This is a genomic window from Kribbella sp. CWNU-51 (assembly GCF_054073265.1).
Window position 1 is genome coordinate 1 of sequence record NZ_JBSXMZ010000005.1, and the last position, 40,721, is coordinate 40,721.

Sequence of the window (40,721 nt, forward strand, 5' to 3'; positions counted from 1 at the left end):
ACTGAAGCCGACGTGCGCGGCCCGGGCCTGCATCGCCGGAACGGCTCGGATCTTGCTTGCGCCCAGCGCCGCAAAGGCGACAGCGATGAGCGCGGCCAAGGAAACAAGGAGTGGGGTAGTCATGGCTGGATCTCCGGCTTCCGGGGATTGGTGAATGCGTCGACAACAGCCTTGCCTGCTGCTTGGTCGACCGCGTCCCGGTCCAGATCCGGCTTCTCGAACTCCAGCCAGGCGAGGTCGTGCACCTTGACCGCCGACGGGTCCTGGGCGCCGGCCCGCATCGTGTCGGGCACCGGGTCGGGGGTCTTCAGGTCATTAGTCATTGCAAACTTCCTTTGGGTGATGCCGCCCGGGCAGGTCGTCAACCATTCCTGCCCGGCGCGGCGCGAGGGCTGTAAGGAGGACTGGGGCTTCGTGGCCACCGGTCCGATTGGGGGATTACGAGTTGTCTGCGGCTTTGGCGAGCTTGTCGGCGTAGGCGCGGGCGTGGATGGAATCGAGGATGACCAGCTGCGCGTTGTCGACCGCCCAGTCGGCGAAGTCGAGGGCTTCGGCCGCGTCAGCTTCTGCCCAGTCGGCGTCGTCGGCGGCGACCTTGGCGTCCATGTGGCGGGTCCGCTTGTCCATGTTTGCCTTGACGTCGCTCATCTTGGCCGCGGCGTCGGCCTGTACCTGCGCCCACTTCGCCCGAGCGCTGTCGGCGGCCTGCGAGGTCTCCTGCCGTGCGTTCTGGGCTGACTGGTCCAGGTTGGACTGGGCCTGGTCGATCCGCTCCTTGAGTTGTGCTTCGGACTCGGTCGCGGCCGTCTGCACCGCCGACTTGGCTGTCGCAACCCGCTTCTGCAGATCATCCAGTCGCGTGGAGAAGTTCGTGTGCTGCGTCATGAGCTACCACCTTCGTTAGATTCGGGCCCAATGAGAGCCTCTTGTAATGTTTCTGCAGTCCTGACGATATCGTCAGTAGTGCAATCCGGTCAAGCTGCCATGGCGAAGACATGACGAAATCCTCAGTTAGCTGGTCGTCCGCGATCGGCACTCTGGTCGAGCGGACCATCCGTTCGTGCTGCTGTTGCCTGCTGGCTGCATGGACGGCTACAACCGCGGCGGACCAACCGTCGCCCGTGTCCTCGGTCCCCGAGCCATGGACCGCCGGTGAATTGGTCGTCGCCTCACTCGGGGAGATCGTGCATGCCCGCTCCGGCGACAAGGGCGGCGACGCGAATCTCGGCTTGTGGGTATGCGATTGTGAGGCTCAAGTCGACCCTCACTATCGACGAGCTCCGCCGGGCTTCTCCCGGAAACGCGTGAGTTGGCGATCTCGCGCTACGAACTGCCTAATCTGGGTGCGGTGAACGTCGTCATCCGGGGACTCCTCGGGGCCGGCGCCACCTCGGCTTGCGGATGGACGCGCAGGCAAGGCGCTCGGTGAATGACTGCGCTCACGCAGCACCGAGGTGTCGCGTCCGTTGGTGAAGACGTAGCTCGATGCGCTTACGTCGACGGCCAGGAGGTGTTGCGATCCTGTGTTCGCCGAGCGAACGGACCTCGGGAGAGCGGGCAGCGAGCCTCAGCGGCTCGATGAGACGCCATCGGCTCTCTGGGAGGTAAGGAACTGCGAGACGAGCGGGCCGAGCTCGTCGGCGGCGGTGAGCAGCCCGAGGTGGCCGTCGTCGAAGACGTGCAGCGTGGCGTGGGGTAGCAACGTCCGCATGATCCGCGCGTTCACCAGCGGGATCAACGGGTCGTCGTTCCCGGCGAGGACGAGGGTGGGCTGCCGGATGAGCGGCAGAGCGGGGAGGCTCGACCAGCCGATCCCGGCGAGGAGCTGGAGGGAGTATCCGGTCCTGGACCCGAGGCGCTCCTCCTGATACACCACGTGCCTGACCTCGTCGGGCCGCCGGCGCATCCGGCCGCCGTACAGCACCGGTGCGATGGCCTTGGCGTACGCCGGGTCGCGGTAGCGCCTCGGGGTGAGCATCTTGCTGAGCACGCTGAGGCGGGCCGGGACCATCAGCATGCCGGTCCCGGTGCTGACCAGCACCAGCCGTCGGCAGCGACGCGGGTACTGGAGCGCCAGCTGTTGGGCCAGGCCGCCGCCCCAGGAGATGCCGAGGACGTCGAACCGGTCGTAGCCGAGCCGGTCGACCAGCGTCGCGACGAGCCATGCCAGCATCGCGAAGTTGTACGGCACCTTCGGCATCGGGGAACCACCCACGCCCGGTACGTCGAACCGGACGACCTCGATCCGCGGGTCGACGGCGTCGACGAACGGCTGGAGCAGGTCGAGGCTGGCCCCGATGCCGTTGCAGAGCACCAGCGGCGGCCCGGGCGCCGTGCCCGGCCGGACCGTAACCCGGATGTCGTGGCCGAGGGCACGGACCCGGAGGAACCTGGTCACTTGTCGAAGACGTAGGTGCCGGGCGCCTCCGCGAGCACGCCTAGGCGGTGCGAGCCGAGCGCTTTGGGCGCCGGACGCTGCGCGCCGCAGCGTTCGTCGAGCCACCGACCGAGGTCGGTCCACCAGGTGTCGTGGTGGACGTCGGAGCCCTCGAGCCAGACTTTGGCGTCGGACGTCAGGTCGTCGTTGGTGTGGAAGGACGCCTTGGGGTTGCCCGGCGGATTGACCAGGGCAGCGATGTGACCACTGGTGGACAGCACGAATCGGGTCGTGCCGCCGAAGAGCTGGGCGCTGCGGTAACAGTTCTCCCACGGGGTGATGTGGTCGGCGATGCCGGCCACCACGTAGGTGTCAACCGTGATCGCGCCGAGGTCGATCGGCACGCCGAGGACGGTGAGGGCCCCGGGCCGGGTCAGCGAGTTCTCCATCGCCAGGTCGATGAAGTCGGCGTGCAGTGCGGCGGTCATCCGGGTGGTGTCGGAGTTCCAGAACAGGATGTCGAACGCCGGCGGTCGCTTGCCGAGCAGGTAGTTGTTGACCCAGTAGTTCCACACCAGGTCGCCGGGCCGGAGCCACGCGAACACCTCGGCCAGCGCCCGGCCGTCGAGGTATCCCTTGCGCGCCGACTTCGCCTTTGCCAGACCCCCCAGCCCCTCGTCGACGAGGGCCGACACCGTCCCGGCATCGTGGTTGTCGATGACCGTCACCGCCAGGCAGAGCCCGGCCAGCCGGTCCTGCCGGCCGATACCGGCGAGGTAGGCCGCTGCCATGCTCGCGAGGATGCCGCCGGAGCACACTCCACCGAGCACCGTCTGCGCGCTGCCCGTCAACTCCTCAACGGCGTCGAGGGCGTCCAGGACGGCACGAACATAGGTGTCGAAGTTCCAGGAGGCGTGCCGCGAGTCCGGGTTACGCCAGGAGACGACGAACATCTGCCTGCCCTGCCGGACGCCGAACTCCACGAGGCTGCGCTCCGGGGCGAGGTCGAGCGCGTAGAACTTGTTGATGGTGGGCGGGATCACCAGCGCCGGCACCTCGGAGACCTCGTCGGTCTGCGGCGCGTACTGGATCAGCTCCAGCACCTCGTTGCGAAAGACGACCCCGCCTGGCGTCGCGGCGATGTTGTCGCCCAGGAGGAAGCCGCTGCCGTCGACCATCTCCGGCACGCGGGGGGCCGAGGCCAGGTCGGTCACCAGCTGTTTGCCCCCGCGCACCAGGCTCAGCCCGGCGGTGTCTATGACTGCCTTGGCCGAGGCCGGGTTGACCAGTGGGACGTTGCTGGGAGCGGTCGCCTGGATGACGTTCTCGAGGAAGAACCGCACGCGCCTGCGATCGCGTGGGTCGAGGTCGGCGTCGATGACCAGCTGCTCGACGGTCTGTCCGCCGGCCAGGTAGAGCTGGACCAGCCGCTTCAGCAACGGGTTCTCGGTCCAGGCGACATCGGTGAACCGGCGGTCTCCGCGGTGCGTCGCCAGCGTCGAGGTGCCGGTGAGGATCCGCCCGGCCTCGGCACCCAGCCCGCCCAGCCGCCGCGCGGTGATGGCCGGCTTGCGCGCGAGAGAGACCGCCCACTTCGCCGTCGACATGTCGGGGACGAAGCGGCGCACCGGGCCGAGGGCGGCGTCGACCAAAAGCACGTCGAGGGGAGCAGCGCTCTCGGCGAGCCTGGAGGTGGTGGCGGTGTTCATCGAAGGATCTCCTCGTGGTCACAGGTGGCGACGTTTGCAGGTCGTGGTGCCCGGTTAGGCAGCCAATTGACTGAAGGATACCTCGAAAGTGACGATTTCGTCAGCATGGGGTCGTTCGGCGTAGCGGGAGAGGTGCTGGCGACGTCGCGGGAGACAGGCAGGCACGCGGCCAGGCCGAGGAGGCGCGCAGCAGCCAGGCGCCGCCCGAGCCGACGCCACCGCGGAAGGCCTGGCGCACCGAGGGTCCGGAGGGGACCCGGGCGCGCCGCGGTGGCGGCTGCCCGGCGTGCGCTGGTAGCTGGTCGACCCCGGGCCGCGGGGCGACGCGAAGCGTCAGGCCGCCGAGCCGTCGCCTCGAACGGCGCCGATCTCCGGCAGCGGCAGCGAGCAGATCCGCTGCGCCTGCCGCCGCGGTACGCCGAACATGCGCAGCAGGTCCGCGGTCAACCGGTCGGTGGTCTCCTCGACGTCGCGGTCGGGCTGGTCGTGCAGCAGTTGGCCGAGGGCGATCAGGGCGCCGGCAGCCATCGTGACCGCGACGTCGAGGTCCTCGACGTCGAAGCGGCCGGCTTCCACGGCGGCCGCGATGTCGCGCCGGGCGCGCGGTGCCAGGCCGTTGTCGGCGCTGAGCAGCCGGAGCACGTTGTTGAGGAGGACCCGGCTGAGCTCCGGCTCCCGGCGTTGGAGCCGTCCGGTGAGCCGGAAACTACAGGCGAACACCTCCGCGGGGTCCTCGATGTCGGCGGTCAGGTCGTCGAGTAGCTGACCGTAGCCGTCCATCACCGCCTCGACCGCTGCCTCGAACAGCTGCTCCTTGGTCTCGAAGTGGTTGTAGAAGGAGCCCATCCCGACGTCAGCGGCCTGGGTGATCTCCAGGATCGGCACGTGCGTCCTGCCCTCGGCGATGAGCGTCTGCGCAGCCCGGATCAGAGCCGCTCGGGTCCGGGCCTTGCGACGGTCCAGCCGGTTGGCCTGCTGCGTCGGTGCGTTGCTCATGATCTCCTCGGCGTCTCCATCGGCGGGTGGCGTGCACCCATCCTAGCGTGGTGCTGTCAGAAATGACGATTTCCTCAGATGCTCTTGACTGAACATATGCTCGTGAGTGACGATATCGTCAGTAACTCACCGAGGAGCAGCAGATGACCAGTCACCGCGGGACACACAACGACCTGCACAGCGAGCAGGGCGCGCTACGCGCCGAGCATCCGGGGCGCGCGAGGAACCCCGTCATCAAGGTCCTCGACCTGGCCTGGCTCCAGTTCGTCAAGCCCGACCTGGTCGCCTCGGAGCGCTTCGCGCACGCGTTCGGGTTCACCACGGTGATCCGGACGGCGGACGAGCTGCTGTTGCGCGGGACCGACTCCGGCGATCCGTGTGTGGTCGTCCGGCGCGGACCCTGCTCGAGGTACCTCGGTGCGGCCTTCCGGGCGGCGGACTCCACCGATTTGGTGCGGCTCGCCGACGCCACCGGGACGACGGTCGAGAAGCTGCCGGAGCACCTGGGCGGGTTCACTGTGGACCTGAGCGACCCGAGTGGGGTCATGGTCCGGGTTGTCGCCGGCACCCACGAGCTCGCAACCCTGCCGCCCCAGCCGACGCAGGTGTTCAACTCCGGGCACGATGTGCGGCGCGCCAACGCTACGCAGCGCCCGCCGCGTGAGCCCGCGAAGGTCCAGCGGCTGGGCCACGTCGTGCTGCAGACCACCAAGTACGTCGAGACCCTGAACTGGTATCTGGAGCACCTCGGTCTCATCGTCAGCGACTTCAAGTACTACGAGGGGCAACGCGAACGCGGGCCAACCATGAGCTTCATCCGCTGCGACCGAGGCATGACTCCCACCGACCACCACACCCTGGCGATGATGCTCGGTCCCAGCAACCGGTACGTGCACTCGGCCTACCAGGTCGGAGACCTCGACGCGATGGCCGCCGGCGGAGAGTACCTCCGCGACCTCGGCTTCCACCGCTCCTGGGGGATCGGCAGGCACATCGAGGGTAGCCAGATCTTCGACTACTGGCGCGACCCGGACGGGCTCCTGGTCGAGCACTTCGCGGACGGCGACCTGTTCGACTCCAGCCTGGAGCCCGGCTGGTCACCGATGACGGTGTCCGGGCTGGCCCAGTGGGGACCGCCGGCCACCAAGGACTTCCTGGGTCTCACCCCAGGACGAGACGCGTTGCACGAGCTGGTGTCGATGGCTCGTTCGCTGCGTGACGACAACGAGTTCGACCTGACCCGCCTGCGCGGCCTCCTGAAAGTGACGAGTACATGAGCATCACGATCCTTCGCACGCCCGAAGCCTGGTGGGTGCACACTCCCGGCGGCGCCGCACGCATCGACACCGACGCCACGACCACCGGCGGCCTGCTCGCCGAGCGCGAGCAGATCGAGGCGGCCCGGGGCAGCAGGACAACCGTCGACCCGGCCACCCTCGAGCTGGTGTCCCCGGTGACGGCGCCCTGCCGGGTGGTGGCGCAGATGACGAACTTCGCCAGCCATGTGAAGGATTCAGGGCTCGACCCGGTCACCATCCCGCTGACGTTCTTCCGCAAAACGTCGGGCTCGCTCAGCGGCCCGTTCGACGACATCATCCGCCCCGAGCACGTGCGCTGCCTGGACTACGAGGTCGAGATCGGCCTGGTGATCGGCCGAGAGCTGCCGGTGGGCACGCAGGTCACGGCAGACAACTGGACCTCGTTCGTGGCCGGCCTGGTGGTGACCAACGATGTCTCGGCCCGGGACGTGCAGCTGCCCAAGACCCAATTCTTCGAATCCAAGTCGTACCCAACCTTCACGCCGGTCGGGCCATCGCTGGTCCTGCTCGACGACGACGAGCTCAAGCGGTTCGGCGACCTGCGCCTGCGCCTCTGGGTCAACGGCGAGCTGCGCCAGGACTCGGTCGTCGACGACGACATGGTCTACCCACCTTTCGAGGCCCTGCAGGCGCTGAGCCGGTTCCAGCGGCTGGACGCCGGTGACCTGCTCCTCACCGGAACCCCGAAGGGCACCGCCCTCAGCGCACCGCCGAAGCCGGTCGAGATCATCGCCGCGTTCCTGCCCCCGGCGCTGAAGTGGAAGATCTTCTTCCAGCGGCAGGCCCACAACCCCAAGTACCTCAAGCACGGCGACGTCGTCGAGGTGGCCATCGGCACCGACGACGGTGCGATCGACCTCGGTCGGCAGCGCACCGTCGTGAGGGCCGCCTGATGGGTGAGCTGCGCTGGCCGACGTACGACGGGCCCGGCGACGTCGCTGCGATCGAGGCCGTGCCGCTTGCCGACCGCGGGCTTCCGGGCACGACGTACGAGCTCCTCGTCCGGGCCGCCCGGTTGTGGCCGGATCGCGTCGCCCTGTCCGTGCTCCCGGACGGCGAACGGTGGGACCAGCCGACGGAGCGAACGTACGCCGAGCTGCTGGGCGACGTACATCGCTACGCCAACGTGCTCCACACCCTCGGGGTACGCCGGACCGACGGCGTCGCCCTCTTCGCCCCGAACTGCGACGAGCTCGTCACCGCAATCCTGGCCGCAGAGCTCGCCGGGATCGCGGCGCCGATCAACATCGGACTCTCCGGGGCGCACACCGCCGAACTCCTGCGCAGGTCGGGCGCCCGGATCCTCCTGGCGGCCGGTCCCGAACTCGCGCCCGAGGTGTGGAAGAGTGCCCGGAAGCTCGCCGTACAGGCCGGGCTGGAAGCCCTCCTCGCCCTCGGCCCGACGCGGACCGGCTCGGTCGAGGCGGAGCCGGATCCGCTAGGCGACGTGCGCGTCGGCAACCTGTCCGCCCTCGCGGCGGAGCAGCCACACGATGCCTTCGTGGGTGAGACACCCGCGGCCACCGACATCGCCGCTGTCTTCCACACCGGCGGCACGACCGGCACACCGAAGCTCGCCGCACACACCCACGCCAACGAGGTCAGCGACGCGTGGATGATCGCTGCCAACGGCCTGCTGCACGATGCGGTGGTGTTCGCGGCGCTGCCGCTGTTCCACGTCAACGCACTGCTCGTCACGGTTCTGGCCCCGCTGTTCCGAGGCCTCCAGGTCATCTGGGCCGGCCCCGAGGGCTACCGCGACCAAGCGCTCTACAGGCACTTCTGGAAGCTCGTCGAGCGCTACGGGGTGACGACGATGAGCGCCGTGCCCACCGTGTACTCCGTCCTCGCCGGGCGTCCTGTCGACGCGGATATCAGCAGCCTCCGCTTCGCTGTCGTCGGCGCTTCACCCCTGCCGCCAGCCGTCCGGGACGGCTTTGAGTCAGCAACCGGCATCCGTCTGGTCGAGGGCTACGGCCTCACCGAGGCCACCTGCGTCAGTGCACTGAGCTTTCCCGACCATCCGCGTCCCGGATCCGTCGGCCAGCGCCTGCCCTATCAGCAGGTGAAGGCCGTCCAGGTCACCGCCGACGGCGAGTGGGTCGACCTGCCGGCGGGTCGGGTCGGCGTGCTCGCCATCAGCGGGCCGACCGTTTTCCCCGGTTACGTCAGCGACCGTGGTCCTGACGGGCCTGTCCTGGACGGGCTGGGCAAGCTGCGCGACGGCTGGCTGGACACCGGGGACCTGGCCAGCGTCGACCCGGACGGCTTCATTCACCTCGCGGGCCGAGCCAAGGATCTGATCATCCGGGGCGGTCACAACATCGACCCGGCGGTCATCGAGAACGCGCTGCTGGCACACCCGGCGGTCACGGCCGCGCAGGCGGTGGGGCGTCCGGACGTGCACGCCGGCGAGGTGCCGGTCGCGTTCGTCACACTCGCCCCGGGCGCCGACGCGACCGCAGAGGAGCTGCGTACCTGGGCGTCCGACCACGTGCCCGAGCAGGCGGCGGCACCCAAGGCCGTCACCGTGCTCGACGCACTCCCCGTCACCCTCGTGGGCAAGCCGTTCAAGCCCGCCCTACGCGCCGAGGCCACCCGAGAGGCCATCGCCGACGCACTCCGCGACATGCCCTCGGTCACCGGCGTCCGAGGAGCGGTCGAGGACGGTGCGGTCGTCGCCGTCGTCGGCCTGGCCCCTGGTGCCGACGAGTCCTCGGTCAAGGAAGCACTCGACCGCTTCGCGATCACCTGGAGATTGGAACTGTCATGAACCCAGCATCGATTCTTGCGGGCCTCCTCATCGTGGCCTTCGCGGCCCTCGGGTCGGCCAAGCTCGCCGCCGTACCCGCCATGCGCGCAAAGGCCCAACACGTGGGCCTCAGCGTCTCGGCGTACCGCCGGATCGGCCTTCTCGAGGTCCTCGCCGTCGTCGGCCTGCTCGTCGGCGCGTTCGTGCCGGTGGTCGGTGCCCTGGCCGCCGCGGGACTCCTGATGCTCCTCGGTGGGGCAGTCGTTTCCCATCTGCGCAACGGCGACGGCCTGCGCGAGATCGCCCCGGCCGTCGTCCTCGGCCTGGTGACCTTGACCTTCCTCCTTCTCGTGGTCGGAGACCTCCGATGAACCGTTCCCAGCGGACCAGTGCCGACCCGATTCCTGTCGTCATCGTGGGGGCCGGCCCGGTCGGTGTCACCGCCGCCACCCTTCTCGGGCAGTACGGCGTCGACTGCCTCGTCCTGGACCGCTGGGACGGCGTCTACCCGCAGCCCCGGGCTGTGCACCTCGACGACGAGATCTACCGGGTCCTGGTGCGGCTCGGCGTCGGTGAGCAGTTCGCTGCCGTGTCCCGGCCGACTCGCGGGCTGCAGTTGATCGACCGGAATCACCGGGTGTTCGCGGTGTTCGACCGGGCCGGCGACCACGGCCGGCACGGGCACCCCAGGGCCAACATGTTCGACCAGCCCGAGCTCGAGCACCTGCTGCGCACCAACCTCAAGGACCAGACCACGGTCGGCCTGCGCGGGAACGTCGAGGTCACCGACGTCGCCCAGGACGGCCGGGACCGGGTCCGGGTGGACTTCACCGACGCGCTCACCGGCGAGCACGAGTCCGTTCTGGCAACCTATGTGCTGGGCTGCGACGGGGCCAACAGCGTGGTGCGGACGGCGATCGGCGCGACGATGGAGGACCTCGAGTTCGAGCAGCGCTGGCTCGTGATCGACGTGGCCAGCATGGTCGAGCTCGACCAGTGGGATGGCGTGCACCAGGTCTGCGACAACGAACGCGCGGCGACGTACATGCGCATCGGGGACACCCGCTACCGCTGGGAGTTCCGGCTCCTCGAGGGCGAGACCGCGGCTGACTTCGAGTCCATCGAAGCCCTGCGTCCTCTGATAGGTCCGTGGGTCGAGGGCATCCCGTGCGACCGGCTCGAGCTGGTGCGCGTGGCGGAGTACAACTTCCGGGCGCAGCTGGCCGACCGCTGGCGTGACCGCAACGTGTTCCTCCTCGGCGACGCCGCCCACCTGACGCCGCCGTTCATCGGGCAAGGGCTCTGCGCCGGTGTCCGCGACTCCATGAACCTCAGCTGGAAGATTGCAGGGGTCCTCTCCGGCGACCTGCCCGACTCGGTGCTCGACACCTACGAGACGGAGCGCAAACCGCATGCCCGGGCGCTCATCCAGCTCGCCAAGCTCATTGGTGTCTCCATGACTCAGGGCGGCAGGGCCGGTGACATGCTCCGCAGGGCCATCGCCCCGCGGCTCCACTGGATCCCCGGCCTGCGTGCCCGCCTCCTCGACAGCGAGACGCCGCCGCTACGCCGGTCCGCACTGGTGGAAGGACGCGGACTCCGCAAGTCCCTCAACGGACGGCTGTGCCCGAACGCGCTCCTGGCGGACGACATCCGGTACGACGACGTGACCCGTGCCGGGTTCGTGTGCGTGACCGGCGTACCGCTCTCACGGCAGCAGCGGGCGCTACTAGCCGGCCGCGGGACCGAGGTGCTCGAGGTGCAACCCGACTCGCCCCTGTACAACTGGCTCGCAGACGGCAACGCCGCAGCCGCGCTGGTGCGCCCGGACTTCACGGTACTGCGGGCCGGACGCGACGTCGCAGGGCTCTGCGCCGCAGCACCGAGGTTCCTGGTTACCTGAGGAAGGCGTCCGCCCGCAAGACGACGGCCGCGGTCCGGTCCGTCGTCGGCGGCGCACAACGGGTCAGTTCAGGCCGAGCCAGCCGGCGACGGTGATGACCCAGCACGGCGATGGCCAGGACGGCGACCACACCGACGCAGACGCTGGCGAGAGCCTTCAGGCGGGTCGGTTGGCGGCGACGCCAAGGACGCTGCGCCGGTTGGCCAGGACGAGGATGAACGTTTAGATGATCAGGGTGATTACGCCGTTCAGCAGCTGCATGTTGATCAGCAGTTGGATCAGGTTGCCGGGGCCTTTCGCCGGAGGGGGGCATCCGGCGCCTCGCGAAGCCCTTCAACGGGGTGCGTTCGCGGTCGCCGCGCTCCTTGCAACGTGCGAAGGAGGCCGACGGTGATCGAGTGCCCGTCGATCCGAGCGAGCCGTCGATTTGGTTGCACGTGTGCGCGGAGCAGCGGCCGTTGGTGTGGCGGCACGTCAAGTCGGACGTCTTCCTGCTGGGCGCCGCTTGAGCGGCTGGCCGGCGTCGGCCAGCTACAGCCAGCCGTAGTGCCGGAAGGCGCGGTACAGTCCCAGGCAGACGGCCACCATCACCACCAGCACCAGCGGGTAGCCGAAGCGCCACCCCAGCTCGGGCATGTGCCGGAAGTTCATTCCGTAGATGCCGGCGAGCAGGGTTGGGACGGCCCAGATCGCGGCCCAGGCCGAGATCCGGCGCATATCGGTGTTCTGCCGCACCGACACCTCGGCCAGGTAAGCCTGGAGCGCGTTGGCGAGCAGGTTGCCGAGCGCGTCGGCCCCATCGACCAGGTGCTGCAGGTGGGGGCGCTGCAGGCGGAAGTGCCGCCTGAACCGGTCGCCGGTGGGCGCTGGCAACTCGGTGGCCAGGCGGTCGAGCATCTCGACCAGCGGGGCGGCGGCCCGCCGGAACTCCAGCACCTGCCGGGCGAGGTGGTAGAGGCGCTCGGTCGGCCGGGACCGATCGGCGTTGAAGACGGCCTGCGTGGCCTCGTCGACCGCGTCGTTGAGGGCGCTGAGGACGGGGCCGTAGCGCTCCACGGCATGGTCGAGGACGCAGGTGAGCACCGCCGCCGGGCCGTCGCCGGCCAACTCGGCGTCGGCCCGGAGGTCCTGACTCGCCCGCTCCACGGCAGGCTCGTTGCGGTCGACGCTGACTACGAAGCCGTCGCCAAGCACCAGCTGGACCCTCGCGAGCCGTACGGCTTCCTCGGCGGCCACCCAACTGATCGTGTTGACCTCCGCGAATACCAGCTGGTCGGAAACCTCCAGGGCCGGCCGATTGGCCGACGTGTCCGGGTCGTCGATCAGCGACCCCGGCAGCGCGAACTCGTGCTGGACCGACGCCAACTCCTCCGGGCTGGGGTCGCGCAGGCTGACCCGGACGAACGTGTCGCCGGCCGGCGCGGCACCCTCGGCGCCGCGCCCGTCGTGATACGTGGTTCGCGCGGTGGCCATCACGCTCCCGCCACTCCGTCCAACAGCTGCCTCGCAGCCGTCCGCTTCCGCCGGACGGCGGCCAGCACCGCTCGGTCCCGCTCCGGGCTCGACAAGCATGGCCCAGCATACGGCGCGCCCTCGCGCTCACGCCTCCTCCTTAGTCCTTGACCTACGCACCTTCACTGCCGCCGGCCGTGGCAGGCAAGCTGGCTTCTCGAAGCGGTGGTGATCAGCCGGCCAGCCGCTCGGCCTCCTTGCCGCCTCACGTAAGGCAAAGGCGGCGAAGATTTCGTTCACCCGGTAGAAGACGGCCCACACCCCGACCACGGTGACCAGGGTCAGCAGCGACCGCTCCCAGCAGCGGACCGCCCAGATTCCCAGGACCGCCTCCCGCAATGGGATCCCCGAGGATGTCTCATCGCGTGTCATCACAACCTCCCTTGCCGCCCGCCACCGCCGGGGACCCCGATTCCCATGTCCATCAGCTCGCGGCGGTGCGGCTGCTTCTACCTTTGCGGTCGTGCGTCCTGCCACGCCTGCGGTTCGGGGGGTTGCCTTGCCGGTCTGGAAGCTGGCGCTCAGCTGTCGTTCGGCGCCGCTGGGCCGTCGTTGGCGGGGTCCTCAGGTGGCGGGTCGGATCGGCTGGCCAGGACGACGTCGACAGCGATGACCTTGATGGTGGCGGCGATCGGGAGGGCGAGCAGTGCGCCGGCGAAGCCCGCCAGGATCCCGCCGGCGAGGGTGCTGATGATGACGGCCGCTGGTGAGAGGTCGATGGAGCTCTTGTACACCCGCGGGGCCAGGAGGTAGTTCTCGAACAGCTGGTAGGCGATGAAGAACACGACGGTCGCGACGCCGTAGGCGGGTCCCTCGGTCAGGGCGACCAGTACCGCCGGCACGGCACCGAGGTAGGCGCCGACCTGCGGGATCAAGTCGGCCACGCCGGCCCACAGGCCCAGCGGTACCGCGTAGTCGATGCGCAGGGCGAGCAGCGCGACCACGGTCGCTGCTGCGCACACGGCCGAGGTGATCAGGTTGCCGGAGACGTAGCCGCCGATCTTGTCGAACGACCGTTGGAGCAGCAGGTCGACGTGGGCGCGGCGGTCCCGGCTGACCAGCTTGGCGATGGTCGCGGGCAGGCCCGGCAGCGCGACCATGAAGTAGATGCACAAGATGCCGACGGTGAACACGTCGAAGACGCGGCCGAACGCCGTCCCCGCGGCGCCGACAATCGCGGTGAACGACTCGCCGATCTTGCTCGGAAGGTCGGCGATGAACTGCCTGACTTCGGCCGAGACGCTGGCGTGCCGGAAGGCGTTGCCGAGCCAGTCGTCGCGCCGCTGCAGGTCGGCGAGATACCCCGGCAGCGCCGCGGCGAACTGCGGCACCTCCCGAGCCAGCAGCGGGATCAGCAACGCCACGAACAAGGCCAGGAACACGACCAGCCCGACGAAGATGATGGCCACCGCCCAGCCCCGGCGGATCCGCAGCTTGCCGAGCCACTGGACGGCCGGATCCAGGCCGATGGCCAGCACGAACGCGACCAGCGCGAGGAGCAGCACGTGGGAGATCCGCCGCGCCGCGGCGACCACGAGCAGCGTGGCGACAACGGCCAGCGTGGTCCGCACCCAGTACGTCCACGGCGGCCAGACCCGGGACCACGCCGGCCGAGCCGGCGCCGGCTCAGGTCCCGACCTGCTCGTGGACCCGGTCTGCGCCTCCGCGGCCTCCGCTGGCTCGCTTCGGTCAGGACTGCCGGGCCTGTGGTCGGCGGTGCCGTCTCCGGGCTCGGTGACCATCCGCACCTCCTGGTCCAGGCGTTACCTCCCGGCCGCCGGTCCGCACTCCGGCTCCAGTCCGTTCCGGCCTAACGGTTCGATCTCCCACCGCGCCGGACGTCGAGATCCGGGCTCGTGCGGCGGATGAAGAGCAGGCGGGAGGGACACTCGACCCGACCAAGCGTCCCTTTGAAGGCGTCGCAGGCGTGATTATGGAGCGTTTGCTGCGGCCCTGGCCCGCTCGTCGGCGTATGCCCGCGCGTCCATGGCATCGAGGGCTGCGAGCCGCGCGTTCTCGACCGTCCATGCGGCGTAGTCGATGGCGTCGGCTGCGTCCGCTTCGGCCAAATCCGCGTCGGACGCGGCCAGCTTGGCGTCGCGCTGCTCGTTACGCTTGTCGATCTTCGCCTTCACATCGTCCATCTTGGCCGACGCGTCAGCCTTCATCTGCGCCCACTTACTCTGCGCCTGCGCGGCGGTATCACCCGCCTTCTGTTCGACATCCTTGCCCGCCTGATCGAGGTCGACCTGGGCCTGGTCGATTCGCGAGCGCAGTTTGTCGCGCGACTCGCCGGCCGCGCTCTTCACCGCGGACAGCCCCTCGGCAGTGCGCTTCTCGAGGGCCTCGAACTGCGTGGAGAAATCCATCTCGTTCCCTCCCCTTACTCGACTCCGGAGCCTGCTTCCGACAGATACAGCCAACTCCTGGTGAAGACCCATGACAACCCCGAGCCCGCGATCTTCGAGGTCGACCGGAGTCGACCTTGCGCGGGACGCCAGCGCCGCGAGCCGGTTCCGCATTGCGGAAGTCCGAGAAAATCAATGGCCGCGGGGAGCGCCAGGCAGTTGTTCGCTGGCCGGGTGGCACGTGGCGCGTCGGGGGCACGGCGGGCCCGGGATCGGAAGCCAGGAGGGGAAGACACTCAGCTGGGCTGCGCCGACGAAGTCGGCTCGTCCACGGCCCGCCGGACCGGCTTGCCTGCGAGCACACGGCGTCGGCGGGCAGGACAACGGTGATCGCAGACCAGTCCACGCGACCCCCGGAGGCCTGGCCTGGACCGTGTCGGTCACTCGGGCACGCCGCCAGCTGCTGCCCGTCCGGCTACCCCCAGGGTCTACCGACGGCTGACAGCTTGTCACGGGCTCACCGCCGGGATCAGCTCATTCGGCAGCGGGTACGGGCGGGTATGTCACGCTCAGCAGTCCAGTGTGGGAACAGCGTGGGAACAAAGAGGTGTCGATCCAAAGCAACTGGAGTCACGCTCGGCCGAACTGGTGAGGTTGCGTCTTGAGGCGCGGCGAGCAGATTAGTCCGAGGCCTGCCGATATGCGATCTTATGTCAGGTGCAGCAGCCGCTAACGCTACTTACAACAGCGTGCGTGCATCGATCAGGAAGAACGTCCCGTTCGCGCGGCGACCAAATTCGGCGCCGTCCGAGAGCCCATGGCCCCGCCGGCCTGTACGGATACGAGCTGGGGTAACAAACTCGCCGTAGCGAATCTCCAATAGACCCGGTTTCAATCTCTACCGAATGAAGACGGACCTCCTCGAGTGCTCAGCGCGACGAGTTCAGCGTTGCTCGATCGGCCGGTTCTCGGCCTTCGCCCGGAATCCGCCCGTTCCGGTACGTGATCGCCGGTCCCCGATAGCCTCTAGGCCGTTCGGCCGATGGCCAAGGTTGACTGTGTCCCCGGCGGACGTCGCGTCGGGGACACAGTGGCGGCAACCTGCTGGTCGCGCTGCTGCTCGGAACGTCCCCAGGCTCCCGCGTGCCGCACACACCGAATTGTGCCCCATCCCCAGAGCACTCGGGGTCGACCAGTCCCCCATCGATGCCCTGTGGATCAGGTGCGTTGGACGTAGGGCCCGGCGATGCCACCGGTTGCCGATGACAGCTGTTGCGTGGTTGTCAGGGCCGGTCCAACCCCTGTCGAACTGGCCTACGCGCTCGCACGCCGACGTTCGGGTGACTTACTCGAGGCCCGGGGCAACTTTCCGGCGACCGTCCCGTCGCGATTGCACGGCGCCTGGGGTGCTCGACAATCTGGATCAACTCGGTCCGGCCGGCGAACTGCCGGCCGACGGCCCCCACGCGAGAGCCCTCCGCCTTCGAGACTCGGCAGCCAAACGCATCACCTTTCCACAAGTTTGCGCCGATGGTCGCGTCCGAAGCGGCAGTTCGGACGGAAGACAGGTCAAGAAGGCCCGATCCCCTAGGAGGGTTTCCATGTCTGTCCGTCGAGTCACAGTCCTGGCCGCTGCCGGCCTGTTGGCTGCCGGCCTGCCCGCGGCTGTCGCAGCCTCTGCGCAGGCCAAGCCGACTGCCACTGCGACCGTGTCGGTGTTGCATGCGGTGCCCGGTCCGACCGTCGACGTCTACGCCAATGGCAAGGCGCTGCTGACCAACTTCAAGCCGGGGACGCTCACCGACCCGGTCAAGCTGCCTGAGGGTGTGTACGACCTGAAGGTGACCGCGGCCGGCGCCGGAGCGAACGGCGCTGCGGTCATTCAAGCAAACGACGTCAAGGTCCCGGGTGGCGCCAACATCACGGTCGTCGCGCACCTGAGTGCCGCGGGCAAGCCGGTGCTGACGCCGTATGTCAACGACGTCTCGAAGCTCAGCGCCGGCCAGGCCCGGCTCACGGTTCGGCATGACGCCGCGGCTCCCGCGGTCGACGTCCGCGCCGGCGGCAAGCCCGTCTTCAAGTCCCTGACCAACCCCAACGAGGCGAAGGCCGATCTGCCGGCCGGCACTGTGTCGGCCGACGTTGTCCTCGCAGGAACGTCGACGGTCGCGATCGGCCCGGCGGACGTGAACCTGAAGGAGGGCACGAATACGATCGTGTACGCGTGGGGCAGCGCGTCCGGCAAGACCCTCAAGCTGGCCGTGCAGACGATCTCCGGCCTCCACGGCAACCCGTCCGGCATCCCGGGCGGAACCGGCGGTCAGGCTGCCGAGCAAAGCGGAGCGGACACCCCGCTGTGGCTGATCGGCGTCCTCGGGGTGACGGCGCTCGGCGTGGTGGGCTTCGGAACGGCAGCCGTCCGGAGGCGTGCCCGGTCGTGATCCGGATCCGCGGTGCGGCCATCCCCGTGATGGCCGCACTCACCGTCCAGGTCCTGCTCTACGGCTGCGGGCAGGACACCACCTCAGACGAGCGGACGGAGGCCGCGCGAACGGTCGCGACCCCCACTACGGCCCCGTCCAGCCCTGGGTCCGCTCCCAACACCTCCCAACCCGGCACGGAGATCCACACCCGGGCGGCTGATCTACCCACCGCGACGCACGGTCCACAGCCGAACAGACTGCAGATCGACGCCGCGGACCTCGACATCCCCGTGCTCGCCGTGGGTGTCGCCACCGACGGCCAGATGGCGTTGCCGCCCAACCCGGCAACGATCGGCTGGTACCAGTTCGGGCCCGGTCCCAACGACGACCAGGGCTCCGTCGTACTCGGTGGTCACGTAGACAGCAAGGAGTTCGGCGCCGGGCCGCTGGTGCGGTTGCGAAAAGTGCGTGCCGGCGATCAGGTGACCCTGCGCTCTACCGACGGCTCGGTCGCGAAGTACCGGGTGCGAACAGTCGAAGACATCCCCAAGTCGAGCCTTGTCCTCGGAGAGGTGTTCCACCGCGACGGCGCCCGGCAACTGCGGATCATCACCTGCGGCGGGCCGTACGACCACAACGGCGGCGGCTACCGTGACAACCTCGTCGTCACTGCGCTACCGGCGTGATGACCGGATGGCGCCCGACCGGGGGTGAGTGCAACCACCATGAGACCTCCGACTCTTCGATGGAAGGCGGTGACGAACGGTAGCGCGATGTCGTTGCGCAGAAGGCCTGAGCCTCCACAGCCCGCTCGCACTATGGACGGCCGTGGCGATGAATTCGCTAGAGTGCGGGCCGTGCCCAGTGTCGAGGCCGGCTTACCGTCGCCGGCCGATATCGCGAAAGGCTTCGCGGAAGGCCGCGAGGAGAGCCTCGCGGATGCCTTCCGGCACTGGTCCGGCCTCGTCTTCACCCTCGCCTTGAGGTCGCTGGAAGATCGGGCTGACGCCGAGGACGTGACTCAGCAAGTGTTCGTCTCCGCCTGGCGGGGGCGAGCAACCTTCGACCCCGCCACCGGTGAGCTCGGCGCTTGGCTGACCGGGATCACCCGGCACCGGATCGCCGATCGACTCGCGGCCCGTAGCCGCGATCACCGCAACGCCGAAGCGGCCGCCGGGCTCGCACAGCCCGCACCGGCGCCCGAACAGGTCGACGACGACGTCGTCGACCGGGTCCTGCTCGCTGATGAACTCGCCAAACTCGACGACCCTCGGCGAACCATTCTCCGGCTCGCCTTCTACGAAGACCGGACGTATCCGCAGATCGCGGAACAGCTGACCCTGCCGCTGGGCACGGTGAAGAGCCACGTACGGCGCGGTCTGCTGCAACTGCGGGATCGACTCAGGGAGGTGAACGGTGACGATGCATCTCGATGACGAACTGCTGGCCCAGTGGGCGCTCGACGACGCCGCCCCCGACGCGGCCGCGTCCGATCACCTCCAGCGCTGCCAGCAGTGCCGCGACAGCCTGGCCGAACTGCGGGCGATCGCCGGGGCGAGAGGACAGTTGCCTCGCCTGGAGCTCCCACCACCTGACGTGTGGCAGCGCGTCAGCGACGAGCTCGGTCTCGGAACCCACCAGACGAGCACCGAGCAACCTTCGGCGCCAGCGGACCACGATTCGCGGCCGCCGCGCGAGACCGTCACACCAGTGCAGCCGAAGGGGCGCTTCCCTGGCCTCGCCCTGGCCGCAAGCATCGCGGCAGTCCTCGGCATCGGCGCCGGCGTGATCGGCACCCAGCTGGTCACCTCGAACGACGACACTCCCCCGCCACCGGCCGCGGTCGTCCAGCTCGAGCCGCTCGCCGGCAAGTCCGGCGACGGCACCGCCGACCTGATCCGGGCCGCCGCCGGCAGCCAGCTGAAGGTCACCGCCGACGGCCTGACCGCCAACCAGGGATTCTACGAAGTTTGGCTGATCAACGTGGACGGCAAGCGCATGGTCTCCCTCGGCGTCCTCGACCCGAAGGCAGGCGGAACGTTCCAGATCCCCGCCGATGTCACCGCGCAGGGCTACCGGATCATCGACATCTCCCTCGAACCCGACGACGGCAACCCCGAACACTCCCACGACAGCATCATCCGCGGAAGTCTGCCGAGCTGAGCGTCGGTACCGCGGGTCAGCTGTCCTCCGAGGCCAACTGCTCCCGGTAGGAGCGGAACGATTCGATCGTGGCCGCCAGGTAGCGCTTCACGATTTCGAGTTCCTCCGGCGTGAAGCTCGAGGTGGCCGCGTCGTGGTGCAGACCCAGCGGCCTGAAGAAGCGGCCGGCGAGTTCGAGGCCGGACTGGTCGTAGTGGACGATGACCCGCCGCCGATCCGCGGTGTCTCGCTCCCGGCGCACGTGGCCGTCACGCTCGAGCCTGTCGATCAGGGTGGTCACGGCTCCGGTAGTGAGTCCGAGCTCGGCGGCGAGCCGGCCGGCCGTCATCGGCTGATCGTCACCGGCCACCAGGATTCTGATCAGTGCCTCGACATCGGTGCCGTTCACTCCCTGCCGTTGAGCAAAGACATGCCCGATCCGTTGGCCCTCCGCGACCAGGAGCTGGACCAGACGGACAAGTTCGCCCCGGTCTCGTGCCGGCCGCTCAGGCTTGCGCTCGCTCACTCCACCTCCTAATGTCTTGATTATCAAGATACTTGTTCATCGAAACTTACGACTGCTGCTGAGGAGTCACTGTGCCAGGTTCAGGCTGGTTCCTTCGGACCCGGCTCGTCGCCTTCATCTTCATCCTCATCGGGTTGGCCCTCGCGGCGACCGCACTGCTGGCTCCGGCCGCGAAGCAGGCTGAGCCTCGGTCGTCCACCGGCCTGTCGACGTCCGCGGAGTCGGCGCAGGTCGAAGAGCTCCGCAAGCAGGTCCCCGGCGCGGACCAGCCGTCCGCGCTGATCGTCTTCAGCCGATCCGGCGACACGGCCTTGAGCCCCGCGGATCAAGCCGCCGCCCGGGACGCAGCCGCGGCGGTCGGCGTCAACGCTCCGGTGCAGTTCTCCGAGAACGGCACAGTGGGGCTGGCGATCTTGACACTGCCCGCCGGCGACGATGAACAAACCGCGCGTACGGTTGACAAGCTGCGCGAGGACCTCAAAGACCTACCCGCTGGACTCCAGGCATCCGTGACCGGCCCGGCCGCGTTCACCACCGACCTGACCCGCGTATTCGACGGCGCGGACACCCGGCTCATCCTCGTCACGGCGTGCGTGGTCGCCGTACTGCTGCTGCTCACCTACCGCAGCCCAGGCTTGGTGTTGATCCCGCTGGTCGTTGTGGGACTGACCGAACAGGTCACCACGAGCGTGTCCGAGCAGGTCTTGTCGCGCCTCGGTATCCCGGGAGGCGGCGCCGTGTCGGGCATCGTCAGCGTGCTGGTGTTCGGCGCGGCCACCGACTACGCGCTCCTTCTCATCGCGCGCTATCGCGAGACACTGCGCTCCGAGACCGAGCCCCTGGTGGCCATGCGGATCGCCGTACGACGCGTGGCCGAGCCGATCCTGGCCAGCGGCGGAACAGTCGTCGGCGCGCTGGCCCTCTTGCTGCTGGCCAGCACCGAGACGCTGCGCGGCATCGGCATCGGCTGCATCATCGGGATCATGCTCGCCGTCGTGTCGGGACTCGTCATCCTTCCCGCAGCCGTGGTCCTGTTCGGGCGCCGCATCTTCTGGCCGTTCGTCCCACGAGTAGGCGACGCCCCTACCGAGGGCAAGATCTGGGGCCGCCTCGGCGCCCTGGTCGCTCGACGGCCGGCGATCGTGCTGACGATCGCCACCCTGCTGCTGGCCGGCCTGGCAGTTGGAACCTTCGGAGTCCGAACAGGGCTGGCTCAGAATGAGCAGTTCCGGGTGGAACCCGAAGCCGTCCGCGGCGCGAAGATCCTCGCCGAAGCCTTTCCGGCCGGCGCCACGGAACCCGTGCTAGTGATCGGCCCTGCACAGGACTCGGCCGCGATCGCCAAGATCATCAAGGGCGTCGACGGAGTCGCCGAGGTCAGGCCCGGCCAGGGCGATGGCCAGCTGGCCGAGTACGACGTCATCCTGTCCGCAGAGCCTGGTAGCGAGGCCTCGTTCACCGTTGTCCGGGAGCTGCGGCAGAGCCTCGATCAGGTCGGCGAGCAGGTGCTCGTCGGAGGCGGCCCCGCCGAAAGCCTCGACGCCCAGGAAGCAGACCAGCGTGACCGCCTGCTGATCATGCCGCTCATCCTTCTCCTCGTCGGCGCCGTACTCGTCGCCGTCCTCCGCTCCCTGCTGGCGCCCGCGCTGCTGCTGCTGACCGTGATCGCGTCCTTCTTCGCCAGTTTCGGGGCGAGCTGGCTCGTGTTCGACCACGTGCTCGGATTCCCGGCACTCGACGGCTCGGTGATCCTGCTGGCATTCCTGTTCCTGGTGGCGCTCGGAGTCGACTACAACATCTTCCTCAGCACCCGTGCCCTGGAGGAGGCGCGCACTGCGGGAACAAGGAACGGCATGGCCACGGCCTTGCGGGTCACCGGCGGCGTGATCACCAGCGCCGGCCTGCTCCTCGCGGCTGTCTTCGCGGTCCTCGGTGTGCTTCCGCTGATCACCCTCACCCAGGTCGGGATCATCGTGTGTGTCGGAGTGCTCCTCGACACCTTACTGGTCCGTACCGTCATCGCGCCCGCCCTGGCGTTCCTGCTCGGCGAACGGTTCTGGTGGCCGGCAGCACCTGGACGCAGATCAGCCGAATCCGAGCGCATTGCCGTGCATCCGGTAGCGGCCGCGCACCGGAAGTAGAGAGTGACAGTGGCCGCGAACGGTGCGACCGATCCCCGCTCGAGAGGATGGTTCCGATGCGCACGATCTCAGGACGACTGACCCATCGGCTGACCGCGGCAGCGGTCGCTCTGGGAATGCTGGTCACCAGCGCGGTCGCGACGACGACCCAGGCGAGCGCCCACTCGCACTTGGGAAGCCGCAGCCTGTCCAGCGTCCTCGCCGCCGACGGCGACACATTCGATCGCAACTGGAACGACTACGACGTACTGACGCAGGCCGTGGGAGCGGTTCTCGCGGCCAAACCGAACAGCCCGGTGAAGGTCCTTGCTGACGGCAACGTCCCGTTGACCGCCTTCCTGCCGAGCGACCGGGCCTTCCGCGTGCTGGCCAAGGATCTGACCGGCAAGTGGTACCGCTCGGAGAGCGCGCTGTTCAGCGGCCTCGCCGGTCTCCTCGGCGTGGACACGATCGAGGCAGTCCTGCTGTACCACGTCATCCCGGGCGTCACCCTCGACAGCCGGACCGCACTGAGGTCCGATGGCGCGAAGCTCACCACTGCCCTGCCGGGCGGAACGATCACGGTGGACGTCCTGAGCAAGGGGTGCCGCTTGATCCGCCTGATCGATGCCGACCGCAACGATGCGAACCCTCTGCTCAACCGGCGGGCACTCGACATCAACAAGGGCAACAAGCAGATCGCCCACGGCATCTGGCTCGTTCTGCGGCCGCTGGACATCTGACCCCGCCCCGGCCCGCAAACGGGGACGCAGTTGCCTGGACCGAGTCCCCCTAGTCCGGGCAACTGCGTTGCGGGCACCAATGCCAGCCGCACCGACCATATGTGGCTCGCCGGTGGTGACCTGCCTGCCCGGACTGGTATTGCCGCCTCATCGAGCGGCCTGATCACGTGCGTCGATCACCTTGAGCAGAGAGTTCAGGGACGTGACCGCAACTGCCAGCTAGTTCGGCCGTGCACAATGATGATCGACGCGCCCAGGTTCGACTGCAGCAGCAAGCGTTAGCGTGGGGCGGGAGTTTCCGCACGGCCCGATCTTGCGGACAGCTGACCGGTCGCCCCGCGACCGCGTTTCGGCCGCCCCGCTGGCGCCGTGGCGCAAGTGAGTCTGGCGGCGCGCCAGTGGCCGCGAGCAGATCCTGGAATAGGTGTCGACCTGTTGAGAATCGATCTTTTTTCGAACACCCCACAGGCAACCCTGGCCGGGCTCGACACGTAGTTCCTCGAGTGTCGATCAACATGTCGAGAAGGCAGAGTGTTGAAGAAACTTGGCCTCCCCCTTTCTCGCACAGTCCAGGGGGTGACGGCCGCTCCGCAGCTCGTCGAGCTCGACAGCGAACCGTCGCCCGGGATCAGGAGTGGCTGCGCGCCCTGGTGAGATACGCCTCGCCGCCCGAGAGGCCGGCGGGACCAGATGACCGGCCATATGTGAGCCGCGGATCGGAATCGAACCGACGACCTTCTCATTACGAGGAGACCTACAGTGTCGCATCCGCTCTCTACCAGCGCTTTTAGCAACACGGCCGCCCCCAGCTAGCGCGAGATTCCCCATGCGTATCCGTCATTTCGTGCCACGGGTCATGCCACGGCAGTCGGTGTATGTATGCGGGCCACCCCGCGTGCAGGACTGAAGCAGCGCCGCGCTGATCCGGCGGTGCAACAAGACCTCCGTCCTGGCGCTCACGGCGCGATGTGATGCCGCTGGCGCGCTGGGTGGGAACGCGCACGCGTTCTGCGACGACGACCGCGACTGATCCGGGCCTGCGATCGGGAAGCCCACCTGGCGGTGTGCGTCCATCTCAGCGACGAAGTGTGGAAGATATGGAGCGCCATCGACGACTACGGCGGCACGCGAGCGTCCCGGTCGGTCTCGGATGGTTGTTGGTCGCCCGAGCACCCCTCGCCAGGTGAAGCAGGCGTGGGCTACGGGGCGTTGCCCGCGGCCTGGGCCCGCTCGTCGGCGTATACGCGCGCGTCCAGCGCGTCGAGGGCCACCAGCCGCGCGTTCTCGACCGTCCACTCCGCGTAGTCGATCGCGTCGATCGCATCCGCCTCAGCCCAGTCCGCGTCGCTCGCCGCCATCTTGGCGTCAAGCTGCGCATTGCGCTTGTCGATCTTCGCCCTGACATCGTCCTTTTTGGCCGTCGCGTCAGCCTTCATCTGGGCCCACTTGCTCTGCGCGCGCTCGCCAGCCTCGCCAGCCTTCTGCTCGGCGTCCTTGCCCGCCCGGTCGAGGTCGACCTGGGCTTGGTCGATCCGCTCGCGGAGCTGGTCGCGCGACTCGGTCGCCGCGCCCTTCACCGAGGCCAGCGCTGCGGAGGTGCGCTTCTCAAGGTCTTCAAACCGCGTGGAAAAGTCCATCTCGTCCCTCCCTATCGGGTGCCGGGTGCGGTCCACAACAGATTCAGCCAACGCCTTGGCGACGCACATGGCAACCCCGCGGGCCCCGAGAATCGCTGCGGTCGCCGGCATCGGCTTGGCATCGGCCGCGGTCACGCTGCCGGTCGTCCTCTTCAAGCGACGCAACTGGCTTTGGATGTACTCGGCCAGGACGTTAGGACCTGACTTGGCTCAATTTGGTGTGCAACGTCTCATCAGTTGATGAGCGCGAGAGCGTTGCGTAGCTCGACTGGTAGCGGATCTGCGGCGGTGAGGACTTTCTGGCCGATCCCGCTGCCGTCGGCGAGCTGGCCGATCGTGATCTGCGGACAAACCATGCGCCTGCCCCGCTCCTTCAGGGATGACCTGCGAGACACCAGCTGGAGCAGTCGCGCTGGGATGGATCCGGGAGGCACCAGCGATTCTCGGTGTCCGGAGTCCTCCGCACGACGAGCAGTCGCTGAGGGCCATGCTCAAGGCTCACTGGGCGCCACGAGTGCTGTTGGAGCAACCGTTCACGTCCACGGTCGTGCCGACTCAGCAGTTCAGCGCCTGAACCTGCCCGGCTCCACGTCGCCGCTGTTGCACGAGACGTTGCCGAGCACCTCGCCCTTGGCGTCGAGGAACTTGAAGTGGATGAACGAAGTCGACGTGGTATCGCTGATGTTCTTCACCTGGCCGACGACGGTGCAGGCGTAGCCACTGGGCTGCACCTTCCAACCGGCCTGCGTCTTGTGCTTGCCGATGAAGAACGCCACGCCGGCCGTGATCTCGCGCGGCGCATTCTTCTCCGCGTCGGCGTCGGCCGACTTGCTCCGCTCGTTGCCGACCGCGCCAACGACGGTGACGAAGCCGCCTATCCCGAGGAAGCGAGTATGCCCAGGACAATGAAGACGTTCCGCACGGTGTGCTTCTTCGTCGGCGGCTGCATCGGCGCATGGGCATGCTGCGGCTGAGGGTACTGCTGTGCCATGAATCCCCCTACTAGTGAATGAGCCACTCCTGGCTCAGCGGGAGATCAGGGCCTACGCAGTTACTCTCTGTCCAATCGCTATTCGAGGCGCAGCGCCCGGAAGCTCTCCTCGTCCACGCCGCTCAGCAGCTCGCGGAGGCCCACGTCGAGCGCCTGGCAGAGGGCGATGGCGTCGGCCACGGTGACTCGCCGTGTGCCCGCTTCGAGGGCGCTGACGCTCTGCCTCACCCATCCGAGGTCGATGGCCAGATCCTCTTGGCGTTCCCGTCGCCTGGCCCGGAGGGCGCGCACGTTCGCTGCAATGGCCGCGTCGATCTCCTCTGGTGACACAGCGGCATCCTTCCCGCCATTGCCGCCTTCGGCATTTCGTGATAACTAGCATGCCGCATTGAATTGCTGCGCAGAACATCTTGTAGTTGTGCACGTCATGTCATACGGTCGTCACGCAAGTGAATCCGACGTAGATCCATCTGGGGGCACGCGGTGTCGACCGCACGGCAGTCTGATCGCAACACGAGCGGTTTCTGGAAGGTCCAGCTCTGGCTCGGGGAGCACCTGATCGAGGAGCACGTCGCGCCGCCCGAGCTGGCGCAGGTCTACGCCGATGCCATTCGCCTTCGGATCGCCGGCCTCTCGGATCGCCGACTGAGGTGCGTGCCAGCGAGCATCAACGAGCTGGCCTACCCCGACACCCGACCGTACGACCCGCGCGACTGATGGCCGGCATCGAGCGCGACGCTCGGGTCCGTCATCCGGAGTACGGCGACGGCACGATCGAGGCTGTCGCCGACGACGTGCTCATCTACTGGGATCAGCCGCTCCACGAGTCGGCCGGCCGACACCGGCTCTATCACACCACGGCGTTCGTCGCCGGCCTGGAGATACTGTCCTCGCCCGAGGACTCATAATCGGCGAGGCGCTCCCCTGTTCGTCGCCGCCGCGCGCCCCGCCCCGCCTCGGTTCCCACGCACATGCACGGAGGGGACGAGCCATGTCCACTGTCGGCCGGCGATCATCGCAGCTTCCCCGCCGAGCGCGCCACGCCGGGAGTACTTCCTCGCCGCGGGGTCGGTCCACGTCGGTCTGCAGTCCTTCTACCAAGACAAACTTCATGCAGCCAGCGGGCCAGGCTGAGTTCTATCGAACCGACGACCTTCTCATTACGAGGAAGACCTACACCGTCGCATCCGCTCTCTGCCAGCGCTTCTAGCAACACGGCCGCCCCCAACGAGCGCGAAATTCCCCATACGTATCCGTCACTTGATGCCACGAGTCATGCCATGCATCTTGACCACCACAGGTCTCGGCCCACGCCTGGTCGGCCGACCAGGCGCGTCGGCGGCCGACCTTCTGATCGTAGGAGCCTGCACGTGCTCACGTTTCACGTCGCCGAACCTAGCCGGCCGCCGCGTGCCTGGCTGCTCCGTGCTCGCTGCCCGGGGTCGTTGGGGTCAGATTGGGGTCGGTCAGTACTGCCTTGCAAAGGCCATCGTCCTCATCATGCTTATCTGAACGCGGATCCGCCAAGCTCGGGCCGAGCTAGTGGGTGACCGTGATTCACCGGCTCTGCCCGTTGTTGTGCGTCTGATGTGGCACGTTTGTGGCACGCCACGTGGCTAGTCGTCGTCTTCGAGGTCCTCTTCGGGCAGAGTGGGGCGGTGACCCGTAACCGCCTCGGCCACGTCGAGCCAGCGAGGCTCGCCAAAGCTTGCGGTGTCCTGAAAGACGATGCTCCACGGCTTTGAGCCGTCGCGCAGGCGGAACTGAAGACCAACACCGGTGGGCCGACACTCCACAACGTCGACAGCGTGGAAACGAGAGGTCTTGATGGGATTGCGGACCTCAACCATCCGATTCTCATCGATTTGGACCCGGGGCCTGAACGCGAGCAACCACATGGCGACCGCCAGCGCGCTGATCGCTATTAAGCCGTCGCGCACCTCGTGAGGCTCCATCTGACCGGCCCGCACGTAGTGAATGACAGAAGCCTGCTGAATCCCAAGCGCAACGATGACGAGCACGCCAGCGATGCGTATCCACCCGCGTACCCGCCACGTCCGCGCCGCTCCGTCGTTGGTCACACTGTCGAGCATAGGGAACTACGGCTGGTCATGGACCCACCATTCGTCCCGCCCCTGACGGCTGCCCGAACGAACGTGCGCCCTGGTTCGCAGCACAGGCGTCTGATCCGTAGTCGAGTTCAGACCGTCCAGTTTCGTCCGCCGCTTGCCGAGTCGACCCGTCGATCAGCGTCGATCGTCCAGTGACGTCCGAGCCGATCCAGGTCCGCTGTTAGCAACCTTGTTAGCACTCGACGCGGAAAACCAGGACGTTGGAGCCATCTGCTGCCGCCCACGCCTGAAATCCGCCACCGCAACACCCCTTGAGTGACCCCTAACGACCGACAGTTAGGGCACGCGGAGGGCACACGCTCATTCCGAATCCGACCTGAGCCGCTGCTCCAACTCAAGGACCACTGAACCCAGACGCCACGAATACCTGCTTGCGGCCTGTACACGAAACAACATTGGCCTCGTCGGCGTCCACGAAACCTCCCCCGACCCACACTTCGTCACCCAGCCTCCGGACCGTTTGCCCGGCGGCGTCGATCAGGACGATCTCGCCGTCACGGATTGCGACACTCCAGCCTGGGGGCCAAGCAACGTCGACGTCGACGAGCCTGTCGCCGGCGCCGACTGCAATGCGGACTACCAGGCAGTTTGTCGAAGTGTCGACCTCGAGAGTTCCGATCAATTGAGCCTGCAGCGACTCGAAGGGGCTTCACGCTGAACCGTCAAACCGGGGATCAAAAGGTCATCGTCCCGGTCTGTACCCTCATCCACCGAATCATTTCGAGGACGTCCTGAGCCTTCGACCATCACGACCACCACAAGCCTCGAACACCGGCGAGCAACCGACGTTGGTACCTGACGCCTCTTCGAGCACGCATGACCATAGCCTGACGGTAGCGGAACCGCGCACCCTTCTACCGAAGGATGACGACGATCGGGTCGCCGCGGAACTTCCTGAATTCGGCAGATCCGTGCGTTGGCCGGTGGCCAGGGCCGGCAGGCTTCCACCAGGTCGCGAATCAGTCGGCGGACATGTGTCGCAACTGTTGGCGGATCACACTGTGCTGGGAGGGCTGCCCGGTAAGCCAAGCAATGCGACGGCCGACCTTCTCATTACGAGGCGGAAGGTCACCGTCACATCTGCCGCCTTCAGGCGTGATTCGTTGCAAGGAACCTATCTCCGGTGCCCGAATTTCTCGTCCGTATCGGGCAGTTCGCTCCACGAATGGCTCCACGCCGCCGCTATAACTCCCCGTCCATTGGCCCACTCCGACCCACGATCAGGGGAGGTCAGCGGGGGTGCCGGGTTAGCAGAGCCGTTAGCAAGAACAACCCCGAACACAAAGCCAAACCCCAGGTCATCCACCTTGTGACCTGGGGTTTGGCTTGCGCGCTCGGAGGAATTCGAATCCCCAACCTTCTGATCCGTAGATCCCCGAAGCCGTGTCGGCGGCGTTCGCCGCGGCCCGCCTCGTGCTTGTCCGGGTTGAGAGGCGGTCGACGAAGTTCCACGCCGTCCGGCACGATCCGTCTCCGTGGCTCCCACCCGTGGCTCCCAGACTGTCAGCTGTCCGCATTCCCGAGAATGGGGAAGCAGTCTTGCATCCCCTCGGTCGAGCGGTGGAACGGCTCGGGAAGCCGGTACGGCTCCCCGAGCCCTGATTGGTCTTTCCGGTTATCGTCCAGGTCTATCGGCACGCGAAGCTCGACGCCTCGGTCGTCGGACCTTGCCCGGTATAGGCGGCCACCTTCGGGTACATGCAGATCGGCCGTGTCGCCACGACGGCGCCCGTGCTCGGATCACGAATGACACCATCGAGAGACTTCGGTGCCCTGCCGTTCTCGACCCAATCCACGAGCTTGCTCAGCGCGTTGGCCGGCTGTGCCCCTGGTCCGCCACCGCAGTGGGCCATGCCTGGCGCGAGGAACACTCGCGCGAAGTCGGCCGTAGCCTTCCGGTCGCCAATCAACCGCTGCACGCGCTGGTAGTAATTGACCGTTCCCTCCGTGAAGATCAACTGGTCGGCCAGCCCGTGGTAGACGAGGAGCTTTCCGCCCGCCTTCTTGAGGCCACGAAGATCAGGGTTGTCCGTACCCATCACGTCCCCGAACAGGTCGACCGACTGCCGGAACAACTGGTCGAAGCGGGCGTACGTCGTGGTCGTCCAATCCCAGGTGCCCCGCGGGACGGGCGGATTCTGCTGGACCCATGTCCCGAGATACTCCAGGACGAGCGGGAACGGTGCGCCGACCGTCTGGCCATTCGCGGTGACCGTGTTGCCGATGCCGGCGAAGCTCGCACCGGGTTCGAGCCCGTACCACAGGAATTTCCCGGTGGTGCTCCGCGCTCCTTGCCAGATCTTCGCGACAACCCGCGCATCGGTCGCGGTGATCGTCCCGCAAGGCGTACTCATCCCGATCAGCGATCGAGGGTCGAACCTGCAGGCGGCCGGATCGCCGATCACGCCGTCCACGACCCTGTCCCCAAGCGAGTCACACGCCTGGATAGCCGCGGTCTGGAACGCATCGAACTTGCACTGCGGCAGGAAGTCGCCGGACTGCAGCATGAGCAGCTGCGGCCAGAGCGAGGCCGGGACGTACTTCTGCCAGTTGATCGCCGGCGCGCCAGCAAGGATCCCGTCGAAGTCCGACGGATAGCGCTGCGCCTCCGCGAGGCCCTGGCGGCCGCCCGTGGAGCAACCGTTCCAATAGAAGAACGCCGCCATGGATCCGTAGTAGGCAGCGGTCACCGCCTTGCCCACAACGGCCAGGTCATGGACGCCGCGGTAAGCGAAGTCCTTGATCAGCGTCCAGTTGAGCTGGCGCGTGCTGTCGAGCGCGAACGAACCGTCGAAGGGGTTGCCGGACTTGTTGCCCGCATCGGTGACGGCCGCGGCGTATCCGGCGTCCACGGCACCCGCCATGAAGTAAGGGTGACCGGCGAGGAACGCGCTCCCACCGACGCCCTGGAAGCGGCCATTCCAGCCGCTGATGGGCATCCAGACGTCGACGCCGATCTGATCGTTCGCTCCAGGAGTCGTGACGATGGCATGGACGCGGCACGCCGCGACGATCGGCACCGGGGGAAGGCCCAGGCCCGGAATGGGTGGCTGAAGCGTTTCCGCGGGCGCGTCGGCGGCGCTGGTGATGGTCGTGTTCGGTAGTGACAGCGCGGTCAGGCTGGCGCACGAGCGCGGTGCGGCCGGCGCGCCCGAGGCCGATCGCGAGGCAGCGGCCAATCCGGCCGTTGGCATAGACAGCACGACGGCCAGCGCCGCGGCCACCGGAATCACGGCGACCGCGAAGCGAGGCCGATGGGCAAGCCCAATCAACTTGGGCAGCATAGGAACCTCCCGGGCTCGGTTGTACCCAGAGCGTGATTGCCCTCCTCGGCACATCGCGCCAGGGGGATGCCCTGGTCTGGGATGCCCAGTCACGTGCATCGCCCTGGTCTGGGATGCCCAGTCACGTGCATCGCCCTGGTCTGGGATGCCCAGTCACGTTCACCAGCCGCTACGTCGACGCCGGCGACGTGCGCCTGCACGCGGTTGTCGGAGGCGACGGCCCGCCGCTGTTGCTCGTGCACGGCTGGCCGGAGACGTGGTACGCGTGGCGCCTGCTGATGCCCGCCCTGGCGCGGGACTTCCAGGTGGTGGCGGTCGACCAGCGCGGGATCGGGTTGTCCGACAAGCCCGAGGACGGCTACGACACCGCCACGCTGGCCAACGACATGGTCGCGGCGATGGACGCGCTCGGTCACGAGCGGTTTGCCGTCGTCGGCTGCGACACGGGACTCCTGATCGCCTACGCGGTGGCCGCGGACCACCCCGACCGGGTCGACCACCTGGTGGTGGGCGAGGCGCCGATCCCCGGCGTGTCGCCCCCGCGCCGCTGTTCCTGCCCGACCAGGTCAAGGCCCGGCTCTGGCACATCCCGTTCAACCAGCAGGACACCGTGAACGAGCAGCTCGTCACCGGGCGGGAGGACATCTTCTTCGGGGCCGAGTTTTCCGCGTCGGCCGGGAAGGAGAAGCTCCCCGACGACGCCGTCCGGTACTACGTCGACACGCTCGCGACCAGCCCCGAGCACCTGCGCGGGAGCTTCCAGATGTACCGCGCGTTCAACGCCAGCGCGGCCCAGAACGAGCAGCGCGCGAACACGCGGCTGACGATGCCGGTCCTGGCGCTCGCCGGCGCGGAGAGCAGCGGCAGCATGGTCGAAGACACGATGGAGCTCGTCGCCGATGACGTCCAGAGCCGCATCTTCGACACCGGTCACTGGATCGCCGAGCAGGCCCCCGATCAGATGCTTGAGGCGCTCACCGGCTTCCTGTCCCCGACGCGGGTGTCCTCGTGAATACCTCCCTCCAGGCAGGGATCAAGCCGCAGTTCCAGACCATCGACGGGCTGAGAATCCGATACGCCGACAGCGGCGGCTGGTCAGACCAGACAATCCTGTGCACGAGTCCCTGGCCCGAGAGCCTGTACGCGTTTGCGCCGATCTGGGAGACCCTGACCGACCACGCCCGGGTGTTCGCCGTCGACCTGCCCGGGTTCGGCGGATCCGAACGCCGCGAGGACCTTCTGTCCCCGCGGGCCATGGGGGAGTTCCTGGCTCGCCTCGTCGCCGAGGCCGCTCTGCCGAGCCCCCACATCGTCGCCCCGGACGTCGGAACCTCGGCCGCGCTGTTCGCAGCGGCGGCGCACCCCGATCTGTTCTCGACCGTGACCGTGGGCACCGGCGGAGCCGCGGTACCGATCCAGCTCGGTGAGCCGCTCGCGTCCTGGGTGCTCGACTCCGACTTCGAGAAGTACCGCCAGATGGACGCGGGCGAGGTCGTGGGCGCGGCCCTCGACACGATCGAGGGTGGCCTGCCCGAGGAGATTCGCGCCGACTACCTGGACTGCTACGCCGGGACCGTTCGCGGAGTCGATGCGCTACGTCCGCAGCTACCCCGAGGAGCTGCCGGTGCTGGCCGAGCTGCTGCCCCAGATCTCGACGCTGGTCACGATCATCGCGGGTGTCCGGGACCGCGTCGTCCCGCTCGCGAACGCGCAGTTCCTCGACGAGCGGCTGCCCACGAGCCATCTCGTGGTCATCGACGCGGGCCACTTCGTCTGGGAAGAGGCGCCAGCGGAGTACGCGGCGGCCCTCGGGGCGAGCTGATGGCGGGCTTCGCGCGTGAACCGGGGACCAGGGACCCGCCCGGGAGGTCACGGGCGCGAAGGAGGGGCAGGACGCGGAGCCTGATGGAGATCGCGAAACGTAGGACCAACCCCGGGGCCGAAAGGACCCATCATGCAACTCAAGGACAAGGTGGCGGTTGTGACCGGCGGCGCCCAGGGCATCGGCCTGGGGTTGTGCACGCGGTTCGCCCAGGAGGGCGCACACGTCGTGCTGTCGGACCTCAAGCAGGAGGCCTGCGAGCGCGAGGCCGGCAAGATCGACGCGTTGCCCGTCGCGGCCGACGTGAGCCGGGAGGAGGACATCGCGAACCTCGTGTCGGCCGCAGTGGACCGCTTCGGGCAGGTGGACCTGTTCGTGTCCAACGCCGGGATCGCCGTCGACGGAGGCATCGACACCCCCATCGAGGGGTGGCGCAAGATCATCGACATCAACCTGATGGCCGAGGTCCACGCGGCCAAGCACGCCATCCCGCACATGCTCGAGCAGGGCAGCGGCTACATGCTCAACGTGGCGTCAGCGGGCGGCCTGCTGGTGATCCCCGACACGGTCTCGTACACGGTGACCAAGCACGCGGCGGTCGGGTTCTCCGAGTGGCTCGCGGTCGTGTACGGGGATCGCGGCATCGGCGTCAGTGTGCTGTGCCCGGCGGCGGTTGCCACGGCGATCCTCGCGGGGAAGGAGGACACCCCGGAGGGCCGGGGCGCGATCAGCACGGAAGAGCTCGCCGGGATCGTGGTGGACGGGCTCGCCGAGGAACACTTCATGATCTCGACGCACCCGTGGGTGCTCGAGAAGTTCGCCATCAAGGCGCGCGACTACGACGAGTACATCAGGACGCTGCAGGCCGACATCCCGGCGGCGGCCAAGGCTGCGGCGGTGTGAGGCATGCACCGCGTCGTGATCGTCGGCTGCGGGTTCGCGGGGTGTTCGCCGCGAAGGCGCTGCGCCGGGCACCGGTCGAGGTGGTGGTGGACCGCACCAACCACCACCTCTTCCAGCCGCTGCTCTACCAGGTGGCCACCGGCGTGCTCTCCGAAGGCGACATCGCTCCCCCGATCCGCGACGTCCTGCGCCATCAGCGCAACACACGGGTGGTGCTCGGCGAGGTCACCGACCTCGACGTCGATGATCGGCGGCTCACGGTCGACACCGTGGGTCGCGAGATGGAGCTGTCCTACGACAGCCTGATCGTCGCCACCGGGGCATCGCAGTCGTACTTCGGCCACGACGAGTACGCTGTCGTCGCGCCGGGCATGAAGACGATCGACGACGCCCTCGAGCTGCGCGGACGCATCTTCGGCGCCTTCGAGCTGGCCGAGCTCGAGTCCGACGCGGCCGCGCGAAGGGCCTGGCTGACATTCGCGATCGTGGGCGCGGGGCCGACCGGAGTCGAGCTGGCCGGTCAGATCGCCGAGCTGTCGCGCCGCACGCTGGGCGACAACTTCCGCGCGTTCGATCCCGCGGAGGCGCGGATCGTGCTGATCGACGGACTCGACAGCGTCCTCTCCAGCTTCCCCAAGAGGCTGCGCAAGCGGGCGCAGCGCGACCTCGAGAAGCAGGGAGTCGAGGTGCGCCTCGGCACCCGGGTGGTAGGCGTCGACGAGACCGGGCTCGACGTGGAGGACGATCGCATCGAGGCGCGCACGAAGATCTGGGCAGCCGGGGTCCAGGCCTCGTCGCTGGGGCGGCTGCTGGCCGAGCGTGCCGGCGCGACCGTTGACCGCTTGGGCCGCGTCGAAGTGCAGGGCGACTGCTCGCTGCCCGGACACCCCGAGCTCTTCGCGGTCGGAGACGTGATGTCCCTGAACGGCCTGCCGGGCTTGGCCGAGGTCGCGATGCAAAGCGGCCACCACGCCGCGCGGACCATCGTCGGCGGTCTGCGTGGTCAGTCTCCCGAGCCGTTCCGCTATCGCGACCTGGCCATGGCCACCATGGCCACCATGGCCCGCTTCCGGGCCGTGGTGACCGTCGGACGCCTCCAGATCGCGGGCTCTGCCGGATGGCTGATGTGGCTCGTCGTCCACCTCGCCTTCATGACCGGCTTCAAGAACCGGGTGTCGGCGGTCGCCAACTGGGCCGTCGCGTTCCTCGGGCGGGGCCGGCGCCAGCGGACGATCACCAAGCAGCAGACGCTCGCGCGCAGGCGCGAACTCGAGTCGCGAAGCGCAGGACGAGACAGGCCGGAGGCTCAGCTCGACAAGGCGGGAGCGCGATGACCAACAACGGACAAAACGGACACGGCCGTGCAGGATCAGCGGTACCCGGCCAGGTGCATGAGCACGCTCTCCGCCAGCTCGCGCTCGCCGCCGACGCCGTACATCACCTGCAGGTCGTTGCCGTCGCGGCAGGCGTCGGCCACGAAGTAGAAGAAGTCGTCGGCCTCCCGGTCGAAGCCCAGCGTGTAGAGACCCCACAGCGCGAACGTCGAGTCGCGCACCCACGCGTAGCGGTAGTCCCAGTTGCGTTCACCGCCCGGCGTCTCCGGCAGCGAGGTCGTCGCCGCCGCGAGCAGCGCGCCGCTCGGGGCGTAGGTGAGCTCCTGTCCCAACTCGACCCGCAGTTCTCCGCGACGCACCACTGCGACTTCTGGGCCGCTGGCTAACACCCCAACCGAACCAACGACAACAAGGAGCATCCATGTCCACGATCCGCTTGCACCAGACCACCACGCTCACCCCCGACCAGTACATCGCGGGCCTCACCGACTTCGGCCCGGGCCGCGAGAAGGTCTTCAGCAACAGCGCCGACGACTACCTCAAGGTCCACCGTGTCGGACCCACCGACGCCGATGTCACGGAGGGATCGGGCGGTGTCTGGGAGCGCCTGCACTACGACTGGTCCAATCGCGACCGCATCGTTCTGACGACGACAGACTCGAACATCTGGGGCGGCAAGTCCGGCTACGTGTACACCTTCGGGCATGCGTCGGACGGCGCGACCGTCATCAACGTGGTCATCACCCGTCAGGGAAAGACCTTCAAGGGCCACTTCCTCGCTGTCGTGCTCGGAACCGTCGGCAAGGGTGTGCTGAAGAAGTCGTTCGTCAACAGTGTGCACGCCATCGAGGCCCGTGACGTCCGGGCACCGCACCAGTGATGATTTCGCTTCGGTCCATTGTGCGCGGGGTCGAATCGAGCGCGGCCGGCATCCTTGCGATGGACACGCTGCTCTACCGCCGGTACCGAGGCGGCGGGGGGAAGGACGCGTTCGTCCCGTGGGAGACGTCTGACGGCGTGGAGAGCTGGGAAGGCGCACCAGCACCGGCCCTGGTGGCCAAGCGTGTGCTCGAAGCTGTGACGATGCGCGAGGTCCCCGCGCGTTACGCGCGAACTCTCAACAACCTCATGCACTGGGGCTTGGGGCTCGGTACAGGCGCCGCCTACGGGATGCTCGCCGGGTCGCGCCGGCCCGGCGTCTGGTGGGGGCCGCCCTTCGGGGCGGCGATCTGGGCAGGCGGCTACGTCGTCCTCCCCCTGCTGGGTGTCTACCAGCCGACCTGGACCTACGACCGGGCGACGCTCGGGAAAGACCTGAGCGCGCACCTGCTGTTCGGGACGGCCACCGTGGCCACGTACTGGCTGCTCACCACCATCGAGATGGACCGCTGACCCACCGACACTGTCGCACCACCCACTTCTGGAGGTTTTCATGTCAAGCACTCAAACCGCGACCAATGACACGGGCGCTCTGACGGTCGAGACCACGGCCGACATGAGGCTCGAGGTCGTCGTGATCCCGGTCGCCGACGCCGACCGCGCCAAGGACTTCTACCAGCGACTCGGTTGGCGGCTCGACGCCGACTTCGCCTTCGAGAACGCCTTCCGCGTCGTCCAGTTCACCCCGGGCGGCTCAGCAGCTTCCGTTCAGTTCGGCACCAGGATCACCACTGCGGCGCCCGGAAGCGCACACGGCATGTACCTGATCGTGTCCGACATCGAGGCCGCCCGCGCCGACCTAGCGGCTCGCGGCGTCGCGGTCAGCGAGGTCTTCCACCCAGGGACACCGGGGGCACAGTTCGCCGAGAACGGCGCCGACCGGCTGAGTGGGCCTGCAGACGACCACGCCACGTACGGATCATTCGCCACCTTCAGCGACCCCGACGGAAACCAGTGGCTAGTGCAGGAGGTCACTCAGCGGCTACCCGGCCGCATCGACGCCACCGGAACCGCCTTCGCCACCACGGCGGAGCTGGCCGATGCGATGCGTCGCGCTTCGGTGGCACATGGCGAGCACGAGAAGCGCATGGGTGGCGCGTACGACACGGACTGGCCGGACTGGTACGCCGCCTACATGGTCGCGGAGCAGGCCGGGACCGAGCTGCCGGCGTGAGCCAAACGTGCTACCCGAGAGGGAGGAGTGGAAATGACCACCGCACCATCTGCACCGATCCAGCCGGAGCTCGACTTAATCGACGGCCTGAAGATCCGGTACGCCGACTCGGGCGGCACGCAGGGCGCGACCCTGCTGCTGACCAGCCCGTGGCCGGAGAGCCTGTACGCGTTCACGCGGATGTGGGGCACCCTCGCCGACCACGCCCGGCTGTTCGCCGTCGACCTTCCGGGGTTCGGCGGCTCCGAACGCCGGGACGAACTGCTCGCGCCCCGCGCGATGGGTGGGTTCCTGGCCCGGCTCATCGACGAAGTGGGTCTGAATCGGCCACACATCGTCGCCCCGGACGTCGGGACGGCGGCCGCCCTCTTCGCGGCGGCAGCAGATCCAGAGTTGTTCGCCAGCGTGACGCTCGGCTCCGGAGGAGCCGCCGTCCCGCTCGATCTGGGCGAGCCGCTCCGGTCGCGAGTCCTCGACGCCGACCTGGACCAGTACCGTCGCGACCCGAGCGCCAGCATCAACAAGTCCCTGGACACCATCGCGGGCGGCATCCCCGACGACATCCGCGCCGAGTACCTCGCGTGCTACCAGGGCGACCGCTACGTCGAGTCGATGCGCTACGTCCGCGCGTACCCCGAGGAACTCCCGCAGCTGGCCGAGCTGCTGCCGCAGATCACCACGACCGTCACGATCGTCAACGGCGAACACGACCGCGTCGTACCCATCAGCAACGCAGAGTTCCTCCACGAGCGGCTGCCGCAGAGCCGGCTGCGGCTCCTGGACACCGGCCACTTCGCATGGGAGGAGGCTCCGGCGGAGTACGCCGCGATCATCCTCGAGTCAGTCACCGGCAGTGGGTCATGACCCTGACGACCGCGCACAGCCACAACACGGCGCAGGATCCCGACGAGGGTCAGCCATCTGCTCGCCGGCCTGACACCGGAGGCGCAGATCCGGATCTATCCCGATGCCGCACACGGATTCCTCTTCCAGTACCCACCGACGTCGCGGCCGTGATCAACGAGTTCCTCGCCACGGACAAGGGCAGCTGAGGCGTCGCGCACAAACAAGGAGCACACGATGTCGAAGGAAACCGACCGGCCGGCAATCGCGGATCGCACGCTCACGGTTACCGCAGAGGGAGCCGCTCTCTTCGCGAAGATCGCGGCGCCGCCGATGAACCTTCTCGGCCCCGAGCTCGTCCGGGACCTCGTCTCATTGATCCGCCGGACCGAGGCGGATGACTCCGTCAAGGTGATCGTCTTCAGCAGCGGCGATCCGGACTACTTCATCTCGCATGTCGACCTCACCCAAGTTGCCCAGTACCGCGCCGAGGCGGCCGTGCTCACCGGCGAAGCATCTATCGCCTCGCTCTTCCGGCACCTCAGCGCGAGCCGACTCGTGACGATTGCGCAGATCGAGGGCCGCGTGCGCGGTGCGGGCAGCGAGTTCGTCCTCGCGTGCGACATGCGGTTCGCAGCGCGGGAGACCGCAATATTCGCCCAGTTCGAGCCGGCGTTCGGGCAGGTGCCAGGCGGGGGCGGAGCCCAGTACCTCACGCGCGTCATGGGTCGCGCGCGAGCGCTCGAAGTGATGCTGAGCGCGGACGACTACGACGCCGAGCTGGCCGAGCGGTACGGGTGGATCAACCGCGCGCTGCCGGCAGCCGCGCTCGATGCGTTCGTCCATGCGCTCGCCCATCGGATCGCTCGGTTCCCCGGCACTGGGCAGGCTGCGGTCAAGGAGCGGGTCAACGCCATCTCGCTGGCACCGATCGAGGACTTCAGGCGCGATTCCGACCTGTTCCGCGACAGCGTGAGCAGCCCGGAGACGCAGCGCCTGACTCAGGCCGCGATGAGCCGCGGCCTGCAGACCCGAGGAGCCGAGTTGAACCTTGGCGGCTTGGTGGGAGACTTGTCATGAGCGGGCGCGCTTCGGCAGAGCAAGCGCTAATGGGCCAGACCGTGGTCGTTCTTGGCGGCAGCTCCGGGATCGGGTTGGCGACCGCCCGCCGTGCACGGGATCAGGGTGCCAAGGTGATCTTGACAGCCCGCGACCCTGACCGGCTGCACCACATCGGCCTGGAGCTGGGGGCGAGCATCTCCGCGTTCGACCTCAGCGACACCGAACGGCTTACGCAGTTCTTCGCCAACCTGCCGGGGGCTGTTGACCACGTGCTGGTCTCGGGGCCGGACCGGCGTACGTCGCGTTCGCCGACCTCGACAACGATGCGATTCGGCGCGGCGTCCAAAGAATCGTGCTTACCGTTCAGGTGGCCACTCTGGCGAAGGACGTGCTGCGCGCCGATGGCAGCCTAGGGCACGCCCAGATCCAGACCACCCAGAGGTACCTGCACACCTCGCCGATGCCGACGAAGAACGAGATCGCGGAGCCGGTGCGGCATCTCGGCGAGCAGCCGCTCGGACTCCTCCTAGGACAGGATGCGGACCGTAGTTGGCGGGACCTTATGCAACTCGGTGTCGGCGTGCACCGTTTCAGTTGCTGATTGTTTGAAACGAAGCTGCGGAGCCGTCGGCGCCCCGCCCGGTATGCAGGGCTTCTCTCAGGGCGCCGCGCGAGGTGACGCCAAGCTTCGCGAAGACCTTGCGCAGGTGCCATTCGACGGTGCGCGGACTGATGAACAGCTCGGCCCCGATCTCGGTGTTGGAGTGCCCGTCTCGGGCGAGTCGGGCGATGTGCATCTCCTGCGGGGTCAGATCGTGCTGGGTCGTGACGTCGCGCCGACGCACAGTCTCCCCCGTGGCCAGCAACTCTGCGCGGGCGCGCTCGGCGAAAGCGTCGGCGCCCGTGCCGGTGAAAAGCTCGTAGGCACGGCGGAGCTGGTCTCGTGCGGCGATGCGCTGGTGGTCGCGCCGCAGCCACTCGCCATACAGCAGGTGAGCCCGCGCGAGCTCGATCCGCACCGGCGTCCGGCTCAGACATGCGATCGCCTCGGCGTAGCAGCGCCCAGCTTCCTCACCTTCGCTCACTAGCCCGGATCTTTCGTGACTCCGTCGCGGGCGGCGGCCGCGGCTTGGTGGCCGGCATTCGGGGTTGATTCTTGCAGTCGGGTAGGACAGGGACCCGAGTGTCGTCTCGGGTGGGCGCGGTTCCACGGGCCGGGTCTGTTTTCGGGTCACAGTGACGGGTGGGGTGTCCTCAGCCGGGCGCGGTGAGTGCGCGGACCCGAATGAGGCCGGCGTGTAGCAGGGCGGTCCAGGCGCCGTTGCGGGCGAGGTGGACGACGGTGCGTCTGCCGGTTCGGGCGAGCCTTGCGGCGGTCGAGAACAGCCGCAGGCGTAGGCGTTTGGGTTCCCACCGGCGCGCCTCGTGGGTGGTGCCGTCGGCATCGGTGAACGCGAGTAGCTGCATCCAGGTGGTGAGTTCGCAGGCCAGGGCGACGATCGCGCACCAGATCTGGTTCTGGGTGAAGTCATGCAATGGGAGATTCCTGAGTCCGGTGTCCTTGGCGCAGCGGATCCGGTCTTCGGCGCGGGCCCGGCGGCGGTGTCTCAGTTCGAGGTCGGCGAGTTGCCCGCGGGCGGTGTTGGTGGCGAACGCGGTGATGCGGTGCCCGTCCACGTCGGTGAGGCGCAGTTGGGCACCGGGGTGGGGGCGTTCCTTGCGGACGATCA

The 40,721-nt window shown here is 68.1% G+C and carries 44 protein-coding genes and 1 pseudogene; 26 read left to right on the forward strand and 19 right to left on the reverse strand.

Annotated features, from left to right (window positions below):
- Window positions 1–119: 119 nt before the first annotated feature.
- The 5 genes from ACXC9Q_RS07645 to ACXC9Q_RS07665 form a co-directional block, all read right to left on the reverse strand.
- Window positions 120–323: a hypothetical protein gene (locus ACXC9Q_RS07645; protein WP_457055774.1), complete on the reverse strand. Its 204-nt coding sequence runs from the start codon at window positions 321–323 to the stop codon at window positions 120–122.
- Between the two features lie 115 nt (window positions 324–438).
- Window positions 439–885 (reverse strand): hypothetical protein, encoded by a 447-nt coding sequence (locus tag ACXC9Q_RS07650; protein WP_457055775.1) that lies wholly within the window; start codon window positions 883–885, stop codon window positions 439–441.
- A gap of 682 nt (window positions 886–1,567) precedes the next feature.
- Entirely contained in the window at window positions 1,568–2,398 is an 831-nt protein-coding gene (phaZ, locus tag ACXC9Q_RS07655) for a poly(3-hydroxyalkanoate) depolymerase (RefSeq protein ID WP_457055776.1), read from the reverse strand.
- Window positions 2,395–4,086 carry a PHA/PHB synthase family protein gene (locus tag ACXC9Q_RS07660; protein WP_457055777.1) on the reverse strand — a complete coding sequence of 564 codons (1,692 nt, stop codon included), beginning with the start codon at window positions 4,084–4,086 and terminating at the stop codon, window positions 2,395–2,397. Before ACXC9Q_RS07660 ends, phaZ begins: the two co-directional genes overlap by 4 nt.
- 333 nt (window positions 4,087–4,419) lie before the next feature.
- A complete protein-coding gene (locus tag ACXC9Q_RS07665) occupies window positions 4,420–5,082 on the reverse strand; it encodes a TetR/AcrR family transcriptional regulator (RefSeq protein WP_457055778.1) in 663 nt (220 codons plus the stop codon).
- Window positions 5,083–5,225: 143 nt separating this feature from the next.
- Here ACXC9Q_RS07665 and ACXC9Q_RS07670 point away from each other — a divergent pair, with 143 nt between their 5' ends.
- From ACXC9Q_RS07670 to mhpA, 5 genes are read left to right on the forward strand one after another with little or no spacing between them, the layout of a single operon-like run.
- Entirely contained in the window at window positions 5,226–6,359 is a 1,134-nt protein-coding gene (locus ACXC9Q_RS07670) for a VOC family protein (RefSeq protein ID WP_457055779.1), read from the forward strand.
- A complete protein-coding gene (locus ACXC9Q_RS07675; RefSeq protein ID WP_457055780.1) occupies window positions 6,356–7,294 on the forward strand; it encodes a fumarylacetoacetate hydrolase family protein in 939 nt (312 codons plus the stop codon). Before ACXC9Q_RS07670 ends, ACXC9Q_RS07675 begins: the two co-directional genes overlap by 4 nt.
- Window positions 7,294–9,174 (forward strand): acyl-CoA synthetase, encoded by a 1,881-nt coding sequence (locus tag ACXC9Q_RS07680; RefSeq protein WP_457055781.1) that lies wholly within the window; start codon window positions 7,294–7,296, stop codon window positions 9,172–9,174. Before ACXC9Q_RS07675 ends, ACXC9Q_RS07680 begins: the two co-directional genes overlap by 1 nt.
- Window positions 9,171–9,524, forward strand: a complete 354-nt coding sequence (locus ACXC9Q_RS07685; RefSeq protein WP_457055782.1) for a DoxX family protein — start codon at window positions 9,171–9,173, stop codon at window positions 9,522–9,524. The genes ACXC9Q_RS07680 and ACXC9Q_RS07685 overlap by 4 nt, the downstream gene beginning before the upstream one ends.
- Window positions 9,521–11,056, forward strand: a complete 1,536-nt coding sequence (mhpA, locus tag ACXC9Q_RS07690; RefSeq protein ID WP_457055783.1) for a bifunctional 3-(3-hydroxy-phenyl)propionate/3-hydroxycinnamic acid hydroxylase MhpA — start codon at window positions 9,521–9,523, stop codon at window positions 11,054–11,056. The genes ACXC9Q_RS07685 and mhpA overlap by 4 nt, the downstream gene beginning before the upstream one ends.
- A gap of 531 nt (window positions 11,057–11,587) precedes the next feature.
- Here mhpA and ACXC9Q_RS07695 read toward each other — a convergent pair.
- The 4 genes from ACXC9Q_RS07695 to ACXC9Q_RS07710 all read right to left on the reverse strand — a co-directional run bounded on the left by ACXC9Q_RS07695 (window position 11,588) and on the right by ACXC9Q_RS07710 (window position 14,937).
- Entirely contained in the window at window positions 11,588–12,529 is a 942-nt protein-coding gene (locus tag ACXC9Q_RS07695; RefSeq protein WP_457055784.1) for a magnesium and cobalt transport protein CorA, read from the reverse strand.
- A 126-nt stretch (window positions 12,530–12,655) separates the two neighbouring features.
- Window positions 12,656–12,940: a DUF308 domain-containing protein gene (locus tag ACXC9Q_RS07700; RefSeq protein ID WP_457055785.1), complete on the reverse strand. Its 285-nt coding sequence runs from the start codon at window positions 12,938–12,940 to the stop codon at window positions 12,656–12,658.
- A 149-nt stretch (window positions 12,941–13,089) separates the two neighbouring features.
- Complete coding sequence (locus ACXC9Q_RS07705) at window positions 13,090–14,310, reverse strand: AI-2E family transporter (RefSeq protein ID WP_457055786.1); 1,221 nt, start codon at window positions 14,308–14,310, stop codon at window positions 13,090–13,092.
- A gap of 189 nt (window positions 14,311–14,499) precedes the next feature.
- Entirely contained in the window at window positions 14,500–14,937 is a 438-nt protein-coding gene (locus ACXC9Q_RS07710; RefSeq protein WP_457055787.1) for a hypothetical protein, read from the reverse strand.
- A 1,580-nt stretch (window positions 14,938–16,517) separates the two neighbouring features.
- Between ACXC9Q_RS07710 and ACXC9Q_RS07715 the strand changes: the two genes are divergently transcribed.
- The 4 genes from ACXC9Q_RS07715 (at window position 16,518) to ACXC9Q_RS07730 (ending at window position 19,502) form a co-directional block, all read left to right on the forward strand.
- Complete coding sequence (locus ACXC9Q_RS07715; protein ID WP_457055788.1) at window positions 16,518–17,357, forward strand: DUF4397 domain-containing protein; 840 nt, start codon at window positions 16,518–16,520, stop codon at window positions 17,355–17,357.
- Complete coding sequence (locus tag ACXC9Q_RS07720; protein WP_457055789.1) at window positions 17,354–18,025, forward strand: class F sortase; 672 nt, start codon at window positions 17,354–17,356, stop codon at window positions 18,023–18,025. Before ACXC9Q_RS07715 ends, ACXC9Q_RS07720 begins: the two co-directional genes overlap by 4 nt.
- A gap of 171 nt (window positions 18,026–18,196) precedes the next feature.
- The gene (locus tag ACXC9Q_RS07725; protein ID WP_457055790.1) at window positions 18,197–18,775 is read left to right on the forward strand and encodes an RNA polymerase sigma factor; all 579 of its coding nucleotides are present in this window, start codon (window positions 18,197–18,199) and stop codon (window positions 18,773–18,775) included.
- Window positions 18,762–19,502, forward strand: coding sequence for an anti-sigma factor (locus ACXC9Q_RS07730; RefSeq protein WP_457055812.1), 741 nt, complete (start codon window positions 18,762–18,764; stop codon window positions 19,500–19,502). Before ACXC9Q_RS07725 ends, ACXC9Q_RS07730 begins: the two co-directional genes overlap by 14 nt.
- A gap of 16 nt (window positions 19,503–19,518) precedes the next feature.
- On the opposite strand, the gene ACXC9Q_RS07735 is transcribed toward ACXC9Q_RS07730, so the two are convergent.
- Window positions 19,519–20,007 carry a MarR family winged helix-turn-helix transcriptional regulator gene (locus ACXC9Q_RS07735; protein ID WP_457055791.1) on the reverse strand — a complete coding sequence of 163 codons (489 nt, stop codon included), beginning with the start codon at window positions 20,005–20,007 and terminating at the stop codon, window positions 19,519–19,521.
- Window positions 20,008–20,078: 71 nt separating this feature from the next.
- On the opposite strand from ACXC9Q_RS07735, the gene ACXC9Q_RS07740 reads away from it, so the two are divergent.
- Window positions 20,079–22,148: an MMPL family transporter gene (locus ACXC9Q_RS07740; RefSeq protein WP_457055792.1), complete on the forward strand. Its 2,070-nt coding sequence runs from the start codon at window positions 20,079–20,081 to the stop codon at window positions 22,146–22,148.
- A gap of 56 nt (window positions 22,149–22,204) precedes the next feature.
- The gene (locus ACXC9Q_RS07745) at window positions 22,205–22,870 is read left to right on the forward strand and encodes a fasciclin domain-containing protein (RefSeq protein ID WP_457055793.1); all 666 of its coding nucleotides are present in this window, start codon (window positions 22,205–22,207) and stop codon (window positions 22,868–22,870) included.
- Between the two features lie 1,199 nt (window positions 22,871–24,069).
- Here ACXC9Q_RS07745 and ACXC9Q_RS07750 read toward each other — a convergent pair.
- From ACXC9Q_RS07750 to ACXC9Q_RS07765, 4 genes are all read right to left on the reverse strand, one after another.
- On the reverse strand, window positions 24,070–24,642 hold the full coding sequence (locus tag ACXC9Q_RS07750) for a hypothetical protein (RefSeq protein ID WP_457055794.1): 573 nt from the start codon (window positions 24,640–24,642) through the stop codon (window positions 24,070–24,072).
- 98 nt (window positions 24,643–24,740) lie between these two features.
- Complete coding sequence (locus tag ACXC9Q_RS07755) at window positions 24,741–24,863, reverse strand: hypothetical protein (protein WP_457055795.1); 123 nt, start codon at window positions 24,861–24,863, stop codon at window positions 24,741–24,743.
- A gap of 207 nt (window positions 24,864–25,070) precedes the next feature.
- A complete protein-coding gene (locus ACXC9Q_RS07760) occupies window positions 25,071–25,283 on the reverse strand; it encodes an FxLYD domain-containing protein (RefSeq protein ID WP_457055796.1) in 213 nt (70 codons plus the stop codon).
- Window positions 25,284–25,576: 293 nt separating this feature from the next.
- Entirely contained in the window at window positions 25,577–25,828 is a 252-nt protein-coding gene (locus ACXC9Q_RS07765; RefSeq protein ID WP_329481561.1) for a helix-turn-helix transcriptional regulator, read from the reverse strand.
- Between the two features lie 153 nt (window positions 25,829–25,981).
- On the opposite strand from ACXC9Q_RS07765, the gene ACXC9Q_RS07770 reads away from it, so the two are divergent.
- Together ACXC9Q_RS07770 and ACXC9Q_RS07775 are read left to right on the forward strand one after the other, a co-directional pair.
- Window positions 25,982–26,215: a hypothetical protein gene (locus tag ACXC9Q_RS07770; protein WP_457055797.1), complete on the forward strand. Its 234-nt coding sequence runs from the start codon at window positions 25,982–25,984 to the stop codon at window positions 26,213–26,215.
- Window positions 26,215–26,406 (forward strand): hypothetical protein, encoded by a 192-nt coding sequence (locus tag ACXC9Q_RS07775; protein ID WP_457055798.1) that lies wholly within the window; start codon window positions 26,215–26,217, stop codon window positions 26,404–26,406. Before ACXC9Q_RS07770 ends, ACXC9Q_RS07775 begins: the two co-directional genes overlap by 1 nt.
- 708 nt (window positions 26,407–27,114) lie before the next feature.
- On the opposite strand, the gene ACXC9Q_RS07780 is transcribed toward ACXC9Q_RS07775, so the two are convergent.
- Both ACXC9Q_RS07780 and ACXC9Q_RS07785 read right to left on the reverse strand, forming a co-directional pair.
- Window positions 27,115–27,579, reverse strand: coding sequence for a hypothetical protein (locus tag ACXC9Q_RS07780; protein WP_457055799.1), 465 nt, complete (start codon window positions 27,577–27,579; stop codon window positions 27,115–27,117).
- 1,679 nt (window positions 27,580–29,258) lie between these two features.
- Window positions 29,259–30,914: a tannase/feruloyl esterase family alpha/beta hydrolase gene (locus tag ACXC9Q_RS07785; RefSeq protein ID WP_457055800.1), complete on the reverse strand. Its 1,656-nt coding sequence runs from the start codon at window positions 30,912–30,914 to the stop codon at window positions 29,259–29,261.
- A gap of 113 nt (window positions 30,915–31,027) precedes the next feature.
- On the opposite strand from ACXC9Q_RS07785, the gene ACXC9Q_RS07790 reads away from it, so the two are divergent.
- The 6 genes and pseudogenes from ACXC9Q_RS07790 to ACXC9Q_RS07815 all read left to right on the forward strand — a co-directional run bounded on the left by ACXC9Q_RS07790 (window position 31,028) and on the right by ACXC9Q_RS07815 (window position 34,973).
- A complete protein-coding gene (locus ACXC9Q_RS07790) occupies window positions 31,028–31,528 on the forward strand; it encodes an alpha/beta fold hydrolase (RefSeq protein WP_457055801.1) in 501 nt (166 codons plus the stop codon).
- Entirely contained in the window at window positions 31,525–31,926 is a 402-nt protein-coding gene (locus ACXC9Q_RS07795; RefSeq protein WP_457055802.1) for an alpha/beta fold hydrolase, read from the forward strand. The genes ACXC9Q_RS07790 and ACXC9Q_RS07795 overlap by 4 nt, the downstream gene beginning before the upstream one ends.
- Window positions 31,923–32,291, forward strand: a pseudogene (locus ACXC9Q_RS07800) (alpha/beta fold hydrolase); the annotation flags it as partial. The gene ACXC9Q_RS07795 and the pseudogene ACXC9Q_RS07800, both read left to right, overlap by 4 nt.
- A 46-nt stretch (window positions 32,292–32,337) precedes the next feature.
- Complete coding sequence (locus tag ACXC9Q_RS07805) at window positions 32,338–32,736, forward strand: alpha/beta fold hydrolase (protein ID WP_457055803.1); 399 nt, start codon at window positions 32,338–32,340, stop codon at window positions 32,734–32,736.
- Window positions 32,737–32,868: 132 nt separating this feature from the next.
- Window positions 32,869–33,639, forward strand: a complete 771-nt coding sequence (locus tag ACXC9Q_RS07810; RefSeq protein ID WP_130450077.1) for an SDR family oxidoreductase — start codon at window positions 32,869–32,871, stop codon at window positions 33,637–33,639.
- Window positions 33,636–34,973 (forward strand): NAD(P)/FAD-dependent oxidoreductase, encoded by a 1,338-nt coding sequence (locus ACXC9Q_RS07815; protein WP_457055813.1) that lies wholly within the window; start codon window positions 33,636–33,638, stop codon window positions 34,971–34,973. The genes ACXC9Q_RS07810 and ACXC9Q_RS07815 overlap by 4 nt, the downstream gene beginning before the upstream one ends.
- Window positions 34,974–35,008: 35 nt before the next feature.
- Here ACXC9Q_RS07815 and ACXC9Q_RS07820 read toward each other — a convergent pair whose 3' ends face one another.
- Window positions 35,009–35,335: a glycoside hydrolase family 15 protein gene (locus ACXC9Q_RS07820; RefSeq protein ID WP_457055804.1), complete on the reverse strand. Its 327-nt coding sequence runs from the start codon at window positions 35,333–35,335 to the stop codon at window positions 35,009–35,011.
- Between the two features lie 59 nt (window positions 35,336–35,394).
- Between ACXC9Q_RS07820 and ACXC9Q_RS07825 the strand changes: the two genes are divergently transcribed.
- From ACXC9Q_RS07825 to ACXC9Q_RS07855, 7 genes are all read left to right on the forward strand, one after another.
- On the forward strand, window positions 35,395–35,853 hold the full coding sequence (locus tag ACXC9Q_RS07825; protein WP_457055805.1) for a hypothetical protein: 459 nt from the start codon (window positions 35,395–35,397) through the stop codon (window positions 35,851–35,853).
- The gene (locus ACXC9Q_RS07830; RefSeq protein WP_457055806.1) at window positions 35,853–36,365 is read left to right on the forward strand and encodes a hypothetical protein; all 513 of its coding nucleotides are present in this window, start codon (window positions 35,853–35,855) and stop codon (window positions 36,363–36,365) included. Before ACXC9Q_RS07825 ends, ACXC9Q_RS07830 begins: the two co-directional genes overlap by 1 nt.
- Window positions 36,366–36,405: 40 nt before the next feature.
- Complete coding sequence (locus ACXC9Q_RS07835; RefSeq protein WP_457055807.1) at window positions 36,406–37,086, forward strand: VOC family protein; 681 nt, start codon at window positions 36,406–36,408, stop codon at window positions 37,084–37,086.
- Window positions 37,087–37,119: 33 nt separating this feature from the next.
- Entirely contained in the window at window positions 37,120–37,950 is an 831-nt protein-coding gene (locus ACXC9Q_RS07840) for an alpha/beta fold hydrolase (protein WP_457055808.1), read from the forward strand.
- Window positions 37,951–38,166: 216 nt separating this feature from the next.
- Complete coding sequence (locus tag ACXC9Q_RS07845) at window positions 38,167–39,009, forward strand: enoyl-CoA hydratase/isomerase family protein (RefSeq protein ID WP_457055809.1); 843 nt, start codon at window positions 38,167–38,169, stop codon at window positions 39,007–39,009.
- Between the two features lie 29 nt (window positions 39,010–39,038).
- Window positions 39,039–39,404 (forward strand): SDR family NAD(P)-dependent oxidoreductase, encoded by a 366-nt coding sequence (locus tag ACXC9Q_RS07850; protein ID WP_457055814.1) that lies wholly within the window; start codon window positions 39,039–39,041, stop codon window positions 39,402–39,404.
- Window positions 39,359–39,592, forward strand: a complete 234-nt coding sequence (locus ACXC9Q_RS07855) for a hypothetical protein (protein WP_457055815.1) — start codon at window positions 39,359–39,361, stop codon at window positions 39,590–39,592. The genes ACXC9Q_RS07850 and ACXC9Q_RS07855 overlap by 46 nt, the downstream gene beginning before the upstream one ends.
- Here ACXC9Q_RS07855 and ACXC9Q_RS07860 read toward each other — a convergent pair.
- A complete protein-coding gene (locus ACXC9Q_RS07860; RefSeq protein ID WP_457055810.1) occupies window positions 39,582–40,076 on the reverse strand; it encodes a response regulator transcription factor in 495 nt (164 codons plus the stop codon). The genes ACXC9Q_RS07855 and ACXC9Q_RS07860 overlap by 11 nt on opposite strands.
- Window positions 40,077–40,245: 169 nt before the next feature.
- Window positions 40,246–40,721: transposase (locus ACXC9Q_RS07865; RefSeq protein WP_457055811.1), on the reverse strand; the 476-nt coding region annotated here is incomplete at its 5' end.

Bases quoted from the DNA above. Each gene is read 5' to 3' on its own strand.
- ACXC9Q_RS07645 (WP_457055774.1), bottom strand. From the start codon at position 323: ATGACTAATGACCTGAAGACCCCCGACCCGGTGCCCGACACGATGCGG.
- ACXC9Q_RS07650 (WP_457055775.1), bottom strand. From the start codon at position 885: ATGACGCAGCACACGAACTTCTCCACGCGACTGGATGATCTGCAGAAG.
- ACXC9Q_RS07730 (WP_457055812.1), top strand. From the start codon at position 18,762: ATGCATCTCGATGACGAACTGCTGGCCCAGTGGGCGCTCGACGACGCC.
- ACXC9Q_RS07715 (WP_457055788.1), top strand. From the start codon at position 16,518: ATGTCTGTCCGTCGAGTCACAGTCCTGGCCGCTGCCGGCCTGTTGGCT.
- ACXC9Q_RS07835 (WP_457055807.1), top strand. From the start codon at position 36,406: ATGTCAAGCACTCAAACCGCGACCAATGACACGGGCGCTCTGACGGTC.
- ACXC9Q_RS07825 (WP_457055805.1), top strand. From the start codon at position 35,395: ATGTCCACGATCCGCTTGCACCAGACCACCACGCTCACCCCCGACCAG.
- ACXC9Q_RS07685 (WP_457055782.1), top strand. From the start codon at position 9,171: ATGAACCCAGCATCGATTCTTGCGGGCCTCCTCATCGTGGCCTTCGCG.
- ACXC9Q_RS07695 (WP_457055784.1), bottom strand. From the start codon at position 12,529: ATGGCCACCGCGCGAACCACGTATCACGACGGGCGCGGCGCCGAGGGT.
- ACXC9Q_RS07680 (WP_457055781.1), top strand. From the start codon at position 7,294: ATGGGTGAGCTGCGCTGGCCGACGTACGACGGGCCCGGCGACGTCGCT.
- ACXC9Q_RS07710 (WP_457055787.1), bottom strand. From the start codon at position 14,937: ATGGATTTCTCCACGCAGTTCGAGGCCCTCGAGAAGCGCACTGCCGAG.
- ACXC9Q_RS07670 (WP_457055779.1), top strand. From the start codon at position 5,226: ATGACCAGTCACCGCGGGACACACAACGACCTGCACAGCGAGCAGGGC.
- ACXC9Q_RS07675 (WP_457055780.1), top strand. From the start codon at position 6,356: ATGAGCATCACGATCCTTCGCACGCCCGAAGCCTGGTGGGTGCACACT.
- ACXC9Q_RS07705 (WP_457055786.1), bottom strand. From the start codon at position 14,310: ATGGTCACCGAGCCCGGAGACGGCACCGCCGACCACAGGCCCGGCAGT.
- ACXC9Q_RS07850 (WP_457055814.1), top strand. From the start codon at position 39,039: ATGGGCCAGACCGTGGTCGTTCTTGGCGGCAGCTCCGGGATCGGGTTG.
- mhpA (WP_457055783.1), top strand. From the start codon at position 9,521: ATGAACCGTTCCCAGCGGACCAGTGCCGACCCGATTCCTGTCGTCATC.
- ACXC9Q_RS07755 (WP_457055795.1), bottom strand. From the start codon at position 24,863: ATGGTTTGTCCGCAGATCACGATCGGCCAGCTCGCCGACGGCAGCGGG.
- ACXC9Q_RS07790 (WP_457055801.1), top strand. From the start codon at position 31,028: ATGCCCAGTCACGTGCATCGCCCTGGTCTGGGATGCCCAGTCACGTTC.
- ACXC9Q_RS07810 (WP_130450077.1), top strand. From the start codon at position 32,869: ATGCAACTCAAGGACAAGGTGGCGGTTGTGACCGGCGGCGCCCAGGGC.
- ACXC9Q_RS07660 (WP_457055777.1), bottom strand. From the start codon at position 4,086: ATGAACACCGCCACCACCTCCAGGCTCGCCGAGAGCGCTGCTCCCCTC.
- ACXC9Q_RS07775 (WP_457055798.1), top strand. From the start codon at position 26,215: ATGGCCGGCATCGAGCGCGACGCTCGGGTCCGTCATCCGGAGTACGGC.
- ACXC9Q_RS07745 (WP_457055793.1), top strand. From the start codon at position 22,205: ATGCGCACGATCTCAGGACGACTGACCCATCGGCTGACCGCGGCAGCG.
- ACXC9Q_RS07700 (WP_457055785.1), bottom strand. From the start codon at position 12,940: ATGACACGCGATGAGACATCCTCGGGGATCCCATTGCGGGAGGCGGTC.
- ACXC9Q_RS07785 (WP_457055800.1), bottom strand. From the start codon at position 30,914: ATGCTGCCCAAGTTGATTGGGCTTGCCCATCGGCCTCGCTTCGCGGTC.
- ACXC9Q_RS07830 (WP_457055806.1), top strand. From the start codon at position 35,853: ATGATTTCGCTTCGGTCCATTGTGCGCGGGGTCGAATCGAGCGCGGCC.
- ACXC9Q_RS07665 (WP_457055778.1), bottom strand. From the start codon at position 5,082: ATGAGCAACGCACCGACGCAGCAGGCCAACCGGCTGGACCGTCGCAAG.
- ACXC9Q_RS07845 (WP_457055809.1), top strand. From the start codon at position 38,167: ATGTCGAAGGAAACCGACCGGCCGGCAATCGCGGATCGCACGCTCACG.
- ACXC9Q_RS07840 (WP_457055808.1), top strand. From the start codon at position 37,120: ATGACCACCGCACCATCTGCACCGATCCAGCCGGAGCTCGACTTAATC.